The 42,173-nt window shown below is 50.1% G+C and carries 29 protein-coding genes; 4 read left to right on the top strand and 25 right to left on the bottom strand.

The window, feature by feature from the left end; translation table 11 throughout:
- Positions 1-121 precede the first annotated feature (121 nt).
- The 3 genes from E0496_RS25350 to E0496_RS25340 all read right to left on the bottom strand — a co-directional run bounded on the left by E0496_RS25350 (position 122) and on the right by E0496_RS25340 (position 4,372).
- Positions 122-754: a metallophosphoesterase family protein gene (locus E0496_RS25350; protein ID WP_241674989.1), complete on the bottom strand. Its 633-nt coding sequence runs from the start codon at positions 752-754 to the stop codon at positions 122-124.
- 182 nt (positions 755-936) lie between these two features.
- Complete coding sequence (locus E0496_RS25345) at positions 937-2,439, bottom strand: alpha/beta hydrolase family protein (RefSeq protein WP_141504543.1); 1,503 nt, start codon at positions 2,437-2,439, stop codon at positions 937-939.
- A gap of 427 nt (positions 2,440-2,866) precedes the next feature.
- Positions 2,867-4,372 carry an alpha/beta hydrolase family protein gene (locus tag E0496_RS25340; RefSeq protein ID WP_141504542.1) on the bottom strand — a complete coding sequence of 502 codons (1,506 nt, stop codon included), beginning with the start codon at positions 4,370-4,372 and terminating at the stop codon, positions 2,867-2,869.
- A gap of 567 nt (positions 4,373-4,939) precedes the next feature.
- Here E0496_RS25340 and E0496_RS25335 point away from each other — a divergent pair.
- Complete coding sequence (locus E0496_RS25335) at positions 4,940-5,479, top strand: GNAT family N-acetyltransferase (RefSeq protein WP_241674988.1); 540 nt, start codon at positions 4,940-4,942, stop codon at positions 5,477-5,479.
- 102 nt (positions 5,480-5,581) lie between these two features.
- On the opposite strand, the gene E0496_RS25330 is transcribed toward E0496_RS25335, so the two are convergent.
- The 11 genes from E0496_RS25330 to E0496_RS25280 form a co-directional block, all read right to left on the bottom strand.
- A complete protein-coding gene (locus E0496_RS25330) occupies positions 5,582-6,754 on the bottom strand; it encodes a sugar ABC transporter permease (protein WP_175598118.1) in 1,173 nt (390 codons plus the stop codon).
- A gap of 2 nt (positions 6,755-6,756) precedes the next feature.
- Entirely contained in the window at positions 6,757-8,280 is a 1,524-nt protein-coding gene (locus E0496_RS25325; RefSeq protein ID WP_141504539.1) for a xylose ABC transporter ATP-binding protein, read from the bottom strand.
- A gap of 85 nt (positions 8,281-8,365) precedes the next feature.
- On the bottom strand, positions 8,366-9,463 hold the full coding sequence (gene xylF / locus E0496_RS25320; RefSeq protein ID WP_139992543.1) for a D-xylose ABC transporter substrate-binding protein: 1,098 nt from the start codon (positions 9,461-9,463) through the stop codon (positions 8,366-8,368).
- A gap of 133 nt (positions 9,464-9,596) precedes the next feature.
- Positions 9,597-11,141 (bottom strand): response regulator, encoded by a 1,545-nt coding sequence (locus tag E0496_RS25315; protein WP_141504538.1) that lies wholly within the window; start codon positions 11,139-11,141, stop codon positions 9,597-9,599.
- A gap of 1 nt (position 11,142) precedes the next feature.
- Positions 11,143-12,585: a sensor histidine kinase gene (locus E0496_RS25310; protein WP_141504537.1), complete on the bottom strand. Its 1,443-nt coding sequence runs from the start codon at positions 12,583-12,585 to the stop codon at positions 11,143-11,145.
- The gene (locus tag E0496_RS25305) at positions 12,582-13,595 is read right to left on the bottom strand and encodes a substrate-binding domain-containing protein (RefSeq protein WP_241674987.1); all 1,014 of its coding nucleotides are present in this window, start codon (positions 13,593-13,595) and stop codon (positions 12,582-12,584) included. The genes E0496_RS25310 and E0496_RS25305 overlap by 4 nt, the downstream gene beginning before the upstream one ends.
- A 534-nt stretch (positions 13,596-14,129) precedes the next feature.
- The gene (locus E0496_RS25300) at positions 14,130-14,480 is read right to left on the bottom strand and encodes a hypothetical protein (RefSeq protein ID WP_141504536.1); all 351 of its coding nucleotides are present in this window, start codon (positions 14,478-14,480) and stop codon (positions 14,130-14,132) included.
- A 168-nt stretch (positions 14,481-14,648) separates the two neighbouring features.
- A complete protein-coding gene (gene fucU / locus E0496_RS25295; protein ID WP_141504535.1) occupies positions 14,649-15,083 on the bottom strand; it encodes an L-fucose mutarotase in 435 nt (144 codons plus the stop codon).
- 63 nt (positions 15,084-15,146) lie between these two features.
- Complete coding sequence (locus E0496_RS25290) at positions 15,147-16,643, bottom strand: rhamnulokinase (protein WP_141504534.1); 1,497 nt, start codon at positions 16,641-16,643, stop codon at positions 15,147-15,149.
- A gap of 53 nt (positions 16,644-16,696) precedes the next feature.
- Positions 16,697-17,356: a class II aldolase/adducin family protein gene (locus E0496_RS25285; protein ID WP_076266723.1), complete on the bottom strand. Its 660-nt coding sequence runs from the start codon at positions 17,354-17,356 to the stop codon at positions 16,697-16,699.
- Between the two features lie 15 nt (positions 17,357-17,371).
- Positions 17,372-19,162, bottom strand: a complete 1,791-nt coding sequence (locus E0496_RS25280) for an L-fucose isomerase (protein ID WP_141504533.1) — start codon at positions 19,160-19,162, stop codon at positions 17,372-17,374.
- A gap of 128 nt (positions 19,163-19,290) precedes the next feature.
- Between E0496_RS25280 and E0496_RS25275 the strand changes: the two genes are divergently transcribed.
- Positions 19,291-20,304, top strand: a complete 1,014-nt coding sequence (locus E0496_RS25275) for a LacI family DNA-binding transcriptional regulator (RefSeq protein WP_141504532.1) — start codon at positions 19,291-19,293, stop codon at positions 20,302-20,304.
- Positions 20,305-20,431: 127 nt separating this feature from the next.
- On the opposite strand, the gene E0496_RS25270 is transcribed toward E0496_RS25275, so the two are convergent.
- On the bottom strand, positions 20,432-21,289 hold the full coding sequence (locus E0496_RS25270) for an AraC family transcriptional regulator (protein ID WP_161601566.1): 858 nt from the start codon (positions 21,287-21,289) through the stop codon (positions 20,432-20,434).
- 148 nt (positions 21,290-21,437) lie between these two features.
- Between E0496_RS25270 and melA the strand changes: the two genes are divergently transcribed.
- Together melA and E0496_RS25260 are read left to right on the top strand one after the other, a co-directional pair.
- Positions 21,438-22,736 (top strand): alpha-glucosidase/alpha-galactosidase, encoded by a 1,299-nt coding sequence (melA, locus tag E0496_RS25265; protein ID WP_141504530.1) that lies wholly within the window; start codon positions 21,438-21,440, stop codon positions 22,734-22,736.
- A 154-nt stretch (positions 22,737-22,890) separates the two neighbouring features.
- Positions 22,891-23,583: a cupin domain-containing protein gene (locus E0496_RS25260; protein ID WP_141504529.1), complete on the top strand. Its 693-nt coding sequence runs from the start codon at positions 22,891-22,893 to the stop codon at positions 23,581-23,583.
- Between the two features lie 57 nt (positions 23,584-23,640).
- On the opposite strand, the gene E0496_RS35680 is transcribed toward E0496_RS25260, so the two are convergent.
- The 10 genes from E0496_RS35680 to E0496_RS25210 all read right to left on the bottom strand — a co-directional run.
- A complete protein-coding gene (locus tag E0496_RS35680; protein ID WP_161601565.1) occupies positions 23,641-28,131 on the bottom strand; it encodes a PA14 domain-containing protein in 4,491 nt (1,496 codons plus the stop codon).
- 77 nt (positions 28,132-28,208) lie between these two features.
- Complete coding sequence (locus E0496_RS25250; protein ID WP_141504528.1) at positions 28,209-32,591, bottom strand: beta-L-arabinofuranosidase domain-containing protein; 4,383 nt, start codon at positions 32,589-32,591, stop codon at positions 28,209-28,211.
- An 89-nt stretch (positions 32,592-32,680) separates the two neighbouring features.
- Positions 32,681-33,277, bottom strand: coding sequence for a peroxiredoxin family protein (locus E0496_RS25245; RefSeq protein ID WP_141504527.1), 597 nt, complete (start codon positions 33,275-33,277; stop codon positions 32,681-32,683).
- Between the two features lie 50 nt (positions 33,278-33,327).
- On the bottom strand, positions 33,328-34,335 hold the full coding sequence (locus tag E0496_RS25240; RefSeq protein WP_161601564.1) for an S-layer homology domain-containing protein: 1,008 nt from the start codon (positions 34,333-34,335) through the stop codon (positions 33,328-33,330).
- A 332-nt stretch (positions 34,336-34,667) separates the two neighbouring features.
- Positions 34,668-34,940, bottom strand: coding sequence for a DUF6171 family protein (locus tag E0496_RS25235; RefSeq protein WP_141504525.1), 273 nt, complete (start codon positions 34,938-34,940; stop codon positions 34,668-34,670).
- Positions 34,941-34,952: 12 nt separating this feature from the next.
- Complete coding sequence (locus E0496_RS25230; RefSeq protein WP_141504524.1) at positions 34,953-36,446, bottom strand: alpha-N-arabinofuranosidase; 1,494 nt, start codon at positions 36,444-36,446, stop codon at positions 34,953-34,955.
- Between the two features lie 300 nt (positions 36,447-36,746).
- Entirely contained in the window at positions 36,747-38,144 is a 1,398-nt protein-coding gene (locus E0496_RS25225) for a four-carbon acid sugar kinase family protein (RefSeq protein WP_141504523.1), read from the bottom strand.
- Between the two features lie 5 nt (positions 38,145-38,149).
- A complete protein-coding gene (locus tag E0496_RS25220) occupies positions 38,150-39,409 on the bottom strand; it encodes a ribulose-bisphosphate carboxylase large subunit family protein (RefSeq protein ID WP_141504522.1) in 1,260 nt (419 codons plus the stop codon).
- 206 nt (positions 39,410-39,615) lie between these two features.
- Entirely contained in the window at positions 39,616-40,308 is a 693-nt protein-coding gene (locus E0496_RS25215; RefSeq protein WP_141504521.1) for an aspartate/glutamate racemase family protein, read from the bottom strand.
- A gap of 663 nt (positions 40,309-40,971) precedes the next feature.
- Positions 40,972-42,173: glycoside hydrolase family protein (locus tag E0496_RS25210; RefSeq protein WP_141504520.1), on the bottom strand; the 1,202-nt coding region annotated here is incomplete at its 5' end.

Here is a 42,173-nt window from a genome sequence, read left to right as displayed (position 1 = left end):
ATGTTGGATTGAACATTCAACGTGATGTACATACTCATCTCTCCCTTGAGACCAGTATGTTTCATCTCGTCAAAGTTGTACATTATTATTCAAGCACTTCTGTACATGTTTAGATTAGCATTTACAAATGCCCGAAATACCATTTACGATATGCAAGTCGTTTCTGAATATCTTGAAAGAAATTATGCATATGATCTACCTCGTATTTCAAACCATATCTACTTGTTAGCCACTCCAAAGCATTAATTGTGCACGTATGTGTCAAGACATAGTCAACGATCCAGTTATTCCTTTCAAGACTTCGAATACCTTCCTCATATTCTGCTTGTGAAGGCATCTCTCTTCTCCACCAGGACTTTCCCTCTGTACGATATTCCTTATCATGCGAAGCAGCTCCACCGAAAGTGAAGAATTTGAATCCATCGATCTTAAACACTTGGCCTCTCATCAGGTGGATAACACTATCGTTGAGCCTATGTACTTTACCCCCGCACCACTCTTCAACTGGATAACTCTCTAACAGATCAAAATTTTCATGATTTCCATCAATAAAAAGTGTAGTAAATGTTTTCTGTTTATTTAGCCACTTTAACCAAAACTGGTCTTCAGCATCAAGATTCCATATTAATCCGAAATCTCCTGTGATGATAACGTAGTCTTTCTTAGTTAGCACACGTTGCTTTGGAAAATTTTTAGTATTTAGTCGTTTGGCCACACTGTTTGTTCCATGAATATCTCCAGTTATGTAGATCATCTCTTCACCACCATTTGTTTTTTCTCTGGCGTATCATAATTAAACCATATTTTTGCATTCGTAAGAAAACTGTATTTTACAAAAGGTGCTTACCGAAAAAAAGAGCAGTCGCCGTAGTAACTGCTCTTGTTCAACTATCGTTCAAGGTAGCGCAAAGTATTTTTCTGTTCCTGTTCCATCATTTATAATATTGAGGTTACAAGCTTCACTTCCGGAAAGCGGCTATCCGATCCTTTCATTAAGATTCCGCCTTGATTTTTCAGATAAATATCGAAGAAATCCAGCATATAAGCATTGATAACGGAGTTCACTCTATCGGGTGCAGTCTTTCCTGTAACACCCAGCATTTTAAAAATCGGGGAAATGAACTGTACGTCGGTAAAATTCAAATGCTCCGTATTCTCGATATAGAGGAATTGTCCCCCTGCGGCAATCGTTTCGCGCATCCGTTCAAGCTCGACCTTTTTGTCTTCTGTTACTTGATCCATCCACTCTCTTGTGTTGCCCATACGGTTAAGCTCTGCATTCGTGTAGACATGGTTATCCTTCACCATTTTTAATCTTTCGAATTCGCTTTCCGAGTTCATGAACAAGAACGGCTTACGCAGAGCCACTCTCTCACGCAGTCGATAAAGCGCTCCGTCTAAGTCTATTCCAACCGCGATTCGCGGATCGTAAGAAGCGTCATAGGCCGTCGCTCCGCCGATAGAATGACCGAACACCCCGACATGGGCGAGATCAATCCTCCCTTTTAGACGACTTGGCAACTGCCCCGATTGGATGAGCTCGAATTGGTCCAGCGCTAATGCCACATCGTTGGTTAAAACTTTTCCCAACTTGTCGCGATTTCCGATTTCCGTCCGGTAATCATGGTCGGGCGAGAATAAGTCGCTGGTTGTGATGGTCGTGATTCGACCGTCCGGAAACTCGGTTGCAAATGTATTGTAGGTGTGGTCGATCACTGCCACGATATATCCGTGACTCGCGAGATTTTCGGCTTGCGACGTATGGAGGAATCTGGAAGAGCCGAACCCGGGATTCGCAAGGATCAGCGGGTATGAAGTCTGTGCCGAAGAAACTTCGGCCTCAGAATAAGCATGACTGGATACGTACTTCAGGTGTTGAAAAGTAAATCCGGGAAGGGCATAGTTCGCGGCCATATAACTTAAAATCCCGGTATCGGGAATAAAGGGAGCGTACTTGCCGGTGACCGCTTGAGCCGGATACCATACCTGAACCATCAATTCTCTCTTATCCTCACTGCCATCTCCGAAAATCTCTTCCCTCTTTGGATCCACGAAATGAAAAGTTTGCGTTCCTACCTTAAATTCGCCTATCGGTTCGGGTAGTTTAAATACAGGGAAAACATACATAAGACCCGCTGTTGCGAGCAGCATTATCGCTATAGCGGTATTTGCTGTACCCAATAGGTATCGCGGGATTTTTTTGGGGGAGCTCTTTTTAAAACAGCGATATCCGGATGTGGCTAAAAAAATGATCGTTATGCCATATGCGAAAAATAGCTGAACTCTGTATCCTTCCACCGTCCAATGAATGACCAGTAAAAGTGTAGCAATCCCGCTTGCAACGAATATTGGAATTTCCCGCCGTCCTTTTTTTAATAGGAATGTTAATGCAAACAACCCGATGTTTGACAAAAAAAGCAACAGTTCAAGCAGTCTCATCTCGATTCTCCTTTTGAAACATTTCTATTTTCGTTTTTTCTAATATTATCCTGCCAGGCTGGCCTAAGCTATCGATTTGCCTTGCATCTACCTTACAATTTTGTAAGACGACTCCATCTGGAAAGGCGTAACCAAGGAATGAAAGGGCATTGTCCCGTCGAGGTGTGGGAGTGAAAGCCTCCGGAGGTTACGAAGAGCAGCGTGCAGCAAAGCAACAAAAAAAAGGAGCGAAAACTCGCCCCTTCTGTTCCTGCATGCGTGTCGGTTGCCCATTTTTGGTGGCTCTCGTCCCATTCCATCCGAGTTACAATTCATCCTCTGGTGTAACCTTACGAATAAGCAAGTATTCGTGACGTATTTCTATAATTGGCGGAGTCTGCCCTTTTTTGAAAACTGGTTTTCATTTACCATGTTTTCCAGACATCTATCAATGGAGATTGCCCTCCGCAAATAACGTTGTTCCGAACTTCACCTCAGGATAATCGCCAGTTGGTCCCTCAACCAACCTCCCGCCTTGGTTCTTCAAATATTTGTTGAAGAAATCCAGCGTATACGCGTTCACGATGGACGTGGCGCGTGCTGGAGAGATGGAGCCTGCTAAATTTATGAACCGAAAAAGAGGGCTAAGCAACTGCATATCCGTAAAGTTATAGTGCTCGGAGTTCTCGATGTATACAACTTGTCCGCCATTCTTGGCCGTGTTAGCGAAATGCTGGCCCTCTACTTTAACTTCCTGAAGTTGTTCCTCAAATACTTCCCGGTCATTTGCCCCCATCTCTTCTAGCTCTTCATCGCTATATACGTAATCCTGCCGGGCCTTGTAATAAAGGTCGAAGGTTCGCTCTGCCAGCATATACATAAATGGCTTTGACGAGCCGGCTCGATCGGTCCGGTATAACGAGCCATCTAGATTAATACCCGCTTTGATCCGGGGATCGTAAGTAGCATCGTACGACGCGGCTCCACCGAAGGAATGCCCGAAGACACCGATATGATCAAGATCCATCTTGCCTTCAACCTTGCTTGGAATTTCGCCCGCATTCATTCGCTCAAGCTGATCTAGCGTGAAGAGAACATCGTCCGTCCAGGTTTTGCCTACCAGGTCACGATACTCCTTGTCGATAAACTGTTCTTCATAGGTTCGAAGTAAGGTCAACGTACCGTCTGGAAATACGGTACCGAAGGTGCTGTATGTATGGTCGATGGAAGCAACGATGTATCCATGGCTGGCGAGATTTTCGGCTTGGGAGGTCTGGTATATCTTCGACATGCCGAAACCATGATTTAGCAGTACCAATGGATAAGCCTCACTCGAGTTAGCGGCCTCGGCGTTTGCGTAGGAATGGGTCGGGATTTGCTTCAGATAACTCATGAACATCACAGGGAGGCCGATCGCGGACGATAGAGGCTCCACCTTCAATAATTGATCTGCATTGGGCAGAAAGGGATATGGCTTTCCGCTTGTATTATGCGCGGGATACCAGATTTGGACCATTATTTCCCGCTTTCCACCCGGAGCTTCGGCGAATAGCTCTTCCCGCTTTTCATCGATAAAATGGAAGGTTTGTGTGCCAATCTTGAGGTTTCCCGTTGGCTCTGGCAGCTTGAATAGAGGGAATAGGTACATCAGTGCCCCTGTCGCAGCGAGCATGAGCGCAATCAAGCTGTACCCGGCAGCACCCCATGCTTTATGCCTAGAACGAGAAGGAGTTTGCTTAGAAAAACGGTAGATCGAAATCGTGAACATAACGAGCGTATAGCAATACGGAAAAAGAAGCTGGACGCGTAAACCTTCTACTAACAAATGGATTATTAACAGCAAAACGCTTGCACCGCTTGTGGCAAGTAGCAGCTTGTATTTGCTTCTCCTCAAGATCGACAGCGCAAGCAATTCGACGTTTGATAATAGCAACAGCAGTTCAAACAGCCTCATCGTTCATCTCCTCATTTCAGCACATAATCGGTGGCTAACAGATATCGGGATATCCGACTGTCTTCATTAACCACATGGCAACACAAGCAATGCACCAATTATCAGCACAATAAACACTCCGTGAAAGACGGTATTGGCACTTCAAATGTTATAGCAGTCTACAGGCACATTCGATGACAGTTCATTTATTGGCCTCCCCAACTCGGAATCTTATACCTATATCAAATGGTTCTTAATCACCATCTACTATTCGACAGTAACCTACAAAATCCTTCAATATATTGGAATTTAACCTTCCTATTCCCAAGTAAGGAGTAGCTGAGAACATCAGAGTTATACGAAAACAGAGCAACAAAGGCGAAGTGAAAACATGGGATAATTCCTTGCTGCACAAGGGGTCACAGCATTTTTGCATGGTCGAAAAACGGTTCGCCTAATAAGGGGTTATCTGAAGTCTGTACCCGATTAAACTACATTGAATATTTTTTTACTTCTCATTTCTTTTCACTTACTATTGCTCGAAGATTCGTTTATAATAAATAAAATTTCACCTTTAGGAGGGATATCATGTCGTTATTAACAACAGATCGATTGATACTGAGGCAGCTAGAGGAAAAAGATGCTGACGCAATGGAGCTCTTAATCGACGACTACGAGGTAGCGCGAACGACTCTTAACATTCCTTATCCCTACCCTAAAGGTAGCGCTGTCAGCTTTATTCTACATCGCGCAGAGGTTGCAGGCGACGGAGACGGTTACTCTTTTGCGGTCATCCACAAAGAGAAAGAAGCATTTATGGGATCGATTGGCATGCAGATTAACAAGAGCAGCAACAGAGCCGAACTCGGCTATTGGCTGGGCAAGCCATACTGGAATCAAGGATTTATAACCGAGGGAGTTCGGAGAATTATTCAATTCGCCTTCGAAGAGCTTGGGCTCCACAAAATTCATGCGGCAGCAATGAGCAAGAACCCCGCTTCATCCAGCGTCATGAAAAAAGCGGGAATGAAGTATGAGGGCACTTTTTTGCAGCATTATTTGAAATGGGATAACTACGAGGATATAGACTACTACGGCTTATTGCGCGAGGACTATTTGAACGGATAGGCTAACAAACTTATAAATTCTTATATTTTCCAAAGAAACGGGAGGTGCATTTATCAAATGCGCCTCCCTGATCCTCCAGCTTCTTGCTGACTTGCTGTAAACTCAAACCTTCTTCCGCTGCCTCGTATAAATGTCCACATACACCGCGAGAATGAGAATGCCGCCTTTGACAATATACTGCCAAAAGGACTCTAGATTCATTAAGCTCATGCCGTTGTCCAAGCTCGCCATAACGAGCGCTCCAATAATGGCCCCGACGATGGTACCGGTACCGCCCATCAGGCTTGTTCCCCCGATTACGCATGCCGCAATGGCATCCAGCTCATAGTTTTGCCCGGAGCTCATCGTTGCCGCATTCAGTCGGGCGGTCAGAACAAGCGCAGCAATCGCAGCTAACGTATTACAGAGGACGAATACCAGCAGGATGCGCCGCTTGATGTTGATGCCTGATAGACGCGCAGCCTCGGCATTTCCGCCGATAGCATATACTTGACGTCCGAACGTCGTATTTTTCGATATGAAGGTGAAAATGAGCGCCAGTACGATGACCATAACAAAGGGAACAGGAATGCCCTTATAGCTGTTCATCAAATACACGAAGCCGATGACAAGCGCACCAATGACACCCAAACGCAGCACGCTTACCGCAAAAGGCTCGACATCGAACCCGAATTTCGCTCTAGCCGTACGCTTGCGCATAACCAAATAACCAGCCACCGCCAAAGCGGCAATGCCAAAAATCCAGCCAATCAGATCGCCTACATAAGATTGTCCGATCGCTTTCATGGAAGGCGTCAGCGGAGCGATCGTCACACTTCCTGTCGTCCCAAACAAAATGCCCCGGAAGATAAGCATCCCGCCTAAGGTGACTATAAACGCCGGAACCGCCCGGTAAGCGATGATCCAGCCCTGAATGAAGCCGATTGCAGCACCGATGGCCAAAGTAGCTATAATAACCGGAATCGTGTTCCATTCGTACCATACGTTCAGGATCGCTGCGATGCCCCCGGTCAACCCCACAAGCGAACCTACCGACAAATCAATCTGGCCGGCAACGATAACGAGCACCATGCCGATAGCCAGAATAGACGTTACCGACATTTGCAAAAATAAATTTGATATATTCGTTGGCGACAAGAAGCGCTCATGCAGCAATGAAAACAACACCCAAATGGACAATAGCGCTCCGATCATCGTATAGGCACGGGCATCGAATTTAAACCAATTCGGACGCCTCTTTGTTTTCGTTTGGTTCAATACCGTTTCTTGATTCATGCTCATCGTCCTTTTCCTCCTGTGGCAGCCGTCATGATCATTTCCTGTGTCGCTTCCTCAGCGGCAAATTCCCCCATATGCTTGCCCTCCGCAATAACCATAATCCGGTGGCTCATGCCAAGCAGCTCCGGCAGCTCCGAGGATACCATAATGATGGAAACGCCCTGCGCGATCAATTCATTCATAATGTTGTAAATTTCGAATTTGGCGCCTACGTCAATCCCGCGGGTCGGCTCATCCAAAATCAATATTTTCGGAACCGTCATCAGCCATTTGCCGAGCACCACTTTTTGTTGATTGCCTCCGCTCAACGTGCCGACAATCGTCTCCACTGAATTCGCCTTCACGCGCAGCGAGCGCAAATATTGATTGCCTGCCGCAATTTCTTCATTTGGGCGAAGAATGCCGCCAGAGGAAATCGCGCCAAGACTCGCTAAGCTCACATTGCTTTTGATATCCATGCCAAGCACAAGGCCGTATTTTTTCCGATCCTCCGATACAAGCGCCAAGCCTGCCTTGATCGCTTGTTGGGTATTTTTGAGCTTGACTCGCTTGCCCTCAATTTCAATCGTCCCTTGGTTTTGCCCGCCATAGGAGCCAAACAAACTCATGACAAGCTCCGTTCTGCCCGCTCCCATCAACCCGGCAATACCTAGAATCTCACCCTTGCGCAGCTCAAAGCTTAGATTGTCAATAACCTTCTTCCCCTGACGCTCGGGATTCATAACGGTGTAGTCCGTTACCTTCAACACGATCTCGCCTGGAATTGCTGCCACTCTAGGAAAGCGCTCCTTGAGCTCTCGTCCTACCATAAGCGAAATGACTTTATCCTCGTTGACTTCGGCGATTGGGTAGGTGCCCACCGTCTGTCCGTCACGGAGAACTGTTACTGTATCCGCAATCGCAAATACCTCATTAAGCTTGTGTGAGATATAAATACAGGTAACGTCCCGCTTCTTGAACTCCCGCAAAATGCCGAGCAGTATCTCGACCTCCTGCTCCGTCAATGCTGCTGTCGGCTCATCTAAAATAAGGATATTTGCCCGCTTGGACAGCGCTTTGGCGATCTCAATCTGCTGCTGCTTTCCGATCCCGAGCCCACCGATCGGTTGCTCCGGATTCACGTCATGCAGGCCAACCTCTTTCAGCCACCGCTCGCTTTCTTTGAATACCCGTTCCCAGTTAATGATGCCAAAGACTGCCGGCTCCTTGCCAAGGAACAAGTTCTCGCCGATCGACAGTTCCTTCACAAGGGCAAGCTCCTGATAGATGATGGCGATGCCCGCTTCTTCTGCATCTTTAATTTTGCCAAAGCGCTTCTCTTCTCCGTTGATCATGATTTGCCCATCGTAGGTGCCATGCGGATAAAGCCCGCTAAGCACCTTCATCAAGGTGGACTTGCCGGCGCCGTTCTCGCCGCATAACGCATGCACCTCTCCTTTTTTTACCGAAAAGGTTACGTCGTTCAGCGCTTTAACGCCTGGAAATTGTTTTGTAATGTTGCGCATCTCTAATGCAGCCGTCATCCCTTGAACACCTCCGAAAATAACAAAGAGGGGAGACGCGTCATATTGCCCATCGCTTCATCCCCTCATTCTTCGTCGCAAACCTCTATTTCACGTTTTTGTAAACATCTTCTTTGGAATGGAAGCCGTCCGCAATGACTGTCGCATCGATATTGGATTTGTCGACTGCAACGGGATCAAGCAAGACCGAAGGAACATCGATTTTACCGTTATTGACCGACTTATCCGCGCCAACGTCCTCGCCATTAGCCAGCTTCACCGCAAGCTCGGCTGCTTTCTCAGCCAAATCCTTGATCGGCTTGTAAACCGTCATCGTTTGCGTGCCTTCCACGATACGCTGTGCTGCTGCAAGCTCGGCGTCTTGGCCGGATACTGGAATTTTGCCGGAGAGCCCTTGAGCGGCCAACGCCTGAATAACACCGCCTGCCGTACCGTCATTCGCTGCGACGACGGCATCGACTTTATTATCATTTGCTGTAAGCGCATTCTCCATATTCGTAAGTGCGTTCGCCGGATTCCAATCCTTCGTCCATTGGTCGAATACGACCTGAATGTCACCGCTGTCAATGAGCGGCTGCAAAATATTGAACGCGCCTTTTTTGAACAAATGAGCATTATTATCGGTTTCCGAGCCGCCAATGTAAACGAATTTTCCTTTTGGCGCCAGCTTCACGATCGCCTCCGCCTGCATTTCGCCTACTTTTTCGTTATCGAATGAGATATACAGATCGAGGTCAGAGTTTTTGATCAAGCGGTCATAGGCTAGCACTTTAATGCCTGCCGCATGGGCTTTTTCTACGATAGCCGCGGTAGCTTCCGCATTATGGGGAACAACGACCAGCACATCGACGCCTTGGCTGATCAGATTTTCCGCTTGCGAGATTTGCTTCGCGTCATCGCTGTTCGCGGCCTGTACTTCTACTTTCGCGCCCAGTGCTTCGGCTGCCGCTATGAACAAATCGCGGTCACGCTGCCAGCGTTCCTCTTGAAGCGTATCCAGCGAGAAGCCAATGACCAGCTTTTCATCTCCGGACTTGGCATTGTTCGCCTTCCCGGTCGTTTCTTTCGTGCCGGATCCAGAATTTTCTTTCCCATTGCCGTTGCCGCCTGAGCAGGCTGACAGCACCAGAATCAAAGCTAATGCAATGGATACAACCCCGCCTCTTGTCAAACGTTTCCCCATTTTCTTCGCTCCCTTATCTCACGAAATGTAACTGCTTACATTTTCAAATATAGCATACGTCTGGAAGCGGCGAGCGAACCACTTCCAGCACTCTTTTGCGATCATCTGCATTTTTTTAAGATGGACTGCCCTCTCATCGCTTACTGCCTATAATCGCCCGTCGGTAATCGGTTGGGGATGCGCCGCACACCTTTTTGAACACCTTGCTGAAATAATTGGGATCGTTATAGCCCACTTCAAACGTGATCTCCTTTAAGCTGCGCTCGGGGTCAGCCATCAGCTTCTTCGCTTTCTCAATTCTGCACTCGGTGAGAAAATCGATATAGTTGACGCCCTCCTGATCCTTGAACATCTTGCTCATATAAAAGGGGCTCAGCCCTATTCGATTCGCCATCATCTCCAAGGAGATCTCTTTCTCGGAATGCTCCATAATATACTGCTTCATTCTTCCAACCGCATCAGGCTGTACATTTGCTTGATGGGCTTCAATCGTAGACATCATTTTGCTGAGCAAACTCTCGGTTTCGGCGCGCAGCTGCTGATATTGACGTACTTGAAAGGAAAATAACGGCTTCTCAATCTCAATTCCCATTTCCATGGCCACGCGGGAGATGATCCATAGCCGCTCCAGCACATATTGCCCCGATTCCGTCAAGGAAGCCTGATTCTGGTCACAGCGGTTAATTAAGCCCATAATCATTTTCCGCACCTCCGGCCATTGCCCTAAACGAATTCGGTCGACGAACTGCTTCTCTGTTTCTTTGTCCTGATAACCGCTTCCGAAAGTGCCTTCCCTATCCATCTCTCCGTAAAATTGATGCTTGGCAGGCTGTTCCGTATTCGCACTTGCAAGCAGTGCTTCTTGGTAGGATAACCGAACATTGCCAAGTCCCGCGTAACAGCCACCGATGCCTATGAAAAAGTCGCCGCCTGCGGAACGCTGCAGCAGCAGAAGCTGCTGCACTATCGATGCCGCCTGCGCACGGAACGTTTTGGCCGCCTCGCGGAACACGATAATCGGAATTTGACGGCCCGACATGGCTCCTACCCAGCCTTTTCCTACCTCTCTTATCTTTGTTTTCAACGCGCAATAGAGTGCTTCTGGCGCTCCTTCGCTTGGCAGCATCACGAGCATGACAAAAGCCTCACTCGTAATTTCGCCTCCAAGCATCTGCAGCATGTCATCAATATGTACTTCATGGACATGGTCGAACAGCAGCTGCGTTACAATATCGGATTCCACGAGCGGCATCATCTTCCGCAGCTTCTCCTCTTCAAGCAAACGCTGCTCCACCATGGTTTTCTCCTGCACAATTTCATCGATAACCTTGCCGATAACGGCTACAATTTCACTCGCCTTGCTAGGCTTGAGCAAATAATCTTTAACTCCCAGCTTAATCGCTTTGCGGGCATAATCAAACGTATCGTAAGCCGTTACCATAATAAATTTTGCATCCGGCAAAAAGGCCGATATCCGCTCAATGGCTTCAATTCCGTTTACCCCAGGCATTTTAATATCCATGAGAATAAGGTCCGGCTGCCACTCGCTCGCCGACTCAATCGCTTTAGCGCCGTTTCTCGCTTGCTTAAATTCACAGGTGGGAAAGCCCTTGTGCAAAATCGCCTGCAAGCCTTCGCGCTCCACCTGTTCGTCATCCACAATTAATAGTTTAAGCATGCTAGCCTTCGCTCCCCGCTAGTGGTATTTTTATCGTGACCTTGGTTCCGCAGCCGGGTTCACTGTCAATGGAAATGACATCTTCAGCACCGACGAACAATCGCAGCCGCTTAACCACGTTGCTGAAGCCGATTCCCGTGGAGTGGCCCAGACCATCGGCGTTTCCGCCCTCCATCAAAATATGATTGACCTTCTCAGCCGTCATGCCTGCTCCGTCGTCCTCAATTTCAACCCAAACGCGTTGCTCTCTTTCATAAATGCGCAGCGTTATGCTCCCCCCATCTTCAAGCGGCTCCACAGCATGAATGACCGCGTTTTCAATAATAGGCTGAAGTGTAAGGCAGGGAAGCTTGAGCTGAAGGCAGCTCTCATCCACCTCCTGCTCAAATCGAAGCCGATCGGTGAAGCGAGCACTTTGAATCTCAATATATTTCAAAGCAACTGAAAGCTCTTCTTCCAGCGTGACGGCCCGGTCCAGACGGCGCAAATTATAGCGCAGCAAGCCTGCGACGCTTGCTATTAAATCGCTTGTTTCTTCAGAACCATCGAGATAAGCTTTCTTAGATAGGGTATCTAGGGTGTTAAACAAGAAGTGGGGGTTAATCTGGCTTTGCAGGCTGATCAGCTGGCTTTCCTTCAGGAGCAGCTTGCTTTGCTGCAGCTCGCTCTCAAGCTGCGCCTTCTGTTGAATCTCGGAGATTAAATTGTTGATATTTACGCGCATCCGGTCAAACGTCTTCGCGAGGAATGAAATTTCATCGTTGGAGTGCACTTCAATCGGCTTGTCGAAGCGTCCGCGGGACAGCTCCTTGGCAGCCACCGTCAACTTCTGAATCGGCCGGGTAATGCTGAGGGAAAACCAGTAGGTAAATAACAATAGTATAATCGTAATCAAGGAGAGCAGCCAAGCGCCAAGCCTTTTCAGCTCTGTGCTTTGCTCAATAATGCCGCGGTAAAACGCATCGTACGTCCTTACTTCCTTGTCAATTAGAGTAATCGTCGTCTCGGCTATATATTTGTCAATTCGGGTGGCTTCCTCGAACTTCTCGGCCGATTGCTCCGCGTTTCCTTGTCCGAGAAACATGACTGTCAGATCCGCCGAAGCGACCAGGCTATCAATCATATTAATATAACTCGTCAGCGTAAACGCGTTGTCCTTATTCCGCAGCGTGACCGTCTGCAGCTTTGCCATTAGCATGTTTTTTTTGTTCTGGTCAAGCTTGCTCAGCTTCAACGCAGATGGCTTTTGCATATAGTCATTTAAAGCAATAATTGTCTGGTGGCTGTGATCAGTCACTTCATTCATGCGCAAATAGCGCTGCAATATATCATTATATTGCTCCTGCGTTTTCTGATTATAGTAGGTAAGCACGACCCAAATCAGAACCATAATAGAAAGAACAATAACCGACATGGTCAAAATTTTCCGCTGAATGCTGTTCATCTTGTTTCCCCCGCCCGCAGCACCTTGATATCGGTAAAATAACCGTCAGGGTTCAGCGGCACCTGCTCGCCAGTGAGCCACTTGATCATATGGGTGACGCTTTGCTCTCCCATCGCCTCCGGGGATTGTGCGATTAGCGCATCGATCTTGCCCTGCTGCATCAAGGTTAACGTCTCCGGCGAATCATCGAAGGAATAGATATAAAAGGGCTCTACCTGCATCCGTTTGCTAATTTCCTGAATAATAGAGCCAGCGTGATTCGCGGATACGGCAATAAAAGCATCCACGTTGGGAGCCTCGTTCAGCAGCTTATTCGTTGCGCTGGCCACATCCACACGGGAATCTCCCGCCGCAACGATCAGCGTCTCGATCTGGGGATACGGCTTCAGCACATTTAAGATCCCTGTCAAGCGCGAGCGTTGGAAATATTCCTGGCGGTCCGAAACCATTAACACCACTCTGCCCGCGAAGCCCATATCTGACACCAGCTGGCGCGCGATCATGCTGCCTGCTTCCAAGTGATCAGAACCGACATACGTCCGGCGCAGGCTCTCATTCATTGGAACATCGTTTGCGACGGTAATAATCGGAATGCCGCTGCTTGCTGCCTTCACCTTGGTCAAGCTTTTGAATTCATCCGTATCCAATCCCTGCACAATAATGCCATCTACCTTGGATACAATGGCAACCTCGATGTTTTTGAGAAAATCATCGCGATTCGAGCCGTAGGTGCCCCATACCTCCAAGCTTGCACCATATTGCTCAGCCGCCGCCATAGCCCCCTTCTCCACCTTCGCCCAAAACGGAGTATCTAGCTCGCTTGTAATCAGTACGAGCCGGTAGCTGTTATGCTGCTCCGATGTAAGCGCGGGCTCAATCAAATTGGAAGAGAACACCTTAATCATCGAGGTTAGCGTAAAAAACAAAATAATCAAACATCCAGCAAACAAGCTGACAAACATCGATTTGCGCAAGCCTCTGGCCCCCTGCCCGCATAATAAAGCATCCATCTTGATAACGTTTTCATATTTAAATCATAATGAATGCCGCGCTTGCTGTCCAGCCAAATGATTTAACGCAGTTTGAGCTGGGGAGGCCATTTGAGGAGGACATGAGGGTAGTTCGGTGGGATAGATCTACTTTTTAGACCTATTTCTAGATTTTGGGCGGTTTCAGCCCCTATAGATCTACTTTTTAGATCTATTTCTGATAATCGCAGTATTTGAGCGGCCTTTTGGCCTGAGTTTTCTGAAATAGATCTACTTTTTAGACCTATTTCTAGATTTTGGGCGGTTTCGGCCCCCATAGATCTATTTTTTAGATCTATTTCTAATAATTGCAGCATTTGAGCGCCCTTTTGGCCTGAGTTTTCTGGAATAGATCTACTTTTTAGACCTATTTCTATTTTTTAGGCGGTTTCGGCCCCCATAGATCTACTTTTTAGATCTATTTCCGATAATTGCAGCAATTGAGCGCCGTTTGTACTCATATTTCCGAAAGAGAATAGTTTATCATGCCGAGATGACGATCCAGCATTCTACAGCTCAATCCCTAAGGTCGTAGCCTATAATCAGCTGCGTACTAGGGTCGACATAAATGCCAATCGGCCCAAGGAGAGCGTCATATTTCGTTTTAAAAACAACCTGCTTTACATCTTCACTCACTTCTTTTTGCCGCTTAAACGGAATCTCAACCCATTTGAACATTTTAACCTCCGTTTGCTTCCAATCGCCGACGATTGTTGATTGCTCTGCCTCGGACAAAGAATGGTAAGCAGCGCTGCGGATCTTCATCGGTTCGTAGACTTCCGCTTTCTGCACGAGCGGCCGATCCGCTCCGCTTGTTGAGAAGATAACTAATGCCAAGCAGAACACGATGATCACTTTCAGCTTCATAACCAATCCCCTTTACCAGTCAATGTACTCCCCCGCTGCTCTTAGCCACCTATTCGCTAGCAACAGCCATAACCTATGGACGAAAATAAATCTCACTGGTTGCAAAAAAAAGAAAAAGACTCCATCCCCTACGATACCAGGATGCAGCCTTTTTCAACATTTCCTACGTTAGTCTTCCGTTATTACGCCTTTTTTCAAAATCAGGTTGGCGTACAGCGCGCTTTCGCCAGTCGCAATCACCGCATAGGCTTTTTTCGCCCGCTCATAAAAAGCAAAGCGCTCCATCTGCTCGAACGGCTCCGATAATCCGGTACGCTGCTCGATAATGGCACGGTACTGCTCCCAAATCGGTGTTTCTACCGTATCGCCGGGCACTACCTGCATAAGCGCCGCCGGTTTCTCCACATATTGATCAAGCGGAAACAGCTTTAATATGGCATCCAGCAGCTCAGGCACGTTGTGCCCGTCAGCCCGAATGAGCCGCTGCGCATGGCTCGCACCTGGAAAATTGCCGTCGGCAAGCACGATTTCGTCGCTATGCCCCATCTCGCTAAGCACCTTAAGCAGCTCAGGAGAAATCAGTTTCGAAATGCCAATTAGCATACCTTCTCTTCCTTTCGTTACCCGTATAAATGGCGAGAAATTCAAACCGGCCACTTGCCGTCATTAGTATTTTAAGCTATCAAAGGTTTCATAAACAGAGTGCCAGGACTCAGACGGCTCGGGAGCAAATTCCTCAATGGGAAACGAAGCGGCTACCAGCTGTCGTGCTTCCCGCAAATCAGCGCATTGCCCCAGAGCAACGAGCTGCATCAGCATATTGCCGATCGCACTCGCTTCTACTGGGCCTGCCCATACCGGACGGCCAATCGCATTCGCCGTCAATTGGCATAGCAGCTTATTTTGAATGCCGCCGCCAACCATATACAGTCCGCCGAAGCTCTCTCCCGTCAGCCGTTCCATCTGCTCAAGCGCCTGACGGTACCGAAGCGCAAGGCTTTCTACGATGCACCGAGCGATTTCCCCTACCGTCTGCGGAACAGGCTGCGACGTCTGGCGGCAGTAGGCTTGAATGCGGCCGACCATACCCGATGGCGCGTAGAAGGAAGCATCATCCGGATGAATAAGGCTGCGGAACGGCTCGGCTTTCTCAGCTTGGACAACGATGTCTGCGAAGGAAAGTCCCAGCCCCTGCTCATCCCACTCCCGCTTGCATTCCTGCAATATCCAGAGTCCCATAATATTTTTAAGAAGCTGATAAGTGCCGCCAACGCCGCCTTCATTAGAAAAATCCAGCGCCTGAGCTTCAGCTGTTACGATTGGCCGAGCAAGCTCTGTCCCCAGAAGCGACCATGTGCCGCACACCAGATAAGCAAACGGACTTTCTCCATCCGCCGGAACAGCGGCGACCGCTGATTCCGTATCATGTGTTCCCACTGCCACTGCGGTCATCGCCGGAACGTCAAGCTCCTCGCATACCTCTGGCAGCAATGTGCCAAAAGCCGTACCGGGATGAATCGGCTCACGAAACAAACTGCTCGGTATGCCCAGCTCATTCATCAGCTCCGTATTCCACCGCTGCTCTTTCGGTTGGTAGAGCTGCGTGGTGGTCGCCATTGTAAATTCGCATACCTTCTCGCCTGTCAGGAAGTAAGCCAGCAAATCCGGCGTAAGCAGCAGCGTGCTCGCTGCCGCCAGCTTAGGCGAATTTGCCTTTTTCATCGCATAGAGCTGGTTAATGGTATTAAAGGACATAAATTGCAGCCCGCCCTGCTCATATAAGCGATCCTTGCCGATGAGGCTGCTCAGCTCCTCCACGATACCTTCCGTTTGCGGATCGCGGTAATGATACGGGTTGCCGAGCAGCTCACCCCTCTCATCAAGCAGGCCAAAATCCACGCCCCAAGTATCGATTCCGAATGCCTGCGGCGCGTGCCCTTCCTGAAAAGCATAGCGGATTGCCGTTTTAAGCTCCTGAAGCAAGCGCAAAATATCCCAATGCAAATGCCCATGCACCGCGATCGGCTCATTCGGAAAACGGTGAATTTCCGTTACCTGCAGCTTTTTATGCCCGTCCGCTCCTCCATCGACCAGCTCGCCAACCAGCGCCCTTCCGCTGCTGGCTCCAAGGTCGAAAGCGAGCACAGTCGCAAGCTTCGTCATGCCAAAATCCTCCCCTTGCGTAATGGCTCACGCCGATTCGCGGCGAAAGCGAATTACTTCATCTTTTGCAGCAATTCGATGCGGTAAGCCTCGCTCTCCAGCGATGCAATCTCTTCAAATTCTTCCTTTGTCAGCACCTTCGGCTCACGAATGGCTTTGGCAATCAAGTAAATTTTTGTGCTTTCCTCTACAACCTCTGTCCGGTAATAAGCTTCGCGCAAATTGCGGCCCGATGTCACCAGTCCATGGTTACCGAGCAGAACGGAGCTTGCTTCGTTCACCTTAGCTACATAGGCGTCAGCCAGCTTATCTGTGGTTGGAAGAACATAAGGCACATAAACCGTTTTGCCAACGAGTGCCGCTTGGTCCGGGAACATAATTGGCAGCTCTTGCTCCACTAATGTAAAAGCGATGCAATACGGCGGATGAGTATGCACGATGGCTCCGATATCCGGGTTGGCGCGATAGGCATAGAGATGCATCAGCACCTCGGAGGACGGACGAAGGCCGATATCCGTAATTTCACCCGTCTCGATATCCACCTCTACCCATTGGTGAGGCTCAACTTCATCAAGGGCAAAGCCGCTTGGCGAAAGGTACATTTTACCCTCGAATTTCGCGCTAATATTGCCGCCTGGCCCTACGACCAATTTATTTGTTACGGTTTTGCGTGCATATTTGCAAAGCTCATTGCGAATATCTGTGCTGCTCATGTGAAAACCTCCAATTTATTTATAGATCGGTCCGAAATTTTGACAAGCCCGGTAGTCCGCGCTCTCCGCATTCGCTGTTCCGAACAAGCCCCAAGCTCTCGGACGGAAAATTTGCTCTTCAGGAACGTTGTGCATATTCACCGGAATCCGCAGCATCGAAGCTAGCGTAATCAAGTCGGCACCAATGTGTCCGTAGCTGATCGAGCCGTGATTCGCCCCCCAATTGTCCATAACCTCATACACGGAATGGAAAGAACCTTCGCCTGTCAGTATCGGTGCAAACCAAGTCGTCGGCCATGTCGGGTCCGTACGGTTATCAAGCGTGTCATGTACATCCTGAGGCAGGTCAACCGAGTAGCCTTCGGCAATTTGCAGCACCGGACCAATGCCCTTAACAAGGTTGATGCGAGACATCGTCATCGGCATGCCGCCGCGCGTCAAATAGTCAGAGGAGAAGCCGCCGCCGCGGAAATATTCCACGGAAGCCGGACGCCAAGAGGTCGCATCCAAGCATTTTTGCGCTTCCTCGTCGGTAATTTCCCAGAAAGGCTTCAATGCCGGCTGCCCGTCTTTCGACTGTTCGCCAGTGCCGTCCATCGTAGCGGAGCCTGAGTTAATCAAGTGAAGAATGCCGCCCGCAGCTGCGCCTTCGAGTTTATGGCCAGTGACGCGCTCCACCGATTCAGGGCTCCAGTAAGTCCGGACATCCGCAAAAATCTGGGCCGTATTCGTTAGGAGATAACCGAACAGCATAACGACGCCATTCAAGCTGTCGTTTTCCGTTGCGACCATATAAGGCGCACGCTTGCCGTTCCAATCGTAGGAAGAGTTAAGCACCGTTTCCATGAAATCCCCGTTTGGAAAATGGTCCGTCCACTGCCGCTGGCCTTGGAATCCGGCTACGATTGCATTGTGGCCGCCAGCCTCTTCGCCGAAGCCTAGCTCCGCAAGCTGCGGATTGCCGACCATAAGGTCGCGGGCGATTTGCGTCATTTTGACCACCGTCTCCCAATCCGCATCCTTCTGCTCTCTGGACGTTTGAAGATGCGTAGCATTGTTATCCGGCCCTTCGATGCAGTTTTCCTTCACCCACGTAAGCGCTTTCTCGAACTCCGCGCCATCATAAATACCCTCTTCCATGCGGCGAACGAATTCACTCATATCGATGTATTCCGTGCGCATGCCAAGGTATTCCTGGAAGAATGCGTCGTTTACGATCGATCCGGCAATACCCATGGACACCGAGCCCATCGACAAATACGATTTGCCGCGCATGTAAGCAACCGCAAGACCTGCTCTAGCAAATCCGATCAGCTTGTCTTTCACGTCAAACGGAATCGAAGTGTCACCGGAATCTTGAACATGCTCACCGTAAATGCCGAACGCCGGAAGGCCTTTTTGAGCATAACCAGACAATACAGCAGCCAAATACACGGCACCTGGACGCTCCGTTCCATTAAAGCCCCATACCGCTTTCGGAATCGAAGGGTCCATATCCATCGTTTCCGTGCCATAACACCAGCATGGCGTTACCGTTATCGATACCCCTACCCCAGCTTTCACAAATTTATCAGCACAAGCCGCTGCTTCTGACACGCCGCCAATGCAAGTATCGGCAATGACGCATTCCACAGGCTCGCCATTTGGATAACGCAAATTTTCCGACAATAGCTTTGCTGTGGCGATTGCCATGTTCATCGTTTGTTCCTCTAGTGATTCGCGAACGCCTTTTCTTCTGCCGTCAATCGTGGGACGAATGCCGATTTTGGGGAAGCCGCTTTGGAAACGCAAGTTTGTGTCCGTCATGAATAAAAACCTCCAATAGGTTATAATAATGTTACCGATAACCTCAAAATAACAATAAAAAGAGTTGCTGTCAATGTCTACTTTTTTGTATGATAGAAACTATGATTTAGCGATAAGGGGACAATAAAATGGTAACGATCTACGATGTTGCGGCCAAAGCAAGTGTCTCCGCGATGACCGTCTCCAGAGTTATCAATAACACTGGCAAAATAAGCGACAAAACAAGAGCAAAGGTCAAGCGCGTCATGGAGGAGCTTGGCTATGTTCCGAACCAAACGGCGCGTAGCCTGGTCCTGCAGCAGACGAAGCTGCTCTTCCTGCTCATCACCGATATTATGAACCCGTTCTATACTACGCTTGCCAGGGGAGCCGAGGATGCGGCCAAGCGTTCCGGCTACCGCCTGCTGTTCGGCAACAGCGACGAAAGCTTGGAGAAGGAAGCCGACTACATCACAACAATTCTGACTACACGAGTCGACGGCGTACTTGTCGCGCCTGCTGGCGACCCCTCCCTGCCGCATCTGGAATCAATGCGCAAGCACAACGTCCCGTTCGTTCTGCTCGACCGCGAAGTGCCGGGCATTGCCTGCGATATCGTGCTGGGCGACAGCAAGGACGGTGCAAGGCGGCTAGTGGAGTACCTTGTCTCGCAGGGACACCGCACCATCGCGATGGTGAACGGATCGCCGTCAATCTCCAGTGCCCGCTTGCGTCTTCAAGGCTTTCAGGATGGTCTTAAGCTGAATGATCTGGCTTACGACGAGAGCTATGTCTATGAGACCAGCTTTGGTCCAATAAACGATTTGACGGAAATGGGACAGTGGCTCGACCAGCTCAGCACGCCGCCTACGGCAATCGTAGCGGGCAACAACGTGCTGGCCGTTGAAATTTTGCGGTTGCTTCGCGACCGCGGAATTCGAGTGCCGGAGAATATTTCCCTCGTTTGCTTCGATGATTTGGGGCCGTATTCGGAAGTGGAGCCGTTCTTGACGGTTGCCGCCCAGCAGGCTTACCAGTTCGGCTACATGGGCATGCAGATGCTGGTCGAACGGATACAGGAGAGAGAAACGGAGCTGCCGTGGAAAAAAATCGTATTGCCTGCGGATCTGATTATCCGCCGTTCTGTCAAAACGCTTGAATAACAAAGCATAAGACTATTAGAGCACAAAGAAGAGGGACGATTCAGCTTTGCCCATCCGGCAACCCGAGCTGAAACGTCCCTCTTTTCTTCCAAATAAGCCCGTGCCAAGCAGCATGAACGGCAAACATTCATATTCTCCCGCGCAGTGCCTTGCGGAAATCCGTCGGTGACTGCCCGCTCCACTTGTGGAATTGTTTTGTAAAAAACAACGGGTCATTGTAGCCGACGGAAGACGCGATCTGCGCGACCGTCAATTCGCCTTCAAGCAGTTCCTCCGCCTTCTTCATGCGCACCTTTAATAAATATTGCATCGGCGGCAAGCCGGTCGCTTCCTTGAAGAGTCTTGTTAGGTGAGCGCGGTGATAACCGAGTGTCTGGGCGATCGATTCAATCGAGAGCTGCTGTCCGTACTGCAACGACAACAGACGGATTGCTTGGTCGATCTGTCTGTAGGAGCGTGCGACCGGCACCTGCACTGGCGCATTTTCTGTCAGCTGCAGACGCCCAAGCTCATAAAAGAGCAGGCGAAGCCAGCCGGACGCCTCCATATTCCCAAGCACCGGTACATTCGTTTTATCCATGCTCTTGCGAATGCTTCTAAACATTTTCTGAATAGCCGGCATCGGACAATTTCGGACAACGGCAAAATCCGGCGTAATTCCTACCGAGCTGAGCGCGGTTTCTACAAGCTCGCCAGAGAAACCAACCCACATATATTTCCACGGATTGCTTGTGCTCGCTTCATATCTAACCAGAATATCGGGAAAAATAATGAAAGCGTCACCAGCCTTGCAGGTATAAGTCTTTCCAAGTGTTTCAAATTGCCCCTCCCCTTCCAGGACAATATGAATTAAATAGATGTCATGCACCGCCGGTCCGATAAAGTGGCCTGCCACCGGTTCCCCTCTCCCACTGAAAAGCACGGACATTTCGCCTTTCAAAGGGGCAGCATTAATTATGATCGAATAACTGTGATGAGCTTCCAAGTCTACACCTCCAACAGTATTGTATCTGTTATCATACAAAATGATGCAACATTTATCCATATAATGCTTCGTTCTTTCCATATTCTTTTTCGATATGCGTCCTTATACTGAAAGAGTCAGCTAATCCAATTCAGGAGGCCATCCTACTATGCCAAAAATTACGTTCATCGGTGCGGGAAGCACCGTATTTGCCAAAAACATTCTCGGCGACGTCATGCAGACACCAGCTCTGCAAGACTTTGAAATCGCTCTTTTTGATATTGACGACCAACGCCTGCAAGATTCCGAGAAAATGCTGCTTAATCTGAAACAAACCAGCCAAAGCACCTGCCAGATCAAAGCTTATACTGACCGGAAAGAAGCGCTTCGCGGCGCGAAGTATGTCGTTAATGCGATTCAAGTTGGCGGCTACGATCCTTGTACCATCACCGACTTTGAAATTCCAAAAAAATACGGCCTGCGCCAAACGATTGCCGATACCGTAGGCATTGGCGGCCTTTTCCGCAACCTGCGTACTATTCCGGTTATGCTTGATTTTGCGCGAGATATCCAAGAGGTTTGTCCGGATGCGCTGTTCCTGAACTACACCAATCCAATGGCAGTTCTAACCAATGTAATGAATACGCATGGCGGCGTGCAAACCGTAGGCTTATGCCATAGCGTTCAAGGCTGCGTTCCGCATCTGTTCGAGCATCTGGACCTCGACCCTACAGGCGTGCAATACAAAATTGCCGGCATCAACCATATGGCTTGGCTGCTTGAAGCGAATAAGGACGGCGTCGATCTTTACCCGGAAATCAAGCGCCGTGCAGCCGAGAAGCAAAAGGAGCAGCATCATGACATGGTTCGTTACGAGCTCATGCAGAAGTTCGGCTACTATGTGACCGAGTCATCCGAGCATAACGCGGAGTATCATCCCTACTTCATCAAGCGCAATTACCCGGAGCTTATTGAGCGCTTCAACATCCCGCTCGATGAATACCCGCGCCGCTGCGTAAGCCAAATCGAAGGCTGGAAGTCGATGCGCGATACGCTCGTCAATGACCGGAACCTTGAGCACAGCCGCAGCCATGAATATGCTTCTTACATTTTTGAAGCCATTGAATCTAACAATCCGTTTAGAATCGGCGGCAATGTTATGAATACAGGACTCATTACGAACCTGCCCAAGGAAGCTTGCGTTGAGGTCACTTGCCTTGTCGATTCCAACGGGATCACGCCAACCTTCGTCGGTGATCTTCCGCCGCAGCTTGCTGCGCTTAACCGCACGAATATCAATACACAGCTGCTTACGATTGAAGCAGCGATTACGGGCAAGCGCGATCATATTTATCACGCGGCTATGCTTGATCCACACACGGCCGCTGAGCTTTCGATGGACGACATCGTATCGCTCTGCGATGAGCTGATCGAAGCTCATGGCAGCTGGCTTCCAACCTACAAATAAATACGGTTCCGCCCGATAAACGACCAGCCTAAGCATGGATAAATGCTTCAGGCTGGTCGTCTTTTATTTGCAATCCGCTCACATTCATATAGGCAAACACATATCCTAACCTCGTAAGACTATAAATGATGACGGAAGAGGGCAGGATCAACGTATGACTTCTTATGCAGATTACACGTCCCCCGGGACACAATTTACTTATGATTTGAACAACAACCTATTTTTCAAAAAGGATCCCTACAACTACATTAATTTGCTGTCTGTCAAGCAGCTGAACACGCTTGGCAACAACTCGCTGCTCGATATCTTTCTGAGCAGGGGAAATGTCGTTGAGCCGCATTATCACCAGAACGCAGCCGAGCTTGTCTATTGCATCTCGGGAGCGGCCGAAGTTGCCATTATGAACCCTTTTACGAATCAGTTTCTCCATTTCTATATCAAACCTGGCCAAGTCGCGAATGTACCGCAGGGGTGGTGGCATTACGAAATTGCCTTGGAGGACAATACGCATCTGCTTGCAATCTTCGATGCGCAGACGCCTGAAGTTATTTTCGGCTCAGATATTTTACGATTGACGCCAACCAACGTACTTGCCTATACCTACTGCCTCGATGAAACAAAATTAAAAGAATCGCTTGCTCCAATTAAACAAACCGTCATTTTAGGGCCGCCAAGCAACTGCAGCTACAATCCTTCCGTACAAGGGCAATCGGCAAACGCCCCTATACAGAAGCAGTCGAAGGTCCAACCATCCGCAGCCAATCCAGCTATGCCCATTATTAACCAAAACCAAGCCAACTCCAATGCCATGTATGGCCACCAACATCGCCAGCAGCAGTACTATTAAAACCAAAGAAGGAGCCAAGCAGCAAATGTGCTGCCTGGCTCCTTTTTCATTTTACCATTAGCCTAAAATCCATCTAGCCAGCATGGCAATATCCTCGATGTCGACTTTTCCGTCGGCATTCAAATCTGATCGTTTGTATTGCAACCAATTCGGATCTGCGCTTGTTTTGCCATAGGCGGCTGCCAGAATCGCCAAATCGCCAATCGTGACCTTATGATCATTGTTGATGTCTCCAGACAATACGGTTGCTTGGAACGTAATAACCGCCTCATTCAGGTCAATAATGGCCGCACTGACTTGGGCTGCGCTTGCATTCGGGTTGACCGCAACCGCTTTGGCTTTCTCAATCGTTTGGCTTAGAGCCGCTTTTGCAGCAGCCGGATACTGGCCAGGCTGCGTACCAACAACAGAACCATTGTAGATTGCTTCCGCAGCAGCAATAGCTGTTTTCAGTGCCGATACGTCTACTTGTGCGCTAATCTGCACTTGGTGAACAGCTTCGCTTACCGTAAGCTCTTCTCCTGCGCTGTTAGCTGCTTCAATACCGCTTACCTTAATTTCGGCTGCTGCAGGAGCATCTGTGGCGCTTGCAAGGAAGCTTAGCTTCAGCCATTTTTCATTTGCTGCTGCCCCGTTTCCTTGGCCTGCTGCAATAATCCGAACCTTGCCAGGTTCGAGTACCTTTTGCTCTATAATGCCGAAACCATTCTTCAAAGAGGCTGCGCCTGACAGCGCCAGCTTATTCGGATCGAAACTGATCGTAAGCATTTGCGCATAAAGCGTTTGAAATTTTTCGTCTTTAACATTCGAATAACCTACCGTCACGTCAAAGGCTTCGCCTGCCTTCACCTGCGAGGCTCCATCGATGACAGCCGCAGGCGCCTCAGGCACAACAGGTATGACGGAAGCCGTAAATGCTGCAGCCGCGATATTTAGTTTCGATGCGGCTGCATTTACATCCGCTTGGCTCACAGCGGAATTAGCAGCTACGGTTTCGGCTGCTTTAATCGCTGCCGCATAGTCATCCTTTGCCGCTTGCGGGTACTGGCCTGGCTCTGTTCCGGCAACCGCTGCAGCTAGCTGCGCTTCTGCAGCAGCAATAGCCGTCTGCAGCGTCGTTTTATCGGCGGCTTCTACGGGTCCGACTGAGAAATAATCAAAATTCGCAATAACGGAAACCTTATCGCCCGAAGACAGGCCATAGAAGCCAACCTTCAAATTGCTTAAATTTACGGTCATCGGGTCCGCAGCCGGTTTCCAAGCCGTTCCGTCCCAATAGAACGTAGAAACGACATTGCCAACCTTTTTGATTTGCAAATAAGAGAGATCATAGCCAGGATGCTTTGCCATATTTGCCGCTTTTACATAGACGGCATTTTTTTCGTACGCGGTTTCAAGGCTTTTGCCGGTCGCACCGTCCGTATCCCATACATGGCCGAACTTCACGTAATTGTCTTCATTTTGCCATAGGAATAAGCCTGCTTGCTGATAGTTTTTGCGGACGGGAGCCTCTACTTTAGTCGTGATGACAAAATCCCCTTCCGGTGCATCCTTGAGAAAAATGTTCGGCAGGGTGTTGGAGCCTTGGAACGTTTCCCCTGCCGACGTTTCCAGGCTCAAAAATCCCGGTTTGCGCGTCAACGACCATTTGCTATTGTCGGCTTTTAGGATCGACCATGCCGCGTTTAAAGACTCGCCGTCAAACGGATCAACCGTTGAGCCTGCAGGTATGGGGTCATTTACACTTGCAAAAAATTGATTGCGCGCGCTTTGCAGCGATTTCAGTGCAGCCTGCAATTCCGCAGGCGCGGCGTTCGAATTTTGCGCTACGGCAGTTGCAGAATCAAGTGCGCTCTTGAAAGCATCGGCAACAGCCTGTGTGTAGTTGCCCGCACCGGCTCCAACTTTCGCATGCTGCAGCAAAGCATTCGCTTTGGCGATTTCGGCTAGCAAATCTTCTTGGGTCGCTGTGCCAATAAGCTGGCGATGGGCGATCGCAATTTGGGCAAAATCCATTTTCTCTACTTTGCGGTCATACGACAATAAACCATTAATCTCGTATTCCACATCGGTAATTTGCGTGTAGATGGCTGCGCTTAAGCCAGATTCCTTCATTTGCTTTAGCCTCTCGATATAGGCAATGTAAGTTGAAGTCAGCTGCTCTTTGCTGTTCATCAACTGGTAAGAGAAGACAAGCGGGCTCCATTCATGCCCCGGCACATGCAGCCCAAGACCTCCATACTCGCCAAGGACAGCTGCTCTCGTATCGCTTGGAGCTGGAGCGCCCGGATCAGGATAATGGTGAACATCCAGCAGATCGCCAGCCCCGGCATCCCACCAGCCGCTTGTGCTGTTGATCAGCCGCGTCGAATCCAGCCCCTTCACGTAGCTAGTCGCATCCCTAGTCTGCTGGCCGCCTTGGTCGAATTGTCCCCATCCTTCATTAAAGACCGTCCACACAATGATGGAGGTGACGCTGCGAAGCTGATTGACCATCTCCTTATATTCCTTCAGCCACTGGGTTTTCGTTGCCTGCGTAATATCGGATCCTTTGTTCCCTTGGCGATCCTCCAGGCTCGGCATATCCTGCCAGACAAGCACGCCCAGCTTATCTGCCCAATAGTACCAACGGGCAGGCTCCACCTTAATATGCTTGCGAATCGTGTTCATCCCGACGTTTTTTACCGTTTCAATATCAAATTTCAAGGCTTCATCCGTAGGCGCGGTATAAATGCCATCCGGCCAGAACCCTTGATCAAGCGGGCCCATCTGAAAAACAAATTCTCCATTCAATAGCGGGCGGGTCACGCCATCCACTTTGCCTAATTTAATTTCCCGCATTCCAAAATAACTGGTCACCTCATCTACAATGGTTACACCTTCCTTGAGGTAAACCTTTAAATCATAAAGAAATGGATCATCGGGCGACCATAGGCGCGCATTCGGCACAGGCACGCTAATCTCAGAGCCCACTTCTCCCGAAGCTGTGCCAACGATTTTCCCGCCCTCAAGCACGACAGCTTCAACGGATTGCCCCTGAATGCCGCTTCCGGCTGCGCTGAGCTTCAGCACATTGGCATGAATATCCGTCACCATATCCAGTTTATCAATATGGGCCTCTGCTACCGGCTCCAGCCATACTGTCTGCCAAATTCCGGAAACGGAGGTGTACCAGATCCCGCCAAGTTTTTTAACCGTTTGCTTGCCGACGGCTTGGTCAGCCCCCATATCCGTTTCGTCCAGCACGTGAACGATCAGTTCATTTTCTCCGGGGACAAGATAATCGGTAATGTCGAAGCTAAACGAGGTAAAGCCGCCTTTATGGCTGCCTGCCAGCTGTCCATTTACGTAAACGGTAGCCAAATAATCGACAGCGCCAAAATTAAGCTTCACACGCTGTCCGTTCCAATCGGACGGAACGGAGAAGCTGCGTTTATACCACATCAGATCCTCTACGCGATTAATGCCCGATAGCTTCGCTTCGGCGGCAAAAGGAACGAGAATCTTTTCCTTTAGCGTTTGGCCTACTGGCGCAGCCTCGCCTTTCCTTGCTGTTTGAAATTCCCATTCTCCATTCAAATTGATCCAATTCTCGCGCACGAGCTGCGGTCTTGGATATTCTGGCAGCACATTTTCCTTATCCACATCCTCCGCCCATGGAGACATGATTTGGTATTTCGATCCATTTACCAATGGTTTATTGAAGCTGTCAAGGACGATTCCGGCAGTCGTTACTAGCCCGCCTTTCCCGTCATAAACCATCTGCAGATTGCCTGCATCCTTCGAATACAACGCATCCTGCAGCGTTAGTGCGATAACGCGATCATCGCCTGCCTTCAGGGCTGCAGATACAATAGGCAAACTGCCCAACGAGGTGTTCAGCTTCAAATGGGTTAACAAATCTGCTGCAACGGGCTTCAGCGATTCTCCAAAACGAAGCTCGGCATGCAAACCATCCTCGAGCACTCTGCCTACCGGCGCAAAGCCATCAGGCAAATAAAATGCATGGGTCGGCACAGCTTTCTTCGATATGCTTGGGCTAGCCCAGCGGAAATGGATATTGGAGCCGCCGTTATCTTCGAAGAGCTCAAGCTTAATGCTGTATTTCTTCCCTGCAGTTAAAGAGACGGGAAGCGAAGTCTGCTCTTTGTCCCAATCCGCGACCCAGTGGTCAATCGTCAGCTTGTTGTCAATCCATAAACGGAATCCGTTATCACCGGTAATATAAAAAGTATAGTTTTCGGTGAATTCCGGCTCGATGAATCCCGTCCACCGTATGCCGACGCGATTCTCCTGCCCCGTGAACATTTTTATGGCCGGCTCCAGGTTGGAAATATCGAGATGAGGATCATAGCCGGTGCCTTTAAAGGTCTCAAATGCAAAATTCGGTCCTCCTCCTACCGTGTAGTATTCGGCCTTCAACCCGTGATACTCCGGCGCAGACTCCGCTGCTGCCGCGCGTGGCGTGAACGACATGACAGAAGACATTAAAGTAAACAACATGGATAAAGCTACAATCGTACTGAGTGCTTTCCTTCGTTTCAACATGCACAGAACCTCCAAATATTCAGGTAGAATTGAATAAATCAGGTGGAGGAAGTGATGTGCCTTCCTCCCTGGTTCGTCTAACCCGTTATCCACGCGGCAAGCAGGGCAAGATCTTCGATGTCTACGATACCGTCGCGGTTTAGATCAGCTTTGCGGTATTTCACCCAATCGGAATCGGTGCTCGTTTTGCCATAGGCGGCAGCAACGATAGCCAAATCGCCAATGCTTCGTTTATTGTCATGATTGAGATCCCCGTCTGTCGGCTTAACGACGCTTGAACGGAAGATGTCGATCGCTTCGCTGATTTGCAAGATTGCAGCGGCAATTTGGGATTGAGTCGCTTGCTTGTCATCGGCAATCAGTTTTGCTTTATTGATCGCGCTCTGCAGCTGTTGCTTGACTGAAACTGAATATTGACCAGGCAGCGTGCCCGTTATGGCTTCATCATGGATAGCCTGTGCGGCTGATATCGCCTCGATTAATGCCGTTTTATCCGTTGCTGCAGCTGCAATGTGTACAACATGCTGCGCACCGGTAATCGGCAGTTCCTGTCCCTCGCCGTTAGCCAGGCTCATTTCGGCCACAGAAATAACAGTATCCGCAGCTTTCTCGAGTACCGCGGCTTGGAAAGATAGCTTCAGCCAAGCTGCATTCGGCGTCAAAGCAACGCCTTCTCCGAAGGCTAAAATACGAATCCTCCCGGGCTCAAGCGCTTTGGGCTCAAGCAACGACAAGCCCTCGCGCAGCGATTCAGCGCCCAAGAAGCTAAGCTTGCTTGGATCAAACGTAACGGTGACATCCTGCGCGTAGACGCTTTGATACACGCTGTCTGTAACGCCTTGAACGGCTAGCGTGAACGCGGCTGCTTCGCCGCTTGCCAAGGTTGCAGTCCCCGTCCATGCCGCTGCTCGATCAACCGACGGCTCCTCTGGCTCTTCGTTTATAGCTGACAACGCAATGTAATCAAGCTCGTAGAAGCCCGGACTCGCACCGGAGCCCCGCATGAATGTAATGGTATTGGCTCCTTTCTGCAGCTCTACATTTATACTCGTTGCCATGAACCGCCCCCAATTAATCGTGCCCGCAAGCTGAACCGCTTGCTCCTCGCCCCCGTTCACGATGATTTTGGCGGTGGCAGGCTGGTAATTGCCTGTGTTCTGGCCATACCAAACGAACATCTTGTATGTCCCTGCAGCAGGAGCCTCAATCTGCTCGAAGCTGACATAGCTGTCGGCATAATCCATTCCTCCGACGTAGCTGGAACCGGAGGCATACGCGTTGTTCGTACGGGTCGTCGCTTTGAACAGCTTCGCCTGCTCTGCTTCATATTTGGCCGGTATGGCACTAGGGTCCTCCGTTGCTTCAGGGAAGTAGGTTACCCGCAGGTTTTCGGCTCCGAATGGAACCAGTGTTATTTCTTCCGTCGCTTCTGCCGAATACACGGGACCAACTGGCGGCTCCGCTGCCGAGACACCGTTAGGCGCCTTGCCCCAAGCCGGAATCCGCTTGCCCTTGGCAATCAGCTTGATTGGCGTCGTCTCTTGCAGGAACGGATTATCCGGCATCGCGGAGGTGACAACCTTAATCGACGCTTCCGGATGTTCCCGATCGATCAGCAGGCCGTAATTCCATGGCGACTTGGCATCAATGGCGTATTCTTTAAATCCAGGCGCTTTCACCTGTGGTGCCGGATTTTCCTTCTCCACCCAATTCTCCTCGATCTTGAGCGAGAACACTAATGGACCGCGCTCAATGCCAATGGAATGATTGACCCATGTCGAAGCTTTAATTTCCATCGGCAGCGTTAAGGTAACCGTATCCCCCTTCTCCCATTGCCGATCAATGGTGAAATATTGGCCCGATTTTACCGCAGCCTGCGGCTGCCCGTTAACGGTAACAACTGCGTTATCGGTCCACTCCGGAATACGAAGCTTCAATGGGAACGCCACGCTTTTGGAAGCCTTTTCGATCGTAAACCGAATTTCGTCCTCGAATGGGTAATTCGTCGTTTCCTTCACGGTTACATGCGCACCCTTAATAGTCGCCGAGACACGGCTAGGGCCGTATGCGATAACGCCAAGCCCTCCGTCAGAAGTGCCTGCCCACATATCCTTGACGAAATAAGACCAGCCCATATGCATGTTGAAGCGGCAGCATGGGAATCCGGAATAAGGCGACTGGACTGTGCCGTTCCCGTAATTCTGCTTAAAGCCATGGTCTGTCACGCCGCTCTGCACTTGGTTCGGAAGAGAATAATACTGATGTGTCTTTAGATCCTTGCTCATGGCGCCTGGGAGCGAATTGAAAGTAATTTTCTCTAGCGCGTCCCCGATCTTTGGATCGCCCGTAATCATGGCGGCGACCGCATTGCTATGTACTCGCTCTACGATGGCGCATAATTCCACGCCTTGCGTAGATGAAAGCCCGGCAAGCATCTCCGTGCCCGAGTTCATGCCTGTAATTTGATTATGCAATTGGTCAAGGTGTTGATTGCCTGCTTGAAAAGCAAGCTTATCTGCTTCGTTGTTCGAAACTTGTGAGTAAATCGCTGAGGTTTTAATCGATTGATTGACATTAACGGTATGCTGCGTGTAGAAGTTGTCGGGGTTGCTCTTAGCTGAAGTGAGGAAATTATTGTTCGTAAACACATCTGTCGTATCCGTACCTTGTGCATGAAGCTTCTCCGCTAATTGAATGAGAAACGGATCTTCTGTCCGGTTATAAAGCCACAGCACGACGTTCAGGTTGTCCCCGCTGCGCACTTGCCCCCAATCCCTTAGCGGCCGCTGATCCAGATTGTTCAGCTGGTAACGGAAGTAATTCGTAAGAAACGAAAGCACTCTCTCGTCATCGGTCGCCTCGTAATAATCCTTGAGCACGTAAAGCGCCACCATCCTCGGCCACCAGTCATTGTCGCTTGCGGGTCCGAAGAAACCGTCTTCGCGCTGGCTAGCAAGAATCCAGCTGACCCATTTCTGCGACTTGGCGATGAGATCCGGATCATCAAGCGTATAAGCGAGCGCTATCAAGCCTTTAACATAATAGACGGGGCGTTCCCAATTCGATTCCGGCGCCGTCCCGCCAAGCCATTCTGAATTCGTATTTAGCTCGCCGTACAGGTCCTCCGCGTAGCCAGTTGCCCCTTCCTTCATAAGCTCAAGCTGGGTAAGCAGCCATCCGTCTGCCTTCACCGAGCCGAGCGGCAGCGGCACAAACGGCGTTTGGGCAAGCGGGCTCTTGTTCACAACCGGCTCCTTGAACGATTCAACCGGAACGGCATAATCCGTAGCGATAAAGTTATCGAATACCGGCTGAACGTTATCCGCCCACACCCCGATGCCTCCCGACGACAGCTTCCGCTGACTGTCATCATGATATTCGAGCACAGGACTGTGCATATCGTCCAAAAATACTTTAATACCGTTCCCATAAGTAACGACCTTAAGCTGATAAGATTTGTTCGGGGTAATCGAGTCTAGCGCTTTGACCGATTTGAGCTCGGTCCGCTCCTCATTGTACCGGCTGAGCACCAGGCTGCCGTCGCCTTGCAGACCGACATAATAACCGATGGTTTGATCGTCTTTCCTGTCCGGCTGGCTGCGGAACAGGAGTCCTGCCGAGCCTGCTGCTTCTTGGAGCGATATGTCGGTCTCTACGGTGAAATCATGAAAGACGGTGTCCTTCACCAGCATGGCTTGCATCGTTCCAACATTCACCGTTGTCCCGCCTGCTTGCAGCTTCCAATTGCCTTTAACCGCCTGCCAGTTCGGCAGTGCAAGGGATACGGCTGGCGAGTCAAAGGCATCCACGAAACGTTCCACTCCTTTATCGTCGGCAATACGAACATTATCGTAGGTTGGCTTGGCTTGATACAACCTTACGCCAGCCTGCCCTTTGGTATAGGTTGTATCCGTTTGCTCCAGTACAAGAGCACCGTTCACATAGAACTTAATCTGCGAGCCGACGGCGCTAACTTTAAAGCGATACACCGTACTCGGATTAACGGGAATCGAAGCTCGCTTAAGCTCGGTCCATTTGTTATCCATTCGGCCAAGAAATACGCTCCCTGTTCCTTGAGCGGAAATGCCCGCATAATATCCCTTCACATTATCGGCACCGGGAGTCGCGCTTATTGTACGCAGAAGGAATCCAGCGTCTCCTTTTCGTTCCGGGAAGCTGATGTCCCCCTCGATGCTGCCATCCTGCAATTCGGTCTCCTTGATTAACGCCTTTGACCCTAAGCCGCTTTCCGCAGTCATGCTGCCGTTCTCCGTTGACCATGAACCGTCAACGACCTGCCATTTCTCATTAATGACCGAGCGGTTGAAATGATCTTCGAAAAACCCCGGCTCTGGCTCAGACGACGCTTCTACATGCACCGCCGGCATAAAGAGACTTGCGTACATGGAGAAAACCAGCGGTATGGCCATCCATGTTTTCAGCTTTGCGCTGAACCTCATCCCGCGTCACTCCTTCAGACTAAGTACTTGCTGTCCTGCGTTTATGCCCGTTCACGACTTCCAAATACCCGATGAAATACGCTTGCGCCTCACCTCCCTTCGGACAGCATGTTCAGCTTATTCTCGAACTCCATCGGATCAATCAGATGGAAGGTGTCTATTACCGTCCCGTCCGTATCGATAATGAATGTCGTAGGCAAAGCGTGCAGCTCATACAAATAGGAAGCCCGCTTGTTCCCGTCGAGCAAATTCGGGAAGTTCCAACCGTTTTTTTGAATAAAAGCGTTAATCTGATCCTCGTGTTTCTCTTCAGCAGATAAGTTCACGCCATAAAAATCGATCTTGTCTTGAAATTGTGCGTGAAGCTTCTGCAGCGTTGGGGCTTCAATCGTGCAAGCCTCGCACCAGCTGGCCCAAAACTGCAGAATAATCGGTTTGTTATTCGTCTCCCCGATCGTGTAGGTTTTCCCTTCTACTGATTTTAAGGTAAAGGAGGGGGCTTTCACCCCCGACTTTGCTTTTCGGTGCAGCGCTGCTTCTTGATTCGTGCTTAGCACGCTCTCGAGGGAAGATGCGTTCAATTTCTTGCCCTCGGCCACGCCGGATTCGTCCGATCGGAAGATGAGCAGCATCCCAAAGAGCGTAACGGCAATAAATGCGCCAATGATGAATACCGAGCTTTTCAATGCTTCAACTCCCCCTCCCCAAATCGCAATGCCATTCCTCTAGCACTCCTTTACTCCAAATCGATCATGGCGAGCAAAAGGGTTGCCGCTTCCGCCCTAGTCGCATTTGCTGCTGGCACAAACAGGTTTGCCCCCCTGCCCTTCATAACGCCAGCTTGAGCAGCCATGGCGACAGCTGGTTCGGCCCACACTGGAATTTGCTCACGATCGGCAAAAGTAGATTTCTCTGTTGAATCCGCAGGCCATTTCAGCGCTCTTGCTACCATAACGGCTATTTCGCTCCGATTGATCGGCTTGCTAGGACGGAAGGTTTGATCCTCGTAACCTGCAACTATACCTGCTGCTGCAGCCGTAGCTACATAACTTTCTGCCCATTTAGGGATGCTGCCTGCATCCTTGAATGTGATCCCGCCGCTATCTGTCTTCAGCTCTAGAGCTCGAACGAGCATGGTGGCAAACTCCGCGCGGGTTACCTGAGCATTGGGACGGAACGTTCCATCGCTGTAGCCGTTAATAAATCCAAGGTTTACTCCACGTTCAATAGCTGCTCTTGCCCAGTGACCAGCGATATCTTTTAACATAATTGGAGTACCCACTAGCGAAACGGTCAGCTTCACCTGAGGTTTTAACGTTTGTGGCTGAAGGCTGCTGTTCACAAGCTTCACGTCCGTCATCGTGACATCCACAGCTCCGGTTCCAATCGGCTCAAATAACAGCGTGGAAAGCGCAAGCTTTCCGTTTTCACCCGCTTTCTTGCCGATTTTTGTCGTTGCGATTACGAGCTGGTTGCCCTCCACGATGGGTGTAATCGAAAAACCCGACATCCCGCTTACTTCACTCTTGAATCTTAGCTTCGACGGATTGAAGGTAAGCTTTGCTTCAAACGCGTACATATCCGACAGCTTATCGGCCGTCAAAACAATTCGGATTTCGTGATCCGCTTTTTCCTGCTGCATGGTGAAAGTGGGAGCTTCGGCTGCAAAAACAAGCCCTGGCATTGCCATGGTAAGCAGCCCAATCATAATGCCTACAAAGATAAAACGCTTACAATTCAACATAAAATCGACCCTTTCGATGCATATTGTGGTGTTGTCGGTAAGGCAAAGCATCGAAGCAGCGCAGCACGACCCCGAATGATACAAAATGTATCATTATATTTGCCATAGTTGACGCTTCTGGCTCCGCATCGGGTTTGCCTGAAACGCCACAGGAAGCATGACATGCTTTCGATACCTTTATTTTACAAAGTTGAATTCCGAATGTATTTGCAATATCAGGCTAAAAGTTATGAATTTCCGCCGTTCCTTTGGCCTATCCGGGCATGGCACAACAAATAGACCGCTCCACCACGAATGTGGGGAACGGTCTTCCAAATAGTCATAGCTTCCGATTAGGCATGCTTCAGCCAGCGGCTGTCGCCTGGATTCGGGCATGCGCGGTCTTTATATTTGGCGGCAATGCGGACAAAGCAGCCGCATACCGCGCATGTGGTGCCATATTGAAACTTTGGACAAGCTTGGCAAGCCTTTAAGCGCTCCTCGTAGACATCATCCGGCACGCTGAGCTCGGATTTGAACATGGGCGCTGCCAAGATCCGATCGATTTGCGCGTCGGTAACGCGGTAATCATCTCGGCATCCCTTGCATTGATTATGACTGCTCATCACATGCATTCCTTATTCGGAAATCAGCTTTAGCACAGTCACCGACATAGGTGATAGCTTCGCGCTGATTGCGGAGCCTTCGACCGTAAAAGCATGATAAGCGGATGGCTTAACCGCTTCCGGCTGTTCAAACGTATTATGAGCATCTTTGATCGAAGCCGTCAGCTCCGTACCCGATACCGTAATGCCTGCTCCAGTTAAGCCGCGCAGATCAATCTCCACATCAGCAGCCGAATGGTTATCCAGATTGCATAAGCTGATGTGAATATGCCCTTCGGCATCCTTGGAGGCGGAGACCGATACCTGAGGAATCTTCTGGTCATTGTGTGCATAATCTTGGCTGTCGATAGAGGTAGTCAGCAAAGTTGCATCCTGATGAACCTTATACATATCAAATACATGATACGTAGGGGTCAGCACCATTTTCTCCCCTTCCGTCAAAATGACGGACTGCAGCACGTTAATTACCTGAGCGATGTTAGCCATTTGTACACGGTCGCAATGGTCATGAAAAATGTTAAGCGTAACGCCTGCAACGAGCGCGTCGCGAATCGTGTTTTGCTGATAAAGGAAGCCCGGGTTCGTTCCCGGCTCGACATCGAACCAAGTGCCCCACTCGTCGACGATCAGCCCAATGCGCTTGCTCGGATCATAACGGTCCATAATTGTAGAATGCTTCTCGATCAGCTCGTCCATCCAGAGCGCTTTCTTAAGCGTACTGTACCACTCATCCTCGGAGAAGCCCGTAGCTGCGCCCTTCTCTGACCAAGAATCGCCTGGAATCGTATAGTAGTGCAGAGAGATCGAATCCATCATGCCATGTGCTTCTCTCATAACCGTGTCCATCCAGCGGTAATCGTCGACGTTGGGACCGCAAGCGATTTTGTGAATTTTATTGTCGCCGTAATTGCGCACATAGGTTTGGTATCTACGATAGAGATCCGCATAATATTCAGGGCGCATATTGCCTCCGCAGCCCCAGTTCTCGTTTCCTACGCCAAAATATTTCACGTTCCACGGCTTTTCCCGGCCATTCTCCTGGCGCAGCTCAGCCATCGGCGAAACGCCTTCGAACGTCATGTACTCCACCCATTCCGCCATCTCCTGAACGGTACCGCTTCCCACATTGCCTGAGATATAAGGCTCGCACTCCAGCATTTCGCAAAGCATCAGAAACTCATGGGTTCCGAAATGATTGTTCTCCACGACGCCGCCCCAGTGCGTATTGATCATCCGCTTGCGTGACTCGCGCGAACCGATGCCATCCTTCCAGTGATACTCATCGGCAAAACAGCCGCCTGGCCAGCGCAGAACCGGAATTTTTAGCTGTTTAAGCGCCGCTACGATATCATTGCGAATTCCATTCGTGTTTGGGATCGGGGAATCCTCGCCTACCCAAATGCCTTCATAAATGCATCGACCCAAATGTTCGGAAAAATGCCCATAAATATTGCGGTTAATTGTGCCTGCCGCCAGATCGGCGTTGATCGTAACCCGGTTTGCCAAATGAATCGCCTCACTTTTGTATGTTTAGGTAACTTGAAATCGATAAACAATTAAATTAATATAAATATTAATCCTTAAATATATATATTAATTCTATACAAATCATAATGGCAGCGGCTTCATTTTGCAACCCTTATTTTAGGTAACGGTATGAATGAACTAAAGTTTCCCGTTTTTGTCACTGCGCGAGTAGATCAATCTTTAGTAGATCTATAACGTCTTATATTTTTAACAAAAAAAATTGCCTATCCTTAGGATAGACAATAGTATGATTAGGAAAAATCGTGTTCGCGGGTAGGACTAATTCGCAGATACGCTTCCCTTTTTGACCTGATTGAAAAAATCCTTGCCCCCGATCTGGCCGCCCTTCAACACGAGCTCCAGCCCGTCCAGGCAAGGGTCCTGTGACGATGCTCTGCACAGTGGCGCCCCTGGCACGATTGCAGCCATACATTCCAGTGCATAGATGCCCAGCTCTCTCGTCAAGTAACCCGATGTATCGCCGCCAGCAATAACAATTCGTTTCAGCTTTGTGTCTATAATCAGTGACTTCGCGATAGAGCCCAGAATTAATCCCAGCAGCCTGCTGCTGTCCTCGGAGTGATAGCCGCAAGCATCCAACGCCCTGCGAAAAGCTCCTATGGCGGGATCAGCTGCGCCTGACGCCGTATAAAGCAGTACGCTTTTTCCATCCTCCAGCAAATCCATTGCTTCCTTCAACAGCTGTACGCGAGCTTGTTCTGCCCGCTCTGGATGAATGAGGTCGGCAGCCGGCACTCGGAGCAACGCAAATCCCGCTTCACCGGCATGAGCAATTTGCTGCTCTGTGACAGGCGAGCAGCTGCCCGATAGAACGAGCAATCGCGATACGGGAGGAGCATCAACAATTAGCTCCGGTTTTTGCTGCAGCATGCCTTGCGCCTTCCAGGTTGCGCCAAGCGCGTATTCTATGCCCGACGAGCCGATCACGAACCTGCTTTTATTCCGCTGAGCTCCCTCCCAAATTAACCGCCCGGCCATCTCCAGCCGTTCCTCATCCAGTACATCAAATAACACTAGGTCCGGCTGTTCCTTCTCCACCAGGCACTTTAACCGCTCCTGTACCTGTTCCCTTGTTCCATCCTGAGACAAAATGTCCATCAACGCCGTTTTCAAACCGCCTTGCTCCGCCAGATGCCTGCGTAAATCAGCTTCTTTCATGGGTGTGACGGGATGGCAGGACATCGTCGGATGGCGATCGAGACGATAGATTTCTTCGCCTGCTGCGGCAAAATGGTTGCCAAATAAGGTATATCTTCCGAGAATCGGTACGCCAACGAGAATCGGCACATATTCGCCACCAAATACGGAACGTCCGATTTCAGCTGCTTTGCCAATATTGCCAGTCGTTGGCGAGGAATCGAAGGTCGAACATACTTTGTAATGCACGACCGATGCTTCCGCTTGCTTGAACCGCTCAAAGATCGGACGAAGCTCTTTTTCCGCTTCAACTGGCGAGAGCGCACGGCCTACGCCAGCAATTCCAAATGCTTCTATCCCAGCAAATCGACCTTGCAGCACTTCCTCATCTGGCAGATCAAGAAACAAAACCGTCCTTACACCTGAGCGAAACAGGGATTCCAGCACATCCGTCGAGCCCGTGAAGTCGTCCCCATAATAACAGAGCAGCCTTGGAGGCTTCGATTCAGCTATCGGCATCGCGCTCACCCCTTCCCGTATTTGTCGATGGCACGATGAAGCGCCGGATGCTGCTTCGCATACGCTTCCAGTTCAATGCCTTGGACCGCTGCCTCCCAGCCCTGCTGCATGCTTTTGAAGCCCGCGCCTGCTCCGTCCGGATGCGCCAAAATGCCGCCGCCCGCCAAATGCATCACGTCAACCGTCGCCGTAGCCTCATAAGTGGCCGGTGCCATGCCCGCCCACTGGCCGGAAGAGACAACCGGCATCGTTGCATAACCGTCATACATCGGTTTCAAGCAGGCTTGAACCGAACGAACCACCGACTCATTGCTCTCGTAAAACTTGCTGTTCAGGCCATTCACATGGAGATGGTCCGCGCCTGCCAGCCGGCACAGCTTCTGATAAGCCGAAAACTCAAAGCCTAGTCCCGGAGAGCGCGTCATCATGCCCCATTGGTTCCGATGCCCATGGATCGGCACCTCGCTATAGCGGTTCAAGTGGGCAAGGCCCGCTAGTCCAACGCTCATGATACTCACCATGACGCAGTTGCCTCCCGCCTTCACGACCAGCTCGTGATTCCGCTCCATTTCTTCGATATCGCCCGTAATATTGAACGCGTACATGATCCGCTTGCCTGTAACGTCAGCAGCTTTGTCCACCGCCTCCATCACTGCCTTCACCCTTGCCTCCAACGGGGCATAAGGTGCGTTCGCGTTTAATTCATCATCCTTGATAAAATCAAGTCCCGCCGCCGACACATTCAAAATCATCCGCTGCAAGTCCTTCAAATCAAGGCCGATGCTTGGCTTAACAATTGTGCCTATGATCGGGCGGTCATAGACCCCCGTCAGCCTGCGCGTACCATCGATTCCAAACTTCGGTCCGGGATAACGAGCTGCGAAAGCTTCTGGCAGCTCCAGATCAACCAGCCGAAGACCCGACAGCTCCTGCAGCTCGAACAAATTGCCCGCAATCGCCGACATCAAGTTCGGAATCGAAGGCCCAAAGTTATGCAGCGGAAAAGAGACGGCTACCAAGCCCCGCCGATATTTTCCATCATGGCCCGCTGGCGTCTTTGCTCCCGGCAGCGTCGGTGCACTGACCGACTCCAGTTCAACGATCTTCTCGATTCGCGCACCGAATCGCTCCTTTAGCGCATCCGTCTCGCCCGGCACCGCGGTGAACGTCCCGGTCGACTGCTCGCCCGCAATGACCTCTGCCGCTCTCTCCAGCGAATAAGGCGTCTCCACCTGGTACACCGCGACTACTCTCTCTTCGCTCAAATAACTGACCTCCCGTAATGTAATCATCGATTTAAACCTGAGATAAAAGCAGCTTAACGTCGTATTCTCTAAACTTTGTCATCGCTTAGTCAAACTATTGTTTTCTCAGACGGTTCACTAATTAGATCCATTAAATTGCTCTCTAAGGTGCCACATTGATCAGTTCCTCTAAATTTTTCTCTAAGATGCTTCACTGATCAGTAGTTTTAAGTAGCTGGCTGTTCTCCAAGCTTCTGCGCGTCCAGCTGCGCCAATATCGCTTTTACCTGCTCAACGCCAAGCCTCGGGCTTGATAGTACCGGCTTGCCAGTCGCTTCGCGAAGGGCAGCCTCCATCCGGGCCATTGACCCTTGCGCCAGCACCAGCACATCTGCAGCCTCGCACACCTTTTTTGCTGTTTCCAGCAAAATCCGGTCATGCTCTTCAGGTTTGCCTCCAACCAAAGCGTCAAATGCTCCTGCAGCTAACCCGCTAATTAAAGTCACTTCTTTTCCCGCGAGGCCTGCCTGCTTCGAGATCAGACGAAGCGTCGGCTCCAGCGTAGAAGGCAGCGTCGCTAATACTGCGATTCGATCATACTCAGCCACCGCTTTGACCGCCATCGCTTCATCGATTTTAACGATCGGAATGCCAAGCTTTCCGCGTGCCTCATCCGCCACCTCGCCTACTGATGAACATGTGTTGAAAATCACATCAGCACCCAGCTCTTCCCCGTTCACATAATATTGGGTCAGCCGTTTCGTCACGCCCGCCGGAATATGTCCCGCTTTAACAACATCGCCAATTAGGCTGTCATCCACAATATTAACCAGCCTCACGTCTGGCAGCAGCTCCTGAAACACTGCTTTAAGCGGATCAGCCAGCCCCTGCCCCGTATACACCGCAACAACCGTCCTCACATGAATTCCTCCTCTTTCCGATACGTTAACAAACTAATAAATAAAGCCAACTCTCAAACTCGTTTTGCCATGCTCTGTCACAACATACCTAGTTATTCCGTGTTATTTGGCTTTACCTAGCTGCTATGAGCTGTTCCGCACTTATGATCGAACCTTGCTGACTTTGAACCCTAACTAAGAGGCTACCCTGATCAACTTTTTCACGCTAACCAGCCTCCGAGCTATCCTAATCAACGTTTCTCACGCTAACCAACTTTCGAGCTATACTAATCTGATTCAAGCTTCTCGCTTATACTACTCTCAAAGCCATTCTAGTCAACCTCACTCGCTCAACCTACCTCCGAGCTATCCTGCACTTTTGCAGGAACTTTGCCCAATTTGACCCATCTGTCGGAGCTATCCTGCACATTCGCATTAGATTCGCTTGTTCTACACTCAATTGACCCGAAAATAGCTTCTATATTGTACGGAGTGCAGGATAGCACTCTCTCAACACTCAAAATGAGCTTCTATCCTGCACCAGTACACCATAGCCAATACCTTCCTCCAAGTATCAGTCTCTCTCTAGAACGATTAGTTGCTCCGAGTTAGTTGGCATTACCTAGCTATTTTGTGCTACTACCCTCGCCAGAGTATCGCATCAACCTCAAACCTAACCGCTCCCTACCACACTAGCTCCTGCTCCAAACGCCGATACTCGCCCTCGCGAAGCGGAGCCTGCTCGTAAACCTTGCGGCCGCTGTAGAACGGATGGCTCGTGCCCTGCGGCGTGATCCCGATCACGTCGTCGCCCTGCCACTCCGTTTCGAATTGCTCGCCGATCGCCGTCTCGATCGTTTTGCGCTTGGACAGCGGGAACTCGATCGTTATCGTCTCGCCAGCCTCCACTGCGCCCAGCAGCAAGAAGCACTCGTTCACCCAGCGGCTCGGCTCGCTGCCTTTGCCGGCAGCAATCGTCTCTCCGCCCCGCTCACGCTTGAACGTCACCTTCGCATAACCTGCCCACTCCGGAATCCGCACCTGCAGCCGCTGAATATCCTTGTGAATATGAAGCACCAGCTTGCCCTCATGCGGCAGGTAGCTGTCTACATCCAGCCAAGCTGAGCCGCGGTTAAGCAGGAAGTTTACGCTGACGGTGCCTTTCTTCTCTGTCACCGTATTGCTCCAGCCCATATACAAGCCGCGTGTGCCTGAGCCCAAGCAGCAAATTTGCAAGTCATTCGTGTGGCCGCGCCCGTGATTCACGTTGCAGCAGAAATCATTCGGCGCGGAATATCCTGCGAACGCACCGCGCGTCCGCTGCGCAATATTTTCGTACGTAATGCGCCCAGGCACATCCATCGAACGGTCATCCGTCTCCTTCACCCAGTCCATCTCCAGCAGCTGCGATTCTGCGAGATGGTTGCGGATGTAGCGTTCCACGACGCCCCAATATTTCGTGTAGCCGCTCTGCGCGAGCGTAATGCCTGTGGCGATGAGATCGACAAGCGAGCAGGTTTCATGCTCGTACGCCTGCTCCTTCATATCGCCTGGCGTCCAGCCGAACGCCGTACACTGCGTCACCGCCCAGGCGTAGCTTTTCTCCACGAACGCGATAAGCGCGGCATCGCCCGTAAATACGCCAAAGCGTGCCAGCGCGTCGAGCGTGCCGAGACGCGTATGGAAATGTCCGCTGCGGTAAGCAAGCGCATCGTTAAAGCTGCCGTCCGGGTTGAACACGCCGCTGCGCTGCACAATCAAGGCGGTGAAAAACTGGCAAAGCTCAAACGCATCCGCATTGCCCGTCAGCTCGTGGTATTTCAGCAGCGGCATAACGAGCCTGCCGCAGAAGGCTGCCGGGTCCGGAGCGAGCCGGAGCAATATCG

Source organism: Paenibacillus luteus, assembly GCF_006542765.1.
GTDB classification, from domain to species: Bacteria; Bacillota; Bacilli; order Paenibacillales; family Paenibacillaceae; genus Pristimantibacillus; species Pristimantibacillus luteus.
This window is presented reverse-complemented; position numbering and strand designations above follow the sequence as displayed.

What these genes read in the sequence shown, in the direction of transcription:
- E0496_RS25350 (WP_241674989.1), bottom strand. Translation starts at nt 754, where the DNA reads ATGATCTACATAACTGGAGATATTCATGGAACAAACAGTGTGGCCAAA.
- E0496_RS25345 (WP_141504543.1), bottom strand. Translation starts at nt 2,439, where the DNA reads ATGAGACTGCTTGAACTGTTGCTTTTTTTGTCAAACATCGGGTTGTTT.
- E0496_RS25340 (WP_141504542.1), bottom strand. Translation starts at nt 4,372, where the DNA reads ATGAGGCTGTTTGAACTGCTGTTGCTATTATCAAACGTCGAATTGCTT.
- E0496_RS25335 (WP_241674988.1), top strand. Translation starts at nt 4,940, where the DNA reads ATGTCGTTATTAACAACAGATCGATTGATACTGAGGCAGCTAGAGGAA.
- E0496_RS25330 (WP_175598118.1), bottom strand. Translation starts at nt 6,754, where the DNA reads ATGAATCAAGAAACGGTATTGAACCAAACGAAAACAAAGAGGCGTCCG.
- E0496_RS25325 (WP_141504539.1), bottom strand. Translation starts at nt 8,280, where the DNA reads ATGACGGCTGCATTAGAGATGCGCAACATTACAAAACAATTTCCAGGC.
- xylF (WP_139992543.1), bottom strand. Translation starts at nt 9,463, where the DNA reads ATGGGGAAACGTTTGACAAGAGGCGGGGTTGTATCCATTGCATTAGCT.
- E0496_RS25315 (WP_141504538.1), bottom strand. Translation starts at nt 11,141, where the DNA reads ATGCTTAAACTATTAATTGTGGATGACGAACAGGTGGAGCGCGAAGGC.
- E0496_RS25310 (WP_141504537.1), bottom strand. Translation starts at nt 12,585, where the DNA reads ATGAACAGCATTCAGCGGAAAATTTTGACCATGTCGGTTATTGTTCTT.
- E0496_RS25305 (WP_241674987.1), bottom strand. Translation starts at nt 13,595, where the DNA reads ATGGATGCTTTATTATGCGGGCAGGGGGCCAGAGGCTTGCGCAAATCG.
- E0496_RS25300 (WP_141504536.1), bottom strand. Translation starts at nt 14,480, where the DNA reads ATGAAGCTGAAAGTGATCATCGTGTTCTGCTTGGCATTAGTTATCTTC.
- fucU (WP_141504535.1), bottom strand. Translation starts at nt 15,083, where the DNA reads ATGCTAATTGGCATTTCGAAACTGATTTCTCCTGAGCTGCTTAAGGTG.
- E0496_RS25290 (WP_141504534.1), bottom strand. Translation starts at nt 16,643, where the DNA reads ATGACGAAGCTTGCGACTGTGCTCGCTTTCGACCTTGGAGCCAGCAGC.
- E0496_RS25285 (WP_076266723.1), bottom strand. Translation starts at nt 17,356, where the DNA reads ATGAGCAGCACAGATATTCGCAATGAGCTTTGCAAATATGCACGCAAA.
- E0496_RS25280 (WP_141504533.1), bottom strand. Translation starts at nt 19,162, where the DNA reads ATGACGGACACAAACTTGCGTTTCCAAAGCGGCTTCCCCAAAATCGGC.
- E0496_RS25275 (WP_141504532.1), top strand. Translation starts at nt 19,291, where the DNA reads ATGGTAACGATCTACGATGTTGCGGCCAAAGCAAGTGTCTCCGCGATG.
- melA (WP_141504530.1), top strand. Translation starts at nt 21,438, where the DNA reads ATGCCAAAAATTACGTTCATCGGTGCGGGAAGCACCGTATTTGCCAAA.
- E0496_RS25260 (WP_141504529.1), top strand. Translation starts at nt 22,891, where the DNA reads ATGACTTCTTATGCAGATTACACGTCCCCCGGGACACAATTTACTTAT.
- E0496_RS35680 (WP_161601565.1), bottom strand. Translation starts at nt 28,131, where the DNA reads ATGTTGAAACGAAGGAAAGCACTCAGTACGATTGTAGCTTTATCCATG.
- E0496_RS25250 (WP_141504528.1), bottom strand. Translation starts at nt 32,591, where the DNA reads ATGAGGTTCAGCGCAAAGCTGAAAACATGGATGGCCATACCGCTGGTT.
- E0496_RS25240 (WP_161601564.1), bottom strand. Translation starts at nt 34,335, where the DNA reads ATGTTGAATTGTAAGCGTTTTATCTTTGTAGGCATTATGATTGGGCTG.
- E0496_RS25235 (WP_141504525.1), bottom strand. Translation starts at nt 34,940, where the DNA reads ATGAGCAGTCATAATCAATGCAAGGGATGCCGAGATGATTACCGCGTT.
- E0496_RS25225 (WP_141504523.1), bottom strand. Translation starts at nt 38,144, where the DNA reads ATGCCGATAGCTGAATCGAAGCCTCCAAGGCTGCTCTGTTATTATGGG.